Origin of the sequence: Rhizobium sp. NRK18 (genome assembly GCF_024385575.1) — a bacterium.
Taxonomy (GTDB): Bacteria; Pseudomonadota; Alphaproteobacteria; order Rhizobiales; family Rhizobiaceae; genus JANFMV01.
In genome coordinates this window covers 3,116,305-3,173,257 of sequence record NZ_JANFMV010000001.1, presented here as the reverse complement: position 1 = coordinate 3,173,257, position 56,953 = coordinate 3,116,305, and the positions used below count along the sequence as shown (strand labels likewise).

Annotated in this window: 54 protein-coding genes (1 of these 54 cut by a window edge); 43 read left to right on the top strand and 11 right to left on the bottom strand. The window is 63.0% G+C overall.

The window, feature by feature from the left end; all coding sequences use genetic code 11:
• Nucleotides 1-52 precede the first annotated feature (52 nt).
• Nucleotides 53-829, top strand: a complete 777-nt coding sequence (locus tag NN662_RS15010; protein ID WP_261931037.1) for a GGDEF domain-containing protein — start codon at nt 53-55, stop codon at nt 827-829.
• 6 nt (nt 830-835) lie between these two features.
• Here NN662_RS15010 and NN662_RS15005 read toward each other — a convergent pair whose 3' ends face one another.
• Entirely contained in the window at nt 836-1,264 is a 429-nt protein-coding gene (locus tag NN662_RS15005; RefSeq protein ID WP_261931988.1) for a nucleoside deaminase, read from the bottom strand.
• A gap of 160 nt (nt 1,265-1,424) precedes the next feature.
• Here NN662_RS15005 and NN662_RS15000 point away from each other — a divergent pair, with 160 nt between their 5' ends.
• Genes NN662_RS15000 through NN662_RS14990 form a run of 3 tightly spaced genes read left to right on the top strand, consistent with a single transcriptional unit; the run spans nt 1,425 to nt 4,429 of the window.
• On the top strand, nt 1,425-3,023 hold the full coding sequence (locus tag NN662_RS15000) for a pseudouridine synthase (RefSeq protein WP_261931036.1): 1,599 nt from the start codon (nt 1,425-1,427) through the stop codon (nt 3,021-3,023).
• Entirely contained in the window at nt 3,004-3,564 is a 561-nt protein-coding gene (gene rsmD / locus NN662_RS14995; protein ID WP_261931035.1) for a 16S rRNA (guanine(966)-N(2))-methyltransferase RsmD, read from the top strand. Before NN662_RS15000 ends, rsmD begins: the two co-directional genes overlap by 20 nt.
• Before the next feature lie 7 nt (nt 3,565-3,571).
• Nucleotides 3,572-4,429, top strand: a complete 858-nt coding sequence (locus NN662_RS14990) for a patatin-like phospholipase family protein (protein WP_261931034.1) — start codon at nt 3,572-3,574, stop codon at nt 4,427-4,429.
• Here NN662_RS14990 and NN662_RS14985 read toward each other — a convergent pair.
• Nucleotides 4,426-6,204, bottom strand: a complete 1,779-nt coding sequence (locus NN662_RS14985) for a monovalent cation:proton antiporter-2 (CPA2) family protein (RefSeq protein ID WP_261931033.1) — start codon at nt 6,202-6,204, stop codon at nt 4,426-4,428. The two genes, NN662_RS14990 and NN662_RS14985, sit on opposite strands and share 4 nt — an antisense overlap.
• Nucleotides 6,205-6,329: 125 nt before the next feature.
• On the opposite strand from NN662_RS14985, the gene NN662_RS14980 reads away from it, so the two are divergent.
• The 6 genes from NN662_RS14980 (at nt 6,330) to lpxK (ending at nt 12,258) form a co-directional block, all read left to right on the top strand.
• Nucleotides 6,330-7,676: a TldD/PmbA family protein gene (locus NN662_RS14980; protein WP_261931032.1), complete on the top strand. Its 1,347-nt coding sequence runs from the start codon at nt 6,330-6,332 to the stop codon at nt 7,674-7,676.
• Between the two features lie 8 nt (nt 7,677-7,684).
• Nucleotides 7,685-8,485 carry a 3'(2'),5'-bisphosphate nucleotidase CysQ gene (locus NN662_RS14975; protein ID WP_261931031.1) on the top strand — a complete coding sequence of 267 codons (801 nt, stop codon included), beginning with the start codon at nt 7,685-7,687 and terminating at the stop codon, nt 8,483-8,485.
• Nucleotides 8,486-8,549: 64 nt separating this feature from the next.
• Nucleotides 8,550-8,789 carry a DUF4170 domain-containing protein gene (locus tag NN662_RS14970; RefSeq protein ID WP_261931030.1) on the top strand — a complete coding sequence of 80 codons (240 nt, stop codon included), beginning with the start codon at nt 8,550-8,552 and terminating at the stop codon, nt 8,787-8,789.
• A gap of 224 nt (nt 8,790-9,013) precedes the next feature.
• Nucleotides 9,014-10,324: a lipid IV(A) 3-deoxy-D-manno-octulosonic acid transferase gene (gene waaA, locus NN662_RS14965; protein ID WP_261931029.1), complete on the top strand. Its 1,311-nt coding sequence runs from the start codon at nt 9,014-9,016 to the stop codon at nt 10,322-10,324.
• 27 nt (nt 10,325-10,351) lie between these two features.
• Nucleotides 10,352-11,065, top strand: a complete 714-nt coding sequence (locus NN662_RS14960; RefSeq protein WP_261931028.1) for an HAD family hydrolase — start codon at nt 10,352-10,354, stop codon at nt 11,063-11,065.
• Nucleotides 11,066-11,157: 92 nt separating this feature from the next.
• Nucleotides 11,158-12,258: a tetraacyldisaccharide 4'-kinase gene (gene lpxK / locus NN662_RS14955; RefSeq protein WP_261931027.1), complete on the top strand. Its 1,101-nt coding sequence runs from the start codon at nt 11,158-11,160 to the stop codon at nt 12,256-12,258.
• On the opposite strand, the gene NN662_RS14950 is transcribed toward lpxK, so the two are convergent.
• Entirely contained in the window at nt 12,239-12,883 is a 645-nt protein-coding gene (locus NN662_RS14950; protein ID WP_261931026.1) for a helix-turn-helix transcriptional regulator, read from the bottom strand. The two genes, lpxK and NN662_RS14950, sit on opposite strands and share 20 nt — an antisense overlap.
• Before the next feature lie 59 nt (nt 12,884-12,942).
• Between NN662_RS14950 and NN662_RS14945 the strand changes: the two genes are divergently transcribed.
• Complete coding sequence (locus NN662_RS14945; RefSeq protein ID WP_261931025.1) at nt 12,943-14,370, top strand: MFS transporter; 1,428 nt, start codon at nt 12,943-12,945, stop codon at nt 14,368-14,370.
• Between the two features lie 20 nt (nt 14,371-14,390).
• Here the strand turns inward: NN662_RS14945 and NN662_RS14940 are convergent, their stop codons facing one another.
• Both NN662_RS14940 and mutL read right to left on the bottom strand, forming a co-directional pair.
• On the bottom strand, nt 14,391-14,624 hold the full coding sequence (locus NN662_RS14940; RefSeq protein WP_261931024.1) for a DUF2093 domain-containing protein: 234 nt from the start codon (nt 14,622-14,624) through the stop codon (nt 14,391-14,393).
• A gap of 56 nt (nt 14,625-14,680) precedes the next feature.
• Complete coding sequence (mutL, locus tag NN662_RS14935) at nt 14,681-16,495, bottom strand: DNA mismatch repair endonuclease MutL (protein WP_261931023.1); 1,815 nt, start codon at nt 16,493-16,495, stop codon at nt 14,681-14,683.
• Between the two features lie 390 nt (nt 16,496-16,885).
• Between mutL and NN662_RS14930 the strand changes: the two genes are divergently transcribed.
• The 23 genes from NN662_RS14930 to NN662_RS14820 all read left to right on the top strand — a co-directional run bounded on the left by NN662_RS14930 (nt 16,886) and on the right by NN662_RS14820 (nt 45,893).
• On the top strand, nt 16,886-18,562 hold the full coding sequence (locus NN662_RS14930; protein WP_261931022.1) for a response regulator: 1,677 nt from the start codon (nt 16,886-16,888) through the stop codon (nt 18,560-18,562).
• Between the two features lie 148 nt (nt 18,563-18,710).
• On the top strand, nt 18,711-20,084 hold the full coding sequence (locus tag NN662_RS14925; protein ID WP_261931021.1) for a putative bifunctional diguanylate cyclase/phosphodiesterase: 1,374 nt from the start codon (nt 18,711-18,713) through the stop codon (nt 20,082-20,084).
• A gap of 311 nt (nt 20,085-20,395) precedes the next feature.
• A complete protein-coding gene (locus NN662_RS14920; protein WP_261931020.1) occupies nt 20,396-21,130 on the top strand; it encodes a helix-turn-helix transcriptional regulator in 735 nt (244 codons plus the stop codon).
• Nucleotides 21,131-21,200: 70 nt separating this feature from the next.
• Nucleotides 21,201-21,791, top strand: coding sequence for an ANTAR domain-containing response regulator (locus tag NN662_RS14915; RefSeq protein WP_261931019.1), 591 nt, complete (start codon nt 21,201-21,203; stop codon nt 21,789-21,791).
• A 2-nt stretch (nt 21,792-21,793) separates the two neighbouring features.
• Entirely contained in the window at nt 21,794-23,026 is a 1,233-nt protein-coding gene (locus tag NN662_RS14910; protein ID WP_261931018.1) for a CmpA/NrtA family ABC transporter substrate-binding protein, read from the top strand.
• A 348-nt stretch (nt 23,027-23,374) separates the two neighbouring features.
• Nucleotides 23,375-24,781, top strand: coding sequence for a CmpA/NrtA family ABC transporter substrate-binding protein (locus NN662_RS14905; RefSeq protein WP_261931017.1), 1,407 nt, complete (start codon nt 23,375-23,377; stop codon nt 24,779-24,781).
• A 75-nt stretch (nt 24,782-24,856) separates the two neighbouring features.
• Complete coding sequence (locus NN662_RS14900; RefSeq protein ID WP_261931016.1) at nt 24,857-25,942, top strand: ABC transporter permease; 1,086 nt, start codon at nt 24,857-24,859, stop codon at nt 25,940-25,942.
• Between the two features lie 11 nt (nt 25,943-25,953).
• Nucleotides 25,954-27,714 (top strand): ABC transporter ATP-binding protein, encoded by a 1,761-nt coding sequence (locus NN662_RS14895; RefSeq protein ID WP_261931015.1) that lies wholly within the window; start codon nt 25,954-25,956, stop codon nt 27,712-27,714.
• A gap of 5 nt (nt 27,715-27,719) precedes the next feature.
• Nucleotides 27,720-30,167, top strand: coding sequence for a nitrite reductase large subunit NirB (gene nirB / locus NN662_RS14890; protein ID WP_261931014.1), 2,448 nt, complete (start codon nt 27,720-27,722; stop codon nt 30,165-30,167).
• Nucleotides 30,168-30,178: 11 nt separating this feature from the next.
• A complete protein-coding gene (gene nirD, locus NN662_RS14885; RefSeq protein ID WP_261931013.1) occupies nt 30,179-30,508 on the top strand; it encodes a nitrite reductase small subunit NirD in 330 nt (109 codons plus the stop codon).
• Between the two features lie 221 nt (nt 30,509-30,729).
• Entirely contained in the window at nt 30,730-33,387 is a 2,658-nt protein-coding gene (locus NN662_RS14880) for a nitrate reductase (RefSeq protein ID WP_261931012.1), read from the top strand.
• Nucleotides 33,359-34,978: a siroheme synthase CysG gene (gene cysG, locus NN662_RS14875; protein WP_261931011.1), complete on the top strand. Its 1,620-nt coding sequence runs from the start codon at nt 33,359-33,361 to the stop codon at nt 34,976-34,978. The genes NN662_RS14880 and cysG overlap by 29 nt, the downstream gene beginning before the upstream one ends.
• Nucleotides 34,979-35,024: 46 nt before the next feature.
• The gene (locus NN662_RS14870; RefSeq protein WP_261931010.1) at nt 35,025-36,071 is read left to right on the top strand and encodes a glycosyltransferase family 2 protein; all 1,047 of its coding nucleotides are present in this window, start codon (nt 35,025-35,027) and stop codon (nt 36,069-36,071) included.
• Entirely contained in the window at nt 36,068-36,496 is a 429-nt protein-coding gene (locus NN662_RS14865) for a GtrA family protein (protein WP_261931009.1), read from the top strand. Before NN662_RS14870 ends, NN662_RS14865 begins: the two co-directional genes overlap by 4 nt.
• 36 nt (nt 36,497-36,532) lie before the next feature.
• Nucleotides 36,533-38,203, top strand: a complete 1,671-nt coding sequence (locus tag NN662_RS14860) for a hypothetical protein (RefSeq protein ID WP_261931008.1) — start codon at nt 36,533-36,535, stop codon at nt 38,201-38,203.
• Nucleotides 38,204-38,300: 97 nt separating this feature from the next.
• Nucleotides 38,301-39,485 carry an iron-sulfur cluster carrier protein ApbC gene (gene apbC, locus NN662_RS14855; protein WP_261931007.1) on the top strand — a complete coding sequence of 395 codons (1,185 nt, stop codon included), beginning with the start codon at nt 38,301-38,303 and terminating at the stop codon, nt 39,483-39,485.
• A 229-nt stretch (nt 39,486-39,714) separates the two neighbouring features.
• Complete coding sequence (locus tag NN662_RS14850) at nt 39,715-41,622, top strand: potassium transporter Kup (RefSeq protein ID WP_261931006.1); 1,908 nt, start codon at nt 39,715-39,717, stop codon at nt 41,620-41,622.
• Between the two features lie 149 nt (nt 41,623-41,771).
• A complete protein-coding gene (locus NN662_RS14845) occupies nt 41,772-42,944 on the top strand; it encodes a cell wall hydrolase (RefSeq protein WP_261931005.1) in 1,173 nt (390 codons plus the stop codon).
• Nucleotides 42,945-43,244: 300 nt separating this feature from the next.
• Entirely contained in the window at nt 43,245-43,586 is a 342-nt protein-coding gene (locus NN662_RS14840) for an AtpZ/AtpI family protein (protein ID WP_261931004.1), read from the top strand.
• Between the two features lie 91 nt (nt 43,587-43,677).
• Entirely contained in the window at nt 43,678-44,430 is a 753-nt protein-coding gene (locus tag NN662_RS14835) for a F0F1 ATP synthase subunit A (RefSeq protein WP_261931003.1), read from the top strand.
• A gap of 69 nt (nt 44,431-44,499) precedes the next feature.
• Nucleotides 44,500-44,727 carry a F0F1 ATP synthase subunit C gene (locus NN662_RS14830; protein WP_006466154.1) on the top strand — a complete coding sequence of 76 codons (228 nt, stop codon included), beginning with the start codon at nt 44,500-44,502 and terminating at the stop codon, nt 44,725-44,727.
• 82 nt (nt 44,728-44,809) lie between these two features.
• Nucleotides 44,810-45,403 (top strand): F0F1 ATP synthase subunit B, encoded by a 594-nt coding sequence (locus NN662_RS14825; protein WP_261931002.1) that lies wholly within the window; start codon nt 44,810-44,812, stop codon nt 45,401-45,403.
• Between the two features lie 4 nt (nt 45,404-45,407).
• Nucleotides 45,408-45,893, top strand: a complete 486-nt coding sequence (locus tag NN662_RS14820) for a F0F1 ATP synthase subunit B (protein ID WP_261931001.1) — start codon at nt 45,408-45,410, stop codon at nt 45,891-45,893.
• A 96-nt stretch (nt 45,894-45,989) separates the two neighbouring features.
• On the opposite strand, the gene NN662_RS14815 is transcribed toward NN662_RS14820, so the two are convergent.
• A complete protein-coding gene (locus NN662_RS14815) occupies nt 45,990-46,643 on the bottom strand; it encodes a ribonuclease HII (protein ID WP_261931000.1) in 654 nt (217 codons plus the stop codon).
• A gap of 179 nt (nt 46,644-46,822) precedes the next feature.
• Nucleotides 46,823-47,980, bottom strand: coding sequence for a PA0069 family radical SAM protein (locus NN662_RS14810; RefSeq protein WP_261930999.1), 1,158 nt, complete (start codon nt 47,978-47,980; stop codon nt 46,823-46,825).
• 135 nt (nt 47,981-48,115) lie between these two features.
• Between NN662_RS14810 and NN662_RS14805 the strand changes: the two genes are divergently transcribed.
• Nucleotides 48,116-48,640 (top strand): glycosyltransferase, encoded by a 525-nt coding sequence (locus tag NN662_RS14805; RefSeq protein ID WP_261930998.1) that lies wholly within the window; start codon nt 48,116-48,118, stop codon nt 48,638-48,640.
• 21 nt (nt 48,641-48,661) lie between these two features.
• Here NN662_RS14805 and moaB read toward each other — a convergent pair whose 3' ends face one another.
• The 4 genes from moaB to NN662_RS14785 form a co-directional block, all read right to left on the bottom strand.
• A complete protein-coding gene (gene moaB, locus NN662_RS14800) occupies nt 48,662-49,204 on the bottom strand; it encodes a molybdenum cofactor biosynthesis protein B (protein ID WP_261930997.1) in 543 nt (180 codons plus the stop codon).
• The gene (locus NN662_RS14795; RefSeq protein ID WP_261930996.1) at nt 49,201-50,115 is read right to left on the bottom strand and encodes a 4-(cytidine 5'-diphospho)-2-C-methyl-D-erythritol kinase; all 915 of its coding nucleotides are present in this window, start codon (nt 50,113-50,115) and stop codon (nt 49,201-49,203) included. The genes moaB and NN662_RS14795 overlap by 4 nt, the downstream gene beginning before the upstream one ends.
• 8 nt (nt 50,116-50,123) lie before the next feature.
• Nucleotides 50,124-51,956 carry a tetratricopeptide repeat protein gene (locus NN662_RS14790; RefSeq protein ID WP_261930995.1) on the bottom strand — a complete coding sequence of 611 codons (1,833 nt, stop codon included), beginning with the start codon at nt 51,954-51,956 and terminating at the stop codon, nt 50,124-50,126.
• A gap of 156 nt (nt 51,957-52,112) precedes the next feature.
• Entirely contained in the window at nt 52,113-53,129 is a 1,017-nt protein-coding gene (locus NN662_RS14785) for a polyprenyl synthetase family protein (RefSeq protein WP_261930994.1), read from the bottom strand.
• 107 nt (nt 53,130-53,236) lie between these two features.
• Between NN662_RS14785 and NN662_RS14780 the strand changes: the two genes are divergently transcribed.
• The 8 genes from NN662_RS14780 to NN662_RS14745 all read left to right on the top strand — a co-directional run.
• Complete coding sequence (locus tag NN662_RS14780) at nt 53,237-53,464, top strand: DUF2007 domain-containing protein (protein WP_261930993.1); 228 nt, start codon at nt 53,237-53,239, stop codon at nt 53,462-53,464.
• A 4-nt stretch (nt 53,465-53,468) separates the two neighbouring features.
• Complete coding sequence (locus tag NN662_RS14775) at nt 53,469-54,260, top strand: tRNA1(Val) (adenine(37)-N6)-methyltransferase (protein ID WP_261930992.1); 792 nt, start codon at nt 53,469-53,471, stop codon at nt 54,258-54,260.
• 81 nt (nt 54,261-54,341) lie between these two features.
• Nucleotides 54,342-55,208: a S49 family peptidase gene (locus tag NN662_RS14770; protein WP_261930991.1), complete on the top strand. Its 867-nt coding sequence runs from the start codon at nt 54,342-54,344 to the stop codon at nt 55,206-55,208.
• Between the two features lie 19 nt (nt 55,209-55,227).
• A complete protein-coding gene (locus NN662_RS14765) occupies nt 55,228-55,419 on the top strand; it encodes a hypothetical protein (RefSeq protein ID WP_261930990.1) in 192 nt (63 codons plus the stop codon).
• Between the two features lie 26 nt (nt 55,420-55,445).
• On the top strand, nt 55,446-55,994 hold the full coding sequence (locus tag NN662_RS14760; protein WP_261930989.1) for a DNA topology modulation protein FlaR: 549 nt from the start codon (nt 55,446-55,448) through the stop codon (nt 55,992-55,994).
• 107 nt (nt 55,995-56,101) lie between these two features.
• On the top strand, nt 56,102-56,290 hold the full coding sequence (locus tag NN662_RS14755) for a DUF3008 family protein (protein ID WP_261930988.1): 189 nt from the start codon (nt 56,102-56,104) through the stop codon (nt 56,288-56,290).
• Between the two features lie 106 nt (nt 56,291-56,396).
• Nucleotides 56,397-56,627 (top strand): AbrB/MazE/SpoVT family DNA-binding domain-containing protein, encoded by a 231-nt coding sequence (locus NN662_RS14750; protein WP_261930987.1) that lies wholly within the window; start codon nt 56,397-56,399, stop codon nt 56,625-56,627.
• A 113-nt stretch (nt 56,628-56,740) separates the two neighbouring features.
• Nucleotides 56,741-56,953 carry the 5' portion of a PIN domain-containing protein gene (locus NN662_RS14745; protein ID WP_261930986.1) on the top strand. The gene runs 108 nt beyond the window's last position, so only the first 213 of its 321 coding nucleotides appear in the window; it begins with the start codon at nt 56,741-56,743; the stop codon falls past the right edge of the window.

Sequence of the window (56,953 nt, the reverse complement as noted above, 5' to 3'; positions counted from 1 at the left end):
ATATGCCCGGTTTCATCGATTTGATAAACCAGCGATGAGGAGGGCGCCCGGGATGACGGCCATCTTTGCCAAGGCATCGATTGCCGCCGTCCTTTCGGTTCTCGCCTCGCTGTCCATCTGCTTCATCGCCGTGCCGTTGATGGGCGGCCACGTCGACGGCAACGGCCTGATCATGGCGATCGTCTGCCCGCTGCTGATCTCCTGGCCGGTCAGCGCCTTCCAGTTCGCGCAGCAGGCGCGGCTCAGACGCATTCGCGACGAGTTGCGGATCGCGCACGCCGATCTCAAGCGGGCCCACCGCGAACTCTACGAGAAATCCCGGATCGACGCGATGACCGGTGCCATGAACCGGGAAACCTTCTTTGCCACCGTCGAAGCCACATGCCGCGCAGGCGGACCGGAAAGCCTCGTCTATATCGACGTCGATCATTTCAAGAGCATCAACGACACTTACGGTCATCACGCCGGCGACGCGGCCCTGCGGCGGATCGCCGCCGCGATCCGCGATGTTCTGGGCGACGATGCGCTCTGGGGCCGGATCGGCGGCGAGGAGTTCGCCGTTTTCCTGCCGGGGATCGGCCACGCCGATGCCTGCCGCACCGCCGAGGATATCCGCGCGGCCGTGGAGACGATATCGCTTGCTCTTGACGAAGCGACCGTTTCTCTGACGGTCAGCATCGGCCTCGTCACCATGGAGGCGCATTTTGATCTGGACGTCGCCGCCCGCGAGGCCGACAAGCGGCTCTACCGCGCAAAGCGCGCCGGCCGCAATTGCGTGGTCGCTGAAGCGCCCGTCGAGCAGTCCGTCATCATGGACGTTCCGGTTTAGCGACGCTCAGCGCTTGCCGGCGAAGAAATCGCGCAGGATGTCGCTGGCCCGGCGCTCGTCGATCCCCGAATAGACCTCCGGCGCATGGTGGCAGGTCGGCTGGCTGTAGAAGCGTCCGCCATGGTGCACGCCGCCCCCCTTCGGATCCTCGGCGCCATAGTAGAGCCGGCGGATGCGGGCAAACGAAATGGCCGCGGCGCACATGGCGCAGGGCTCGAGCGTGACATAGAGGTCGGCGTCTGTCAGCCGCTCCTGTCCGAGCTTCGCGGAGGCTTCGCGGATGGCCAGGATTTCGGCATGTGCGGTCACATCGTTGAGTTCGCGGGTGCGGTTGCCGGCGCGCGCGATGATCTCGCCGTCGACGACGACGACTGCGCCGATCGGCACCTCGCCGCGCTCGCCTGCCGCCCGCGCCTCCTCAAGCGCCTCTTCCATATGGCGAATTGTACCGATCACCCGATATTTCCTCTTAACCGCGCGGCTCCAAACTGCTAGGAGAGCCGCAAAGAATAGGCACTGCCGCGCCCCTGTCGGTCGCGTGTGCGCGCAGTGCGTCGGACCGTTTGGCGCGGAACCGCAACAAGGCAAACAACATATGGCATTCAATGACAAGCCCAGGCGCCCCGGTTCCAAACCGGCGGGCGCAAAATCCTCCGGTCCGAAGCGGCCGTTCAAGAGCGGCCCGAAGGACGGCGGCAAGCCCTTTGCCGCGAAGTCCGACGAGAAGCGCGCGCCGCGCCGCGAGCCGCGCGATGCCAAGCCGGTGATCAAGCCGCAGGCAACCTCCGAGGTCAGCCTGAATGCCGAGCAGGAGCCGGAGCGCATCTCAAAGCTTCTCGCACGTGCCGGCATCGCCTCGCGCCGCGACGTGGAGCGCATGATCCTCGACGGCCGCATCAAGCTCAATGGCGAGGTGCTGACCACCCCGGCCGTCAACGTGACGTTTGCCGACAAGATCGAGGTCGATGACGAGCAGATCCGCGGCATCGAGCGCACCCGCCTGTGGCTCTATCACAAGACGGCTGGCCTCGTGACGACCAACTCCGATCCGGAAGGCCGTCCGACGGTGTTCGAAAGCCTGCCAAAGGACCTGCCGCGCGTCATGTCGATCGGCCGCCTCGATATCAACACCGAGGGCCTGCTGCTTCTGACCAATGACGGCGGTCTCGCCCGCACCCTCGAACTGCCGACCACCGGCTGGCTGCGCCGCTACCGCGTGCGCGCCTATGGCGAAATCGAGCAGGCCGATCTCGACAAGCTGAAGGACGGCATTGCCGTCGACGGGGTGCTCTACGGCTCGATCGATGCCACGCTAGACCGCGTCCAGGGCCACAATGTCTGGATCACCATGGGCCTGCGCGAAGGCAAGAACCGCGAAATCAAGAACGTGCTCGGCGCGCTCGGTCTCGACGTCAACCGGCTGATCCGTATTTCCTACGGTCCCTTCCAGCTCGGCGATCTTGGCGAAGGCAAGGTGATCGAGGTGCGTGGCCGCATGCTGCGCGACCAGCTCGGCCCGCGCCTCATCGAGGAGGCCAAGGCCAATTTCGACGCGCCGATCTACACCAAGACCGGCGACGTCGTCGAATCCGAGGAAAAGGCGGAGCGCGCTCCAAGGGCCGCGGCACCGGCCAGGAGTGCCCCGGCAGAGCGTGAGCGTCCCGCACGCGAGGAACGTTTCCGCGACGACGGCGACCGTCGCGAGCGCGCCCGTGACCGTCTCGACACCAAGAAGCCGGGTGGCTTCTCCAAGGCCGGCGGCTTCGGCAAGCGCGACGACAAGGACGACTTCAAGAAGAAGAAGGCGCCTGCCGCCGGCAAGCGCACGGCCAATGTCTGGATGGCGCCCGGCGCCAAGCCGCTCGGCCCCAAGGCCATCGAGAAGGCCGAGGAGAGAGCCCGCAAGCGCGCCCAGCGCGAAGCCCGCGGCGAGGCACCGTTCCGCGGCCCGGGCAGGCCGCGCTCCGGCAAGCCTGACGGCGCACGGTCTGACGGTGGACGCCCGGAAGGCGGCAGACCTGCATCTGCCCGCGGACCCAAGCGCGACGGCGCATCCGAAGGTCGCAGTGGCCCAAGGGATGGTGCCGGTCGTGGTGGCAAGCCGGGCGGTCGCCCCGGTGGCTCAAGTGGCCCCGGTGGCTCAGGTGGCCCTTCGGGAGGAAAGAGGGGCGGCAGTGCGGATCGTCGGCGGTGAGTTCCGTGGCCGCTCGCTGGCCACGCCGAAATCCGATGCGATCCGTCCGACCAGCGACCGGACGCGCGAAAGCCTGTTCAATATCCTGGCGCACGCCTATGCGGACGTGCTCGACGGCGGCCGTATCCTCGACGTCTTCGCCGGCACCGGTGCGGTCGGCATAGAAGCCCTGTCGCGCGGCTGCCGCAGTGCGCTGTTCATCGAGAACGGCGTCGAGGGCCGTGGCCTCATCTGGGACAATATCGAGGCGTTCGGCCTGCAGGGCCGCGCGCGCATCCTGCGCCGCGATGCCACCCAGATCGGCAAGCCGGGCACGATGGAACCCTTCGATTTCGTCTTCGCCGATCCGCCCTACGGCAAGGGTCTCGGCGAAAAGGCGCTTGCCGGCGCGGCCGAGGGCGGCTGGATCAAACCGGGCGCTCTTGTGATTCTGGAAGAGCGCGCCGATGTCGACCCGATCCTTCCGGCCCAGTTCATGAGCGCCGAGATGCGCACCTTCGGCGACACGCGGATGCATTTCTATCGCTATCAGCCGGCGTGAGGCCTGCATGACCGACGCTTCGACCACGAGCTCGACACCGACCGTTGCAGTCGCCTTCGGCGGCGGCGGCGCGCGGGGCCTCGCCCATATCCACGTCATCGAGGCGCTCGACGAGCTCGGCATTCGCCCGGTGGCGATCGCCGGCTCCTCGATCGGGGCGATCATGGGCGCGGCCATGGCTGCGGGCCTTTCGGGTGAACATATCCGCGACCATACGCTTTCCACAGTCGGCAAGCCCGGCGAGGTGATGAACCGCATCTGGAGCCTGCGCCCGACGACGATGCGCGACGTCATGAACGGCTTCCGCTTCGGCCAGTACAATCTGGAGCGGATCCTGCGCGCCTTCCTGCCGGGCGAAATTCCCGAAGACTTCTCCGCGCTCACCATTCCGACGACGATCTGCGTGACCGACTATTACGGGCAGAAGGAACTCGTGCTCTCCGAGGGCGATCTCTTCCAGGCGCTGGCGGCCTCTGCGGCCATTCCCGCCGTCTTCATGCCGGTGACCATCAACGGCCGGGTGATGATCGACGGCGGCATCACCAATCCAGTGCCCTTCGATTATCTGATGGACAAGGCTGATATCGTCATCGGTGTCGACGTGGTCGGCGGACCGGAGGGTGACGCAGACCAGATCCCGGCCCGCATCGACAGCCTTTTCGGTGCCAGCCAGCTGATGATGCAGGCGATCATCGCGCTGAAGATCAGCCAGCAGAAGCCGCACATCTTCCTGCGCCCTGCCGTCGGCCGTTTCCACGTTCTCGACTTCATGAAGGCAGGCGAGGTGCTGGAAAGCTCCCGCGCCCTGAAGGACGACGTCAAGTTTGCGATCGACCGAGAAATCGAGCGGCGGCTGGTCTCCTAGTCCTCGATCTCTTCCACCTGCCGCTTGGGTTTTGTCAGCGGCTCCGGCCGGACCGGGCGCGAATGCAGCATGTGAAGTCCGGCCGAAATTCCCTCCGCCGCCTGGATCTCCAGCCGTTCGGCGTCTCGCCGGCGGATGTCGTCGCCGATCGCCATCGCCTGTTCCTGGCCGAGACCGAGGCCTTCCAGCGTCTTTCGGCCGAATTTGAGACCGGATTCCAGCGTTTCGCGAAGTTCGTACTCGACGCCGCGCGCTTTCAGTGACAGCGAATGCACGCGGTCGTAGGAGCGGGCGAAAATCCTGACATTCGGAAATTCCGACTGGATCAGGTCGATGACGTGGTCGGTCGTCTCCTTCCTCTGCGTGCAGACGGCGACGATCTTGGCCTTTTCGATGCCGGCGGAAATCAGCACGTCCTTGCGCTGGCCGTCGCCGAAATAGATGCGGAAGCCGAAGCGCGCTGCCTGGCGGATGCGTTCGGCGGAGGTGTCGAGGACGGTCACCTCGCTGCCGCCGGCAAGCAGCACCTGAGCGGCGATCTGGCCGAAGCGCGAAAAGCCGATCATCAGCACGTCGGCGCCAGCACCTTCGAAATCCTCGTCGATCACCTCGTCCTGCGGCGGTGCGATGAACCGTCCCGCAAGCCGCACGGCAAGCGGAGTGAGCGCCATGGACAGGGTGACGACGGCGATCATCGTCGAGGCGACGTTCTCGGAAAAGAGCCCGGCGGTGGCAGCCGTGGTGAACAGCACGAAGCCGAATTCGCCGCCCTGCGGCAGCAGCGCCGCGATCTTCACGGCGTCTTCGTGCGAAGAGCCGGCAATCCGGCAGGTCGCATAGAGGATCGCGGCCTTCGCCGCCATCAGCAGCGGCACCGAAACGAGGATCAACAGCCAGTGATCGGCAATGACGTCGAGCTTCAGCGACAGGCCGACGGCGATGAAGAAGACAGCCAGCAGGATACCGCGGAACGGTTCGATGTCCGCTTCCAGCTCGTGACGGTAGGAGGATTCGGCAAGCATCAGGCCGGCGAGGAAGGCGCCCATGGCCATGGAAAGACCGGCGAATTGCATGAGCGCCGCCGAGCCGAGCACCACGAACAGGGCGGCCGCGATCATCGCCTCGCGCGCGCCGGTGCTGGCGATCGTCTGGAACAGCGGCGTCAGCAGGTAGCGCCCTGCGGTGATCAGCCCGCCGACGGCAAGGACGGCGATGCCGAGACTGACGAGCGCCGGCGTCTGCGCTTCGCCGCCGCCGCTGCCGAAGGCCGGGATCAGCGCCAGCAGCGGCACGATGGCGAGGTCCTGCAAGAGCAGGATGGAGAAAGACCTCTGGCCGTATCGGGTATTTGTGTCGCCGTCGTCGTCGAGGATCTGGAGGGCGAAGGCAGTGGACGAAAGCGCCAGGCCGAACCCGGCGATCACTGCGCCCTGCCATCCCGGAAACCCGCCCCAGATCAGCACCGCGGTGATGACGGAGCCGCTGACGATCACCTGCGCGGAGCCGAGACCGAAGATGTCGCGCCGCATCTGCCAGAGCCGCGATGGTTTGAGTTCCAGCCCGACGATGAAGAGCAGCAGCACCACGCCGAGCTCGGCGACGGAGAGGATCTGCTCGCCGTCGCTGATGCGCGCGAACACCGGTCCGAGAAGAACGCCGGCCGCGAGGTAGCCGAGAACGGTGCCGAGCCCTAGTTTCTTGAAGATCGGAGCGGCAAGCGTTGCTCCACCCAACAAAACGATGGTGTCCGTCAGCATGGCATGTGTGTCGCTCATTGCGGCTCCGGCGTTTGAAACGATATTTATCGTCGCACCCGGCCACAGGCAGTGGTGGATTGGCGTGGCGACACTTGATGCTTTGTGTACTGCACAATAAATGGAGCGCAAAGGAAAGGTCCAACATGTCCTCAGAAATCAATTCCGAAACACTCCTTGCCCGCGCCTCCGAACTCGTCGACCTGGCGCGCAGCGCCGGAGCCGATGCGGCCGACGCCGTCGTCGTGCGCAGCTATGGCCATTCGGTCAGCGTCCGCAATGGCAAGGTGGAAGGCACCAGCGCCGCCGAGAGCGACGATTTTTCTTTGCGTGTCTTCGTCGGACGGCAGGTTGCGAGCGTTTCGGCCAATCCGGGAGCCGACCTCAAGGCGCTGGCCGAACGGGCCGTCGCCATGGCGAAGGTTTCTCCGGAAGATCCATATGCCGGTCTTGCCGATCCCGCCCGTCTTGCCACCTCGATTGCCGATCTTGACCTTTACGATCCGACCGAGGTCAGCGCCGAAGCGCTGACGGAAGCAGCCCTTGCCGCGGAAGCTGCGGTCCTTTCCGTGGAAGGCGTCACCAATTCCCCCGGCGCATCGGCGTCCGCCGGCATGGGCGGCCTCGTGCTGGTCACCTCGGACGGTTTTTCCGGCAGCTACATGGGGTCGCGCTTCTCGCGCTCCGCCAGCGCCATCGCAGGCGAGGGCACGGCGATGGAGCGGGACTATGATTTCGACAGCCGGCTGTTCTTCGCCGAGCTCGAGGATGCCGGCGAGATCGGCCGCCGGGCTGGCGAACGGGCGGTCCGCCGCCTCAATCCGCGTCAGGTCGATACGGGCTCCAACCTCACCGTCGTCTTCGATCCGCGGATCGCCCGCGGCTTTGTCGGTCATATCGCCGGTGCGATCAATGGCGCGTCGGTCGCCCGCAAGACGAGCTTCCTGCGCGACCGGATGGGCCAGCAGGTCTTGAAGGCCGGGCTCAACATCACCGATGATCCGATGATCGTGCGCGGACCGGCCTCGCGTCCCTTTGACGGCGAGGGCGTCAGGGGCGAGAAGATGACGATGATCGAGGACGGCGTATTGAAGCACTGGTTTCTGTCGTCATCGGCCGCCCGCGAACTGGGGCTGGAAACGAACGGCCGCGGCGCCCGCGGCGGAACCAACGTCTCGCCGACCTCGACCAACCTTGCGCTGGAACCGGGCGACATCAGCCCCGAAGACCTGATCCGCTCCGTCGGCAACGGCTTCTACGTGACCGAACTGATCGGGCAGGGCGTCAACATGATCTCCGGCGAGTACAGCCGCGGCGCCACCGGTTTCTGGATCGAGAACGGCGAACTGACCTTCCCCGTGTCGGAAGTGACCATCGCCTCGAACCTCAAGGACATGTTCATGCGGCTGACGCCCGCAAACGATATCGACCGAAAGTTCGGCACCGCCGCGCCGACGATCGCGATCGAAGGCATGACGCTGGCCGGACGTTGAAGGTGTTGATGGAACAGGTGACGACGGAAAACTGGCAGCAGGATGTCGACCTGATCGTCGAGGCCGCCCGCGAGGCGGGCGACGTCGCGCGGACGTTCTGGGGACAATCCCCGGAGGTCTGGTGGAAGAACGGCGGCGTTTCGCCCGTCAGTGCGGCGGATTACGCGGCCAACGAGGTTCTGGAGGCGCGGCTTCGTCCTGCCCGTCCCGGCTATGGCTGGCTGTCGGAGGAATCCGAGGACGATCCGGTGCGGCTTTCGGCGAGGACGCTCTTCGTCGTCGACCCGATCGACGGCACGCGGGCCTTCCTCGCCGGACGGCGCACCTGGTGCGTCAGCGTGGCGGTGGTGCATGACGGCCGGCCCGTCGCCGGCGTCCTTTATGCGCCGGCCTTCGGGGAGACATTCGTGGCGGGGCCGTCCGGACCGGCGACATTGAACGGCACGCCGATCACGGTGGATGACAGCCGCCCGGGCGAGCCGGTGCGCTTTGCGACGGGCTCGGAAATGCTGGCGCGGCTTGCCGACGAGTTCGCGGCTGGTGTCGAACGCGTCAAGCACGTGCCGTCGCTTGCCTACAGGCTGGCGATGATTGCCGCCGGGCGGATCGACGGCACGCTGGTCATGAAGAGTTCGCACGACTGGGACCTTGCCGCAGCCGACCTGATCTTGGAGAGGGCCGGCGGCCGGCTGGTGACGCTTGCAGGCGAGCCGGTTCGCTACAATGGCGCGAGCGCCAGCCACGGCGAACTCTACGCCGCCTCCGACTGGCTGCTGCCCAAGCTCTTGTCGAGCATTCGTCACAGTTGACCTTTCGGGCGAAATCCCTCACAGGGATGCGACGGGAGGCATTTAATCAGGGAAAGGGCCGGACATGGCAGAAACGGAAAACAAAAAGCAGCTCCTGCATCTCGTCTTCGGCGGCGAGCTCGACAACCTTCAGGACGTTCAGTTCCGCAATCTCGACGACCTCGACATCGTCGGAATTTTCCCGGACTACGCCACAGCGCTGACCGCCTGGAAGGCCAAGGCTCAGGCGACCGTGGACAACGCCCACATGCGCTACTTCATCGTGCACATGCACCGCCTTCTCGATCCCGCGTTGCCAAAGTGATCAAAACCGGCAGGTTCCCGATTTTTTCAGGGACTTGATGGCAATTGCGTGTTGCATTGAGACGGGTTTTGCCAGACCGTGTCGCTCAGCAATTTTTCAAGCGACTTCATTTGACCGTAATCATTATTAAAGTGATTTGATCAATCCCGAGACCCGTTTCTAAGGTAGCATGCGTTGAAAAGGGCATTTGCATTCAGGCCGACGACTGTCCGGAGCCTCTCGCCATGACGGCACTCTTGGCCCGCATGTTCCTGTCCGCGTATCATCTGGCAGGCTCGGTCGCCTATCCGGTGATGGGTCCCTATCTTTCCTATCGCGCCCGCAAGGGCAAGGAAGACGCAGCCCGTCGCACGGAACGCTATGGCTTTGCCAGCGCGCCCCGGCCGCAAGGTCCGCTCGTCTGGTGCCATGCCGCGAGCGTCGGCGAGACGCTGGCCATCATTCCGCTGATCCGCGAACTGCGCCGCCGCGACATTCACGTGGTGCTGACGTCGGGAACGACGACGTCTGCGGCGCTGATCGCTAGCCGGCTGAAGGACGAGGTCATCCATCAATATGTGCCGCTCGACATGAAGCCGGCCGTGCGCCGCTTCCTCGACTACTGGCACCCCGACGCCGCACTGGTTGCCGAGTCCGAAATCTGGCCGGTGATCTGCACGGAACTCAAGCGCCGCCACATCCCGCAGATCCTCATCAACGCCCGCATATCCGACCGCTCCTTCGATCGCTGGAGACGCCGTCCGGCGATCGCCGAACTCTTGTTCGAGGGCATTTCCCTGGCAATCGCCCAGTCGGACCTCGATGCCGAGCGCTATCATGATCTTGGCGTCCAGAACGTCATCGTCTCCGGCAACCTCAAGGTCGACACCGATGCGCCGCCGGTCAACGAGCAACTGTTCGAGACCTACAGCGCGCAGATCGGCGGCCGGAAGACATGGGCCGCGATCTCCACATTCGACGGCGAGGAAGCCGCCGCCGCCGACGTGCATCTGGCCATTCGCCCGCGAAACAATCAGCTGTCGATCATCGTGCCACGCCATCCCGATCGCGCCGATGCGGTCGAGGCCATGCTCACGGCCAAGGGCCTGACGGTTGCCCGCCGCAGCCGCAATGACGTGATCACGCCGCAGACCGATGTCTTCCTCGGCGACACGATCGGTGAGATGGGTCTCTATCTGCGCCTCACGCAGGTGACCTTCGTCGGTCGCTCGCTCTATGCCGAGGGCGGCCAGAATCCGCTGGAACCGGCCATGCTCGGCAGCGCGGTGCTCTCGGGCGCCCATGTGCAGAATTTCCGCGACGCCTACCAGCAGCTCGTCAAGGCCGGCGGCGCCCGCCTCGTGCGCGACACTGAGATGCTGACGAAGGCGGTCAACTACCTTTTGAACAACGAGCCGGCGCGCCAGAAGATGATCGAGGCCGGCCACGAGACGGTGCAGCGCATGCGCGGCGCCTTGCCGGCGACGATCAAGGGGCTGACGCCCTACATCACGCCGCTTGCCGTGCAGGCCCGGCTGATGCCGCGCGCCAGCTGATCGTCTCGCATGCCCGGGGGAGGGGTGATGAAGGACATTGCCGGAATTCTGTTCGACAAGGACGGCACGCTGCTCGACTATGACCAGAGCTGGCTGCCGGTAAATCGCGAGCTTGCCCGCATCGCCTCGCGCGACGACGCCGATCTTGCGGACCACCTGCTGCGCGCCTGCGGCATGGACCCGGTGACCGGGGCGATCGTGCCGGACAGCCTGCTCGCCGCCGGCAACACCCATGAGATCACGGAAGGCCTGATCGCCGCCGGATCTCCGGTGCCGGCCGACGAACTCATCCGCAAGCTGGACGCCCTGTTTGCCGACGCCACCGCCTTTTCGGTGCCCGTCACGGATCTCGCCGCCTTCTTTGCGGAACTGCATGGTCGCGGCCTGAAGCTCGGCATCGCTTCGAGCGACAACGAGCGCTCCATCCGCAATCTGACCGAACGCTTCGGCTTCGCCCGCCACGTCGATTTCATCGCCGGCTACGACAGTGGCTTTGGCTGCAAGCCGGCGCCCGGAATGCTCCTCGGCTTCTGCGAGGCGATGGGCATCGCGCCCGCCAATGTGGCGATGATCGGCGACAACAATCACGACATGATGATGGGCATCAATGCCGGTGCCGGCCTGAAGATCGGCGTGCTGACGGGCACGGGATCACGCGAGTCCCTGTCTGCCGCCGCCGACTTCTGCCTTGCGAGCATCGTCGACATTCTCGATCTCCTGCCGGCAAAAGAACCGGCCTGAAGCGGGCTTTCGGCGATGCGGCCTTCCGGAAGCGCCGCTTCGATGTTAGCTAGGTCCTGAACAAAGGCTGAGGCAGAGACACGGGAGCGTCCATGATTTCGGAAGCGCCGCCCTTCTGGTGGCAAAAGGCGGACTGGCGCGCCTGGGGCCTCTATCCCTTTTCCTATCTCTACGGTGTCGTTGCCGGCGCGCGCATGCGCCGGACCAGGCGCAAGTCCGTTCCCGTACCCGTCCTCTGCGTCGGCAATTTCACGGTCGGCGGTGCCGGCAAGACGCCGACCGCGATCGCGCTCTGCCGGCAGGCAAAGACGATGGGGCTCAAGCCCGGTTTCCTCAGTCGCGGTTATGGCGGCACGATCGATGTCCCGACGCTTGTCGATCCCGAGCATCATCTGGCTGCCCATGTCGGTGACGAGCCCCTGTTGCTGACCCGCGAGGCGCCGACGGTCATTTCCCGCAACCGCATCGACGGTGCCCGTATCCTCGCCGACATGGGCATCGATCTCATCATCATGGATGACGGCTTCCAGAGCGCCCGACTGGCGATCGATTATGCCCTCGTCGTCGTCGACACAATGCGCGGCATCGGCAATGGCCACATGCTGCCGGGCGGGCCGGTGCGCGCGCCGCTCGGTCAGCAGTTGCGCATGGCGAGTGCCCTGCTGGTCGTCGGCAACGGCCACGGTGCCGATCATGTGATCCGCCGCGCCGCCCGTGCCGGCCGCCCGGCCTATCTTGCCCATTCGCGGCCGCTGCCGAAGCCAGAACTCGCCGGCAGGAAGGTGCTCGCCTATGCCGGCATCGCCGATCCGGCAAAGTTCTTCCGCACGCTGGAGGCGCTCGGCGCGGACATCTGCGTGCGCCGCGAATTCGGCGACCACCAGCATCTGCAGGACGACGAAATCGCCGACCTTCTGGATCACGCGGAGGCGAACGGCTACCTGCTCGCCACCACGTCGAAGGATCATGTCCGGCTGGCGGGACACCATGGCCGCGCGCATGAACTCGCCGAGAAGAGCCATGTCGTCGATATCGAACTGGTGTTCGACGATCAGCGTGCGCCCGGCAAGATCATCGACCAGACCTTCGTCAACTTCCGCAAGCGGCGGCTGGCGGAGACGGAGGCCGAACGGCGCGCCGAGATGAAGAAGGCGGAGGAGGCGAAGAAGCCTTCTAAGCTTTCGAAGCGCTGATCCGGTAGGTGCAGCGCCGCGCGCCGGTGACGATGTGCTCCTCGCGCTCCACGGTGACGCCGTCGCCGAGTGCTGCGCGAAAGATCTCCAGCTCCGAACGACAGAAGCCCTGGCAGGATTTCGCGGCGGCGCAGATCGGGCAATGGTTCTCGAAGAACAGGTATTCGTCCGCAGAAACCGGCCGCCAGTCCGCCATATAGCCTTCGGCGGAGCGCAGGGCCGAAAGCGTCGCGATTTTCTCTCCCAAGGTCTCCTGCCGCCTGAGCGCGTCCCGGTAGTGGTTGAGGCTCTCGGTCTCGCGATGGGCGATCAGCCGGTCGAGCCCTTCCGTGCCGAACAGCGAGCGGACCGAGCCGATGAGATCGACCGTCAACTCGGCATGCCGGTCGGGGAAGCGGCCATGACCGTCTTCGGTCAGCTGCCAGTATTTGCGCGGCCGGCCGCGGCCCTGGCGACGCGCCTCGTCGACCACGAGGCCGCGGGCCTTCAGCCGGGCGAAATGCTGCTGCGCACCCGGCGCCGTCATGCCGAGCGCATGGCCGGCTTCCTCTGACGTCTGCGGTCCCGACGTCTTCAACAGGTCGAGGATGCGTACTTCGGTATTCGTTTCGCTGGCCGTTGACATTGTCCAAAGCGCCGGATTATTTAAAGTGATTACTTATTAAAATAACGGATCGGCCGACCATGGGCAAGAGTGAAAAAGACGGTGTCGCCTGGAGCGAAATCCTGACCCCGCGCTACACGGCGCCGCTCGTGCTCATCTGCTTAGGCGTCTGGCTGCACGCCGCCGACGAACTGCTGGTCGCCACCATGTCGCCGTCGATTGTCGGCGAAATCGGCGGCGCGGGGCTGATCTCCTGGCTGTTTTCGCTCTATCAGCTGGGCTCGATCATCGCCGGCGCCTCTGCCGCCTTGCTGTCGCTGCGCTACGGCATCCGCCGGTCCATGGCCATTGCCGCGCTGGTGTTTGCGACCGGCTGCGGCATTGCGGCCATTGCGCCGGCCATGTGGGTGGTGCTCGTGGGGCGCCTGCTGCAGGGGCTCGGCGGCGGCGGACTGCTGTCGCTTGCCTATATCGCCATTGCCCTGTTCTTTCCGCCGCGCCTGTCGGTCAGGGCGATCGCCGTGATGTCGGCGATCTGGGGCATCTCGTCCTTCCTCGGGCCGTTGATCGGTGGCCTGTTTGCCGAATATCTCAGCTGGCGCGGCGGCTTTCTCCTGTTCGGCGCCAAGGCGCTGCTTCTCGCCGCCGCCATTCCGCTCGTCGCCCGTTCGGCACCGGCGCCGAAGCTGGAGCCGCAAGAGGCCCATATTCCCTATCGTCGTCTCGCCCTTCTGGCCGTCGGCATCGTCTCGGTCTCGTTCGCGGGAACCGGCATTTCGGCGCCGCTGATGGTCACCAGCCTTCTGGTCGGCGTCGGTGCCGTGGCCTTGTTCCTGAAGCTGGATGCCGGCTCCGGAGAGCGACGGCTGCTGCCGGACGGCATAACGCGGCTGTCATCGCAGACGGTCGCCTGCCTCGGTCTCCTCTTCTTCTTCGCCTTCGCAACCATACCGCTCGCCATCTATGCGCCGCTGGCGATGAAGCTGATCCATGACATTTCGGCGGTCGAGGCGGGCTATGCGATCGCCTGCACGTCGATCGCCTGGACGTTTTCCGCCATTGCGGTCTCGGGCCGGCCGGAATCGGAGGACGGCAAGTTCATCCTGATCGGTCTGTCGATGGTGACTGTCGCGACGACCGGCTACGTCTTCTTCGTCCCGCATGGCTCGGTGTTTGCCATTGCCGCTTGTGCGGCGCTCGATGGCGGCGGCTTCGGCATGGCCTATGGCTTCGTCCGCCGCCGTGCCAATGCGGTTGCCGGACCCGGCGATACGGAGCGCATGGCCGGCGCCCTGCCGACGATGACACGTCTCGGCTATGCGATCGGTGCTGCATTTTCCGGTATCATCGCACATCTCGGCGGGCTTGCGGACGGAATGGATGCGGCCGAGGCGGCGCGCGTCAGCACCTTCGTCTTCTTGTCGGCGGTGCCGTTTGCGATCGTCGGCTGGCTGCTCGCCTTCCGCTTCGTGCGATCTGAGGCAGGCACGGCCACAGCCGGAGCATAGATGTCGAGTGGAAGAGGGGGTCAGCCCCTGGGCTGAACGGGCAGGGTGCCGGCGCGCTTTTCGGCCTCGAGAGACGCCTCGGCATCGACATAGGCTTCCTGCCTGGCGACGCTCCAGTAACGCAGCTCGTCGATCGGAATGATCTTGCCGGTCACGGCACAGACGACATGCGAACCCGGCATCAGAATCTGGAAATCGGCGCCGAGATACTTGATCTTCGCTTCACGATTGCCGCCGCCTTCAAACCGGTTCATCAATGGTCTTCTCCTGAACAGTCTGGATGTTCTCATAAACCTGCGGCCATCTCAATTCAACTGCGGCCGAAAAGGCGCTCGATGTCCGCCAGCTTCAGCTCGATATAGGTCGGGCGGCCGTGATTGCACTGGCCCGAACCGGGGGTCGCCTCCATCTGGCGCAGGAGCGCGTTCATTTCTTCCGCCCGCAGCCGGCGACCGGATCTGACGGAACCGTGACAGGCCATTGTGGCGGCAAGATAGTCGAGCCGCGCCGCCAGACCGTTGGCAGTATCCCACTCGGCGATCTCGTCTGCAAGCTGCCGGACCAGACCGGCCGCATCCATCTCGCCGAGCATCGCCGGCGTTTCCCGAACGGCAACGGCCCCCGGGCCGAAACGCTCGATCGCCAGGCCGAGCTGTTCGAACTCGCCGGCATGGGCGATCAGCCGGTCGCAGTCCTCTTCCGGCAGGTCGACGATCTCCGGAATGAGCAGCGCCTGCGAGGGAAGCCGGCGGTCCTGCAGCGCCTTGCGCATGGCTTCGAACACCAGCCTTTCATGGGCGGCATGCTGGTCGACGATCACCAGCCCGTCCGCCGTCTGCGCGACGATATAGTTTTCGTGCACCTGCGCCCGCGCCGCGCCGAGCGGAAACTGTTGTACCGGCGCTTCGGCAGATGGCGATGGTTCGGCAGCCGCAACCGGCGTCTCCGCCCGCGCCGAGGGCTGGGCGAACGCGTCGAAGGCCGACTGCCGGCTCTCGCCAAAACCGAAGGCGGCGGCAGGCATGGAGAAGGGCCTGCTCGGCGAGGTCTGCGGGCTCCACGGCTGCGCCGGTGTCTGCGGCTGGAAACCGGGGCGGAAGGAGCGCATCATCGCGTTCGCGCCCGTCGTCGAGGCACGGTCGCCCTCGCGGCTCAACGCCTCGCGCACCGCGCCGAGGATCAGGCCGCGGATCAGGCCGGGATCGCGGAAGCGCACGTCGGATTTGGCCGGGTGCACATTGACGTCGACCAGGGCCGGGTCGATGCCGATGGAGAGTACCGCCACCGGATAGCGCCCGTGCGGGATCGTTTCCGCATAGGCGCCGCGTATAGCCGACAGGATCAGCTTGTCCTGCACCGGCCGGCCGTTGACGAAGGCGTATTGATGGGCCGAATTGCCGCGATTGAAGGTCGGCACGCCGGCAAAGCCAGTGAGCGTCACATCCTCGCGGGCGGCATCGAGCTCGATCGCATTGTCCTTGAATTCGGCGCCGAGGATCTGCGCGATGCGGGCGAGACGGTCGTCGCCTGTCGACGCCAGTTCCAGGGTCGACCGGTCCGAACCCGACAGGACGAAGCGGATATGCGGAAAGGCAATGGCCATCCGCTTCACCGTCTCGGTGATTGCCGCCGCTTCCGCCCGTTCCGTCTTCAGGAATTTCAGCCGTGCCGGTGTCGCGAAGAAAAGATCGCGGACCTCGACCACCGTACCGGGATTGGCGGGTGCCGGCCGCACCGGCGATACCTTGCCGGCGGCAACCGTGATCGCGGCCCCTTCGCCAGCACCCTGGCTGCGGCTGGTGATCGACAGTTTTGCGACCGAGCCGATCGACGGCAGCGCCTCGCCGCGAAAGCCGAGCGTGCGGATATCGTCCAGCGTGTCGCTGATCTTCGAGGTGCAATGCCGGCGGATCGCCAGTTCCAGGTCGGCCGGGCTCATGCCGCCGCCATTATCGGTCACCCGCAGCAATCCCTTGCCGCCACCCGCCGTCGCGATCTCGATACGCGTCGCGCCCGCGTCGATCGCATTCTCGATCAACTCCTTCGCAGCGCTGGCCGGTCGTTCGATGACCTCGCCGGCGGCGATCTGGTTGATCAGGGTTTCTGTCAGCTGTTTGATTGCCATCCGCGCATTTATCCGGATTCGCCGCAAGGCGCAAAGTGGGCGCAAACTGGACGGAAAACGGCATCCTGATTGCACGCTCTTATTTGCCGACCGAAAACGTTTACAAAAAGACGCCAGACCGCCCGTCGGCAATTAAGGCAGCCTTAAGACTATCATGGGAAGAATTCGCTTGGGTTGAAATGACCGAAGGCATCCGGCAGTGCCGGAACGCTCCATGGAGACAGGCTGGTCGTCTCCAATAATGGGCAAACACATGCCTTTTCAACTCTTGCGCCAGCATGTCCCCCAATTCTTCCCTTTCTGCGGACAAGCTTTCCCGTGCCGCGAAATTGATTGCAATGCGTCAGGAGTGGTCCGGATGCCGACCGGATTCGAGACAGGATATGCGCCATGACGAGTGACGGACCGGCGGTCCAGACCTTGAGCGCGGACGTGATGAAAGCGGTTTTCGATGGAACCGCGATGGCCGTCATCCTGTGCGACAAGAACGACCACATCGCCTTTGTCGGGCCACAGATCGCCAATTTCTTTCCTCTCTCCGCCGAGATCATGAAGGGTGGCGTGAGGCTGCGCGATTTCCTCGGTGCGATCTATGACAGCCGTCCGAATGCGGACTGGCGCATGGCGAACGGCGACCCGGCGCTCAGCCGTGCCGAATGGGTGGCCGAACGCCTGGCGCTGCATTGGCGCGAGCGCTGCGAAACGGAGGAAAGCCTGGGCAACGGCCGCTGGATCCGCTGGACGAAGCGGCGTCTCGCCAACGGCTATGGCGTTGCGGTCATCGTCGATATCTCCGAGGATCACAATCGCGAGGAACAGTGGCGCGCCGATCTCGAGCGGGTGCAGCTTACCGAGGAAATTCTCGACAGCTTTCCCTTCCCGCTTTGCGTCAAGGACAAGGATCTCAATTACGTCGCCGTCAACCGGGCCTTCTGCCGCCTGCAGGGGCGATCGCCGGACGAACTCATCGGCCGGCATGTGTCCGATTTCCTGCCGCCCCCGCAAGCGGCGATCATTGATGCGGCCGACCGCTACGTCATGGACAGCGGCACGGGCCATAACCAGCATCAGAGACTTCTGAGCGCGGAAGGGCACGAGCTTCCGGTCCTTGCCCGCAAGAACAGGGTTGGCAAGCCCGGGCGCTATCTGCTGGTAACGGTGCTCGAGGATCTGTCAGACTTCATGACGGCAGACGGGGTCGCGAGAAAAGGTGCCTTCAAGCTGGACGTGGATTGGCCCGAAATCGACAATTCCGGCTCGAGCCAGGCGCTCCCGACCGCATGGCCGATCAAGGAGGCTGGTGGCGGCCGTCTCAAGGGCAGGAGGATCCTGCTCGTCGGCTGCGGCGGCATGCAGGCGATCGCCATTCAGCAGCTCGTCGCCGTGGAAGCGGAGGCCTGCTGCATCGAGACGTTGGACGAACTTGAGCTCTTTCTCGATATGGCCGCCAACAGCGGCGTCCATATCGACATCGTCGTCGTCAACAGCGATCTCGGTATCGAGTATCTCGAGATGGCGGAACGCTTCGGCGTCCGGGCGGTCGGCTGCGATTTGCTGCAGTTCGACGCAAACCTGCCGAACCTCGTCAGACGCGAGCTCCGCGACGATGGCGATGCGGCAGGCGAAGCGCTCGACGACGAAGACTGGGAAATCTCGACCGATGCCGGCGCCGATGGCGCAGACGTCCTGGTCGTCGAGGACAACGAGGTCAATCGCATCGTCTTCCGGCATCTTCTGGAAGGGATCGGTTGCCCCTATCTCATCGCCGGGGACGGCGTTGAGGCCGTCAGCCTGTGGAACGATCACCGGCCGTCACTGGTCCTGATGGATATTTCGCTGCCCGATATCGACGGATTCGAGGCCTGCCGGCAGATCCGCGTCCTGGAAGACGGCAAGTCCGGCCGCACCGCGATCATCGGGGTTCTTGCCCATGTCTCCGAGACCGACGAAAAGCGCTGCCTGGAAGCAGGCATGGACGCAACCATCTGCAAGCCCTTGAGTCCCAAAATTCTGGCGGATCTCCTTGCACAATATGGTCCGGCCAACGGCCTTTCCATCACGGCCTGATCCTCTTTTCGGCTGAGCATCTATATGAAATCGGGGGTTATAACCTGTAGGGCCGCGATGAGTGGCAATATGGGTTTGTTAATATATCCATATCATTTTTGAATAGATGGATCGTCCGGATGCACATCCGACCGCCTCGGACATAAAAATGATGGGAAAAGCCGTGCTGTCGGATATCAATGCCGCAGGAGAGCAGAAGCTGCAGCAGACCGTCTACACGGATGCGCTCACCGGTCTTGGCAACCGCAATCGCTTCCACGACAAGGTCTGTCAGCTTGCCGCCGAGCGCGCATCCGATCCTGCCCCCTTTACCATCGGCATTACCAATCTCGACGGCTTCAAGCCGATCAATGACCTTTTCGGCGCCGCCGCAGGCGATGAAATCCTCTGTCAGGTCGCCCACCGCCTGAAGGCCTGCGCACCTGACGGCGCGACCGTCACCAGGTACGAGGGCGACAGCTTCGCTTTCATCCTCCCGCTCGTCTTCGAGCAGTCCGGCGCACAGAAGGTCGGACGCATGATCCGCGACGTCCTTTCCGCGCCCTACGATCTTGGGGGGCGCAACGTCCGTCTGTCGGCCTCCTTTGGCTTCTCCGTTCATCCGTTCGCCGGTGAGGGCTATGCCGAACTGGTCAAGAATGCCGAGACCGCGCTCTACCGATCCAAGCGACGCGGCCGCGGGCAGGTGACCGTCTATTCCGAAGAGATTGCCGAGGAAATGCGGCGCGCCACGCAACTGGAGCAGGCGCTTCGAAACGCCATCATCGCGGATTCCGTCGATACCTATTTCCAGCCGATCGTCGATCTGGCGAGCGAGACCGTGGTCGGTTTCGAGGCGCTGGCGCGCTGGAACGATCCGGAACTGGGTTTCGTCTCCCCGGCTGTCTTCATTCCGCTCGCCGAGGAGCGCGGCTTCATCGACGCCCTTTCGGAATCCCTGCTGCGCAAGGCGGCGGAAGCGGCGCTCGGATGGCCCCGCGATCTCTTCCTGTCCTTCAACCTCTCCTCCGCGCAGTTGACCGATACCAGCACGACGCGCACGATCCTCTCTATCCTTGGTCGTATCGGCTTTGATCCGCATCGGCTGGAACTGGAGATCACCGAAACGGCGATGATGACCTCCGCCGAAACGGCCCACAAGATCATCACCAGCCTGCGTGCGGCCGGCGTCGGCATTTCGCTCGACGACTTCGGCGCGGGGCAGTCGAGCCTCGGGCGGCTTCGGGAATTCTCCTTCGACAAGGTCAAGATCGACCGCGCCTTCGTGTCCTGCATCGCGACCGACAAGGCATCGGAGCATATCGTTCGGGCGATCGTCGCCATGTGCGCCGGCCTGGAGCTGAACGTGGTGGCCGAGGGAATCGAAAACGCCACCGAGGCGGAAATCCTCAAATCCCTCGGCTGCGGCATGGGGCAAGGTTATTTTTACGGACGGCCGATGACGGCTGCCGACACCTTGCGGTATCTACAGGATGCGGGCATCAGCCAGTCGGTCTATCCCACCCTCAGAATAAGGACCTGACACAGGCTTATATCTCGTTATGCTGTGAGACCGAATCGGTTGGATCGTTTGTGGGGACGGACGATATCGAGCGGTAGGGGTTCTTATACTTTAGTAAGTTTCTATATAGTGATTACGTCTGCACAGGCAGCAATGTATGACCGGCAGGGATAAACAGCCCGTGTGTTGGTCGATGGGTGTCTGTTCCGAACAAGATATTGCAAAGTTTTTTTAGCTGCGCCTGAAATTGCGGCTGCCATGCAACCGGCGATTGGGTTATCGGTGAGGAATCATTCCGCTTGACGGCGCAGCGGACTGTTTGAGAGGGATTAATGCCAGACGTTGCTCATCCTGAAACGGGGATCGAGAAATTTGCCGCGGAAATCCCGGCATTGAAGACCCAGTTCGATATTTTTCGCCTGATGCGCCGGATCACGGAAGGTTTCGGTGCGCGCGGCTTTCTCGTTCTCAATTTGCCCGACGCGGCATCATCGAACCTGTCGGCAAACTCGGTGATTACCAGCTGGCCCGCCGAATTGCTGGCCTCCTACGACGCCGAAGGCATGTTGAAGGATAGTCCCGTCATCCGCCGGCTGCGCAGCTCGACGGTGCCTTTCCGTTATGACGTCGAGGAAATCAATGCCGATCGAGCTGACGGCAAGGAGCTTGTCGCCCGCAATCTCTTCATCCGTCACGGGCTCACCCGAGGCGCGTATTTTCCGGTTCACGAATTCTCCGGCACCCGCGGCGCGATCTCCTTTTCCGGCGATCGCGCGCCTTTCACGGATGCCGAGATGCGGGATCTTGCCTACCTGTCCACGCTGATCTACGATCATATGGCGGCGATCCGCACGACCGACGAACGCGTCTCCAAGACCTTGACCGATCGCGAGATCGATTGCCTGACCTGGACCGCCGCGGGCAAGACGAGCGCCGAGATCGCGGAAATCCTCGGCCTTTCCGAACACACCATCAATCATTATCTCAACCGTGCGACGAAGAAGCTGGACACGGTCAACCGCACGCAGGCGGTGGTCAAGGCCATGCGCACAGGGATTATCCGCTGACGGTCACGGCGCGATCCGCATCGGACTTTTTTGCGTTGCGAAAAGACGCGAACTGTTGGATGGTCCCGGCATGCAGACCAAAGCCTTGGCCATCCTCGTCATCGATGAGAATACCCTGCGTGCGTCGATCATCGAGGCAGGCCTGAGGGCTGCCGGGCATGAAAACGTCACCGTCCTGCACGAGGTCATCGGCGTGGCGCGCGAAATTGAGCGCGTGCAGCCGGATGTGATCGTCATCGATCTCGAAAATCCGAATCGCGACATGCTCGAAAGCATGTTCCAGCTGTCTCGCTCGGTCCGTCGGCCGATCGCGATGTTCGTCGACCGCTCCGACGACGGCATGATCGAGGCCGCGGTGGATGCCGGCGTCTCCGCCTATGTGGTCGATGGCCTGCGGCAGGAACGGGTCAAGCCGATCCTCGACATGGCGATCAGCCGGTTCAATGCCTTCTCGCGCATGGCGCGCGAACTCGAAGAGGCCCGCACGGAGCTTGAAAGCCGGAAGATCGTCGACCGCGCCAAGGCGATATTGATGAAGTCGCGCGGCATGTCCGAGGACGAGGCCTACAAGCTCCTGAGAAAGACGGCGATGAACCAGAACCGCAAGATTTCCGACATCGCGCAGAGCCTGATCGTCGCGGCCGGACTGCTGGAGGGTTAGGCATGAGGGATTTTCCGGAAATCACCATCGGCTTCATTCCGCTCCTCGACAGTGCCGTCGTCATCGCCGCAGTGGAAAAGGGCTTTGTCAGCGACGAGAACATCGTCGCGCACCTCGTCAGGGAGAGTTCCTGGGCCAATATCCGCGACCGGATCGCGGTTGGGCATTTTCAGGCGGCGCACATGCTGGCGCCGATGCCGATCAGTTCCAACCTCGGCCTGTCGCCTCTGTCCGTTCCGTTGATCGCGCCGATGGCGCTCGGACTTGGCGGCAATGCGGTGACGGTCTCCAATGCCTTGTTTGCGGCAATGGAGGGGGAAGGGTGCTCGGGCGATCTCGACCCGGCCACCGCCGGCGCGGCGCTGAAATCGGTCATCGCCAAGCGCCGGGCGACGGGCGCCGATGGTCCCCGTTTCGCGGTCGTCCATCCGTTCTCGGGGCACAATTACGAACTGCGCTACTGGCTTGCGGCCTGCGGCATCGATCCCGATCGCGACGTCGAGATCGCGATCGTGCCGCCACCGCTCATGGCCGATGCCATGCGTTCAGGCCGCGTCGACGGCTATTGCGTCGGCGAGCCGTGGAACACGATTGCCGTCGATCAGGGCATTGGCCGGATCGTCACCGTCAAGGCGCGCATCTGGCGCAACAGCCCTGAAAAGGTTCTTGGCGTCTCAAGGAAATGGGCCGATGACAACCGGCCCGTCCTCGAGGGATTGCTGCGGGCGCTCTATCGGGCCGGAGAATGGTGCGGAAAGCCGGAAAACGCGGCTGAACTGGCATCCATCCTGTCGGCTCCGCGATGGCTGGGTGTTGAGGAGCGCCTCTTGCTGCCGGCATTGACCGACAGTCTGGTGGTCGGTCCAAGGACCATGATCGAAGTCGACGACTTCTTCGTGCTGCACCAGAAGGCGGCCGCGTTCCCCTGGCAGAGCCATGCCCTGTGGTTCTATAGCCAGATGGTGCGCTGGGGCCATTGCAACCATTCCGCCCACAATGTCGCCATTGCCCGCGACAGCTACCGGCCCGACATTTATCGCCAGGCATTGCGGCCGCTGTTTGCGCCGCTGCCCGGTGCCAATCTCAAGGTCGAGGGCGCGCTTTCAGCCGCCACGCCGGTCGGCGCATCGAACGCCGGGCTGGTACTGGGTCCGGACGGGTTTTTCGACGGACGAATCTTCGATCCGGACATGCTCGACGCCTACATCGCCAGCCAGCGCCATGTTGAAAATTAAATCAGGGTCGCGTCCAAATATTGTGCAGTGCCTATAATTGCGGCTCCTGTTTGGATGCCGGGACGTGCCTATATTTGCAGCATATTTACTATCTATTTGTTTTGTAATGATAAAAATTTGATATTGCCAACTGGCATGATTCCTGCTTGTATAAGTTCAGGTCCAGAGGGGGCCACAAAAAACAGATAACATTTGCGTCCAACGTCGGGCGCTCGAAGGCAAGGCTGCCAAACCGTTTTGACGCTCCACCGGAGCCGTCAAGACCGGTTCGGCAGCCTTTTTCGTTTGTTCTCTTCAATCTTACTCGGCCGTTGGCACTCCCACCAAAGGCGCATCGGAGGCAGGGAAATGAAAGTTACGAAAAGAACCGTCCTGAAATTCGGCTCGGTCGTTGCGGCGGCAAGCCTTTTGCCGGGCGTCATGCCGTCGGCGCGTGCCCGGGCCGAGAGTCTGGACGTTGAGAAGGACGAGCTGAAGCTCGGCTTCATCAAGCTGACCGACATGGCGCCGCTGGCAATCGCCTACGAGAAGGGTTTCTTCGAAGACGAAGGCCTGTTCGTCACGCTCGAAGCGCAGGCCAACTGGAAGGTGCTGCTCGACCGCGTCATCACCGGCGAACTCGACGGCGCCCACATGCTGGCCGGCCAGCCGCTTGCCGCCACCATCGGCTTCGGCACCAAGGCCCACATCGTCACGCCGTTCTCAATGGACCTGAACGGCAATGCGATCACCGTTTCCAACGCGATCTGGGAGATGATGAAGGAACACGTACCGACCGGCGACGACGGCAAGCCGGTTCACCCGATCAAGGCGGATGCCCTGAAGCCGGTCGTCGACAAGTACAAGACGGAAGGCAAGCCCTTCAACATGGGCATGGTCTTCCCGGTCTCCACCCACAATTACGAGCTGCGCTACTGGCTGGCCTCAGGCGGCATCAATCCGGGCTTCTATTCGACGTCCGACATTTCCGGCCAGATCAAGGCCGATGCGTTGCTCTCCGTAACCCCGCCGCCGCAGATGCCGGCGACGCTCGAGGCCGGCACCATTCTCGGCTACTGCGTCGGCGAGCCGTGGAACCAGGCGGCCGTCTTCAAGGGCATCGGCGTCCCGGTCATCACCGACTACGAGATTTGGAAGAACAATCCGGAAAAGGTCTTCGGCATGACCGCCGAATTCGTCGAGAAGAACCCGAACACGGTGCTGGCGCTCACCAAGGCGCTGATCCGCGCAGCCATGTGGCTCGATGAAAACAACAACGCCAACCGCGAAGAAGCCGTGCAGATCCTGTCGCAGCCGCAATATGTCGGCGCCGACGCCAAGGTCATCGCCAATTCCATGACCGGCACCTTCGAATACGAGAAGGGCGACAAGCGCGACGTTCCGGATTTCAACGTGTTCTTCCGCGACAACGCCACCTATCCCTTCTACTCCGACGCCATCTGGTATCTGACCCAGATGCGCCGCTGGGGCCAGATCCCGGAATACAAGGACGACAGCTGGTATGCCGATACCGCCAAGTCGGTCTACAAGCCGGACATCTACATGCAGGCCGCCCAGCTGCTGATCGATGAGGGCAAGGCGAAGAAGGAAGACTTCCCCTTCGGCTCCGACGGCTATCGTCCGCCCGTTCCGGCCTCCGATTTCATCGACGGCATCGCCTACGACGCCAAGCAGCCGAACGCCTACATCGACGCCATGAAGATCGGCCTGAAGGACCACCAGGTCGTCGACGGCACCGAGATCGTCAACGGCTGACCCCGCTCTCCGGCCGGAGCGGTTGCTTCGGCCGGACCAGATTTTCTTCTGCCTGCAAATTCGAGGTTTTGAACCATGGCCGATGCCACCATTGCATTCGACGAAAGCGATGCCCGAAAGACGGTGCGCCGCGAAAAGCTGTTCCAGCGCATCAACAGGCTTGGCCGCTGGCTCGACGCCCTGGGTCTCGCCTTCGTGACGCCGCTCCTGAAGATCGCCGCCGGCGACAATGTTGCCGAGCAGCTTCAGGAGCTCAAACGCGTCCTCATCATTCCGCTTGTCGGTATCGTCCTCTTCCTGGGCGCCTGGTCCGTGCTGGCGCCTCAGGTCAAGACCTCGCTCGGCGCCATTCCGGGGCCGCTCGCCGTCTGGGAGCAGGCTGGCGTCATGTGGGCCGACTACAAGGCCGAACAGCTAAAGGCCGATGACTTCTACGCCCGCCAGGACGAGCGCAATGCAAAGTACAAGGAAGAAGGCAAGCTCGACCGGATCAAGTACCGCACCTATACCGGGCAGCCGACCTACATCTCGCAGATCGCCACCTCGCTTCTGACCGTCGGCCTCGGCTTCCTGATCGCGACACTGATCGCCGTGCCGCTCGGCATCGCATCGGGCTTGTCGCGCACCTTCAACGGCGCGATCAATCCGCTGATCCAGATTTTCAAGCCGGTCTCGCCGCTCGCCTGGCTGCCGATCGTCACCATGATCGTCGCCGCGACCTACGAGAACCCGTATGATTTTATGCCGAAGTCGCTGGTCATCTCCGCCGTCACCGTGACGCTCTGTTCGCTCTGGCCGACGCTGATCAACACGGCGCTCGGCGTGGCTTCCATCGACAAGGACCTTGTCAATGTCGGCAAGGTGCTGCAGCTCTCCACCTGGACCACGGTGCGCAAGCTCGTCCTGCCGTCCGCCCTGCCGCTGATTTTCACCGGTCTGAGGCTCTCCCTCGGTGTGGGCTGGATGGTCCTGATCGCCGCTGAAATGCTGGCGCAGAACCCGGGCCTCGGCAAGTTCGTCTGGGACGAATTCCAGAACGGCTCCTCGGATTCGCTCGCACGCATCATGCTCGCCGTCTTTACCATCGGCATCATCGGTTTCGTGCTCGACCGCATCATGTATGCGCTCCAGCAGGCCTTCACCTTCTCGTCGAACCGGTAGGGGAGGGTATGATGACCATTCTCGAAATCTCCGGCGCGTCGAAGAGCTTCGGCTCGGGCAAGACCCGCAACGACGTGCTGGACGACGTCAACCTCAAGGTGGCCGAAGGGGAATTCATCGCCATCGTCGGCTTCTCCGGATCCGGCAAGTCGACGCTGATCTCGCTTCTCGCCGGCCTGTCGCGGCCGGACAGCGGCGCGGTGCTCTTCAAGGGCCGCGAAGTGACCGGCCCCGATCCGGAACGCGGCGTCGTCTTCCAGTCCTACGCGCTGATGCCGTGGCTGACCGTCTGGGGCAATGTTTCGCTGGCAGTCGACAGTGTCCACAAGAGCCTCGGCAAATCCGAGCGCAGGGCGCTGGCTGAAAAGTACATCGAGATGGTCGGTCTCGCTCATGCCGTCGACCGCCGCCCGGCCGAACTGTCCGGTGGCATGCGCCAGCGCGTATCGGTGGCCCGGGCGCTTGCCATGCAGCCGGAAATCCTGCTGCTCGACGAGCCGCTCTCGGCGCTCGATGCCCTGACCCGCGCCAAGCTGCAGGACGAGTTTGCCGAAATCTGCGAGCGCGAGAAGAAGACGATCGTCCTCATCACCAATGATGTCGACGAGGCAATCCTGCTCGCCGACCGCATCATCGCGCTCACACCCGGTCCGAAGGCCACACTCGGAAAGAGCTTCGACGTCAAGCTCGCCCGTCCGCGTGATCGCGCCGAGATGAACCACAACGAGGACTTCATCCGCATCCGCGCCGAAGTCACCGAATATCTGATGGACCTTGGCGCCAAACGCGGCGGCGATATCGAGAACGACATCGTTCTGCCGAACGTCGTGCCGATCACCCAGAAGCCTGCGGCGGAAAAGCTGCCGGCCGCCTATGAGAAGGCCGCCCAGACCGTCACCGAGAAGCGCTTCGTCGAGTTCTATGACGTCAAGAAGGTCTATCCGACGCCGAAGGGGCCGCTGACGGTCGTCGACGGTTTCGAGCTGAAGATGGACAAGGGCGAGTTCATCTCGATCATCGGCCATTCCGGCTGCGGCAAGTCCACGGTCCTGTCGATGGTTGCCGGGCTCAACAAGATTTCCGCCGGCGGCATCGTCCTCGACGGCAAGGAAATCAGCGGCGCCGGACCGGACCGCGCCGTCGTCTTCCAGGCGCCCTCGCTGATGCCGTGGCTGACGGCGCGCGAGAACGTCGCCCTCGGCGTCGACAAGGTCTATCCGGACGCGACGCCTGCCGAGCGCAAGGACATCGTCGAATATTACCTGCATCGTGTCGGCCTCGGCGACGCCATGCACCGGCACGCCGCCGATCTGTCGAACGGCATGAAGCAGCGCGTCGGCATCGCCCGCGCCTTTGCGCTGTCGCCGAAGCTCCTGCTGCTCGACGAGCCCTTCGGCATGCTCGACAGCCTGACGCGCTGGGAGCTGCAGGAGGTGCTGATGGACGTCTGGAAGCGCACCAAGGTTACCGCCATCTGCGTCACCCATGACGTCGACGAGGCGATCCTGCTCGCCGACCGCGTGGTGATGATGTCGAACGGCCCGAATGCCAGGATCGGCAACATCATGGAGGTCGACCTGCCGCGTCCGCGCACCCGCAAGGCGCTGCTCGCCCACCCCGACTATTACGCCTATCGCGAAGAACTCCTCGATTTTTTGGAAGCCTATGAGGGCGGCGCCGATCCCAGCGCCGAGCAACTGCAATCAATTCAGGAAAAACGCGCCGCCCGCATCGCCCGTCAGAAGGCGGCGGCCATGGAAGCTGCGGAGTAAGACCCATGACAAAGAAGCTTGTCATCATTGGTAACGGCATGGCGCCCGGCCGCATGCTGGACGAATTGTTTGAAAAGGCGCCCGGCCTCTACGACGTCACGATCTTCAACGCCGAGCCGCGCGTCAATTACGACCGCATCATGCTCTCGCCGGTCCTTTCCGGCGAAAAGGCCTATGAGGACATCATCATCCATTCGGATGAATGGTATGCCGAGCACGGCGTGACGCTGCACAAGGGCGCAAAGGTGGCCCGCATCGATCGCGATGCGAAAACGGTAACGGCTGAGAACGGTGTCACTGCTTCCTACGACAAGCTGGTCATCGCCACCGGATCGTCGCCCTTCATCATCCCGGTACCGGGTCACGACCTGCCGGGCGTGCTTGCCTACCGCGACCTCGACGACGTATCGAAGATGCTCGACATCGCGGCACGCAAGGGCAGGGCGGTCGTCATCGGCGGCGGCCTGCTCGGCCTCGAAGCCGCCTATGGCCTGAAGCGTCAGGGCATGGAAGTGACCGTCATCCACCTGATGCCGACGATCATGGAACGCCAGCTCGATCCGGCGGCCGCCTATCTTCTCGAAAAGGCGCTCACCGAACGCGGTATCGAGATCGTCACCAAGGCCAACACCAAGCGCATCCTCGGCGAGGACAAGGTCACCAGCATCGAGCTGGAAGACGGCCGCATCATCGACGCCGAAATGGTCGTCATGGCGGTCGGCATCCGCCCGGCCGCAGGCCTTGCCAAGGACGCCGGCATTGCCTGCAACCGCGGCATCGTCGTCGACGACGGCATGATGACCTCCGACCCGGATGTCTACGCGCTCGGCGAATGCGCCGAACACCGGGGCATCTGCTACGGCCTCGTCGCCCCGCTTTACGAAAGCGCCCGCGTGCTTGCCGACCGGCTGACCGGCGGCAGCGCCGAATACCAGGGCTCCGTCGTCAACACCAAGCTCAAGGTCACCGGCATCAATCTCTTCTCGGCGGGCGATTTCGCCGATGGCGACGATCGCCAGGAGATCGTGCTGCGCGACGCCAATGCCGGCGTCTACAAGCGGCTGATCCTCAAGGACAATCGGATCATCGGCGCCGTCCTCTACGGCGAAACCGCCGACGGGTCCTGGTTCTTCGACCTGATGAAACGCCAGGTCGACATTACTGAAATGCGCGACACGCTGATCTTCGGCCAGGCTTACCAGGGCGGTGCCCAGCTGGACCCTACGGCGGCCGTTGCAGCCTTGCCGGATGATGCGGAAATCTGCGGCTGCAACGGCGTATGCAAATCCAAGATCACCGGCACGATCTCGGCCAAGGGGCTCACGACGCTGGACGAGGTGCGCGCCCACACCAAGGCTTCGGCCTCCTGCGGGTCCTGCACCCATCTCGTCGAACAGCTGATGGCCGTTACACTCGGCGACGCCTACAATCCGCAGGCCGTCAAGCCGATGTGCGGCTGCACCGACTTCAGCCATGACGACGTCCGTCGCCTGATCGTCGCCAAGAAGCTCAAAAGCATCCCGGCCGTCATGCAGGAGCTCGAATGGAAGACCTCCTGCGGCTGCGCCAAGTGCCGGCCGGCCTTGAACTACTACCTCGTCTGCGACTGGCCGGACGAATATGCCGACGACTATCAGTCGCGCTTTATCAATGAGCGCGTCCACGCCAACATCCAGAAGGACGGCACCTATTCCGTCGTTCCGCGCATGTGGGGCGGGGTGACGTCTTCGGCTGAACTGCGCGCCATTGCCGACGTCGTCGACAAGTTCAATATCCCGACGGTCAAGGTTACCGGCGGCCAGCGCATCGACATGCTCGGCATTCACAAGGAAGACCTGCCCGCCGTCTGGGCCGATCTCGGCAAGGCCGGCTTCGTCTCCGGACAGGCCTATGCCAAGGGCCTGCGTACGGTGAAGACCTGCGTCGGATCGGACTGGTGCCGCTTCGGCACGCAGGATTCGACCGGTCTCGGCATCCGGCTGGAGAAATTCATGTGGGGCTCCTGGACGCCGGCCAAGGTCAAGCTCGCAGTCTCCGGCTGTCCGCGCAACTGCGCCGAGGCGACCTGCAAGGACGTCGGCATCATCTGCGTCGACAGCGGCTACGAAATCCACTTCGCGGGAGCCGCGGGCCTCGACATCAAGGGCACGGAGGTCCTCGGCCTCGTCAAGACCGAGGACGAGGCGCTCGAATACATCGTCGCGCTGACCCAGATGTACCGGGAGCAGGGCCACTATCTCGAGCGCATCTACAAGTGGGCCAAACGTATCGGCTACGACGAGGTCCGCCGCCAGATCATGGACGATGAGACCAGGCGCAAGGCCTATTTCGACCGCTTCGTCTTCTCCCAGAAATTTGCCCAGGTCGATCCCTGGTCGGAACGCGTGTCCGGCAAGGACAAGCATGAGTTCAAGCCGATGGCGACCGTCGGCTTTTCCGCAGCCGCCGAATAAGGGGAAACGTCATGAACTGGATTTCAATAGGCAGGCTGGAAGACATTCCGCGTCGCGGCGCCCGCTGCGTGAGGACCCCGCAGGGCAAGATCGCCGTCTTCCGCACCATGGACGACCACGTTTTTGCCATCGAGGATCATTGCCCGCATAAGGGCGGCCCGCTGTCTCAAGGCATCGTCCATGGTCACGATGTGACCTGCCCGCTGCACAACTGGGTGATTTCGCTCGAAACCGGCAAGGCGCTCGGTGCGGACGAGGGGGCGGTGAAGACCGTGCCGGTCAGGAACGACGAGGGCGATCTCTTCATCGCGCTCGAAAGCCTGATGATGGCGGCGGAGTGAGGAGATGACTGCCGGCGCCGCATGCTTGACTTACCGCTCCCCAACCCCTCCCCACAAGGGGGAGGGGTTGTGCGCCGCTGCGGTTTTACACGATGGAAAGGTCTCCCCCAACCGAGGACTTTTCAGATTTTTGAAGGCGGTGCATCAGGTTAGCCCCTCCCCATTGTGGGGAGGGGTTGGGGAGGGGATTTCTCGTATACAAGTCGCAGAGGGCTCGTCCGATGGCCTGTGACGTCAAGACAACCTGTCCCTACTGCGGCGTCGGCTGTGGCGTCATCGCGACCGTTCACGACGACGGAGCGGTTACGGTCAAGGGCGATCCGGATCATCCCTCCAATTATGGCAGGCTCTGTTCCAAGGGCTCGGCGCTTGCCGAAACCCTCGATCTCGATGACCGCATTCTCCATCCGGAAATTGCCGGCAAGCGCACATCCTGGGACGAGGCGTTCGACCTCGTCGCGAAGACCTTCTCGGAAACGATCGCAGAGCACGGCCCGGATTCGGTTGCCTTCTATGTCTCGGGCCAGCTTCTGACGGAAGACTACTATGTTGCCAATAAGCTGATGAAGGGCTTCATCGGCTCCGCCAACATCGACACCAACTCCAGGCTCTGCATGGCCTCGTCGGTTGCCGGTCATCGTCGGGCCTTCGGCTCGGACACGGTTCCGGGGACCTATGAGGACCTCGAACTGACCGATCTCGTCGTCCTGACCGGCTCCAATCTCGCCTGGTGCCACCCCGTCATCTACCAGCGCATCGCCGCGGCGAAGGCGAAGCGTCCCGACATGAAGGTGGTGCTGATCGATCCGCGCCGCACGATGACGGCCGATATCGTCGACCTGCATCTCGCCATTCGCCCGGATGGCGACATGGCGCTGTTCAATGGGCTGCTCGCCCATCTTGCCGGCAGCCCGGTGCTGGACGCTGATTACATCGCCGCCCACACGCATGGCTTCGCCGAGGCGCTGTCGGCGGCGCGGGCACTGAGCGTCGAGGACGTGGTAAACGCCACCGGCATCGACGAGGAGGCGCTAAAGGCCTTCTACACCCTCTTCGAAACGACGGAAAAGGTCGTCACCTGTTACAGCCAGGGCGTAAACCAGTCCTCCGCAGGCACTGACAAGGTCAACGCCATCATCAACTGCCATCTGGCGACGGGACGTATCGGCCGGTCCGGCATGGGCCCGTTTTCGCTGACCGGCCAACCGAACGCCATGGGCGGCCGCGAGGTCGGCGGCCTTGCCAACATGCTTGCGGCCCACATGCTGATCGAAAATCCCGGACACCGGGATCTGGTCCAGACATTCTGGAACGCACCGGCAATGCCGCAGACGGCTGGCCTGAAGGCCGTCGACATGTTCGAAGCCGTCGCCGATGGCCGTATCAAGGCGCTGTGGATCATGGCGACCAATCCGGTCGTCTCGTTGCCGGACGCCGATCGGGTTCGCGAGGCGATCCGCAACTGCCCCTTCGTCGTCGTCTCCGACATATTGAAAGCCACGGACACGGCGGAACTTGCCGATGTGCTGTTGCCCTCGGAAGGCTGGGGCGAGAAGAACGGCACGGTCACGAACTCCGAGCGCCGAATCTCACGCCAGCGTCGCTTCCTGAAAGCGCCGGGAGAGGCGATTGCCGACTGGCGCCAGTTTGCCGAAGTCGGAAAGCGCATGGGCTTTGCCGACGCTTTCTCATGGGCGACAGCGGCGGAGATCTTCGCCGAACACGCCGCCCTGTCGTCGCAGGACAACCACGGCAGCCGGGATTTTGATATCGGCGCCTATGCGGAGATAGACAGAGAGACGTTCGATGACATGCCGCCTTTCCAGTGGCCGCAGCCGAAGGGCATGGACCGACAGGAGACCCGTTTCTTTGCCGACGGCCGCTTCTATCATCCAGACCACAAGGCCAGGTTCGTCGCCGTGACGGCGGAGACGCCGGAACGCGCCGACGGCGACTTTCCCTACCTGCTGAACACCGGCCGCATCCGCGATCATTGGCACACCATGACCCGGACGGGAAAAAGCGCCCGCCTTTCGGCCCATATCGCCGAGCCCTTCGCCGAAATCCATCCAGAAGACGCGTTGAAGATTGGCGTCCGCGAGGCGGGCCTTGTGCGAATTGAAAGCCGGCATGGCAGCGGCGTGGTTCGGGCCCTTGTGACCCGACGCCAGCGCCGCGGCAGCATCTTCGTGCCGATGCACTGGACCGACCAGTATTCTGCCAACGCCCGCATCGACGCCCTTGTCGCGCCGTTGACCGATCCCGTGTCGGGTCAGCCGGCATTGAAAAACGTGGCAGTCCGCGCCTCCGCTTTTCCGGCATCGCTCTTCGGTTTCGCCGTCAGCGCGGAAAAGCCCGTACGGCCCGACTGCGCCTATTGGGCGCTGGCGCGTGCCGAAGGCGGCTTTCGCATGGAGTTCGCCTTCACCGATCCGGTCGAGAACGTCGATGCCTGGGGCCGCAGGGTTCTCGGCGTGCCGGACACGGCCGAATGCATCGGCTATGAAGACCGCCACAGTGGCCATGTCCGCATGGCCTATTTTGCCGGTGACCGTCTCGTCGCGGCGCTGTTCGTGGCGCGCCAGCCGGTGGCGGTGTCGCGCAACTGGATGGTCGCACAGCTGACGGAAGCCCATGCGGAGCCTGCTGCCCGCAACGCTCTGGTCGCCGGCCGGCCCGGCGCCGATCGTCCCGACCCGGGCGCCAACGTCTGCTCCTGCTTTTCCGTCGGCGTCAACCAGATCGTCGCGGCGGTGCATGCGGGCAACGCCACGGTCGAGGCGATCGGCAAATGCCTCAACGCCGGAACCAATTGCGGCTCCTGCCGCGCCGAAATCAGGGGGATCATCGATGGATGCCATGTCGCTGCCGCTGAATGAAATGCCGACGCGCCCGGCGCCGGCCCGCATGGCGCCGCTCGCTAAGCTGCCCGTCTTCTGGTCTCTGGAAGGAAAGCCTGTGCTCGTCGCCGGCGGGTCGGACGCTGCGGCCTGGAAAGCCGAGCTGCTGGCCTCTTGTGGTGCCGAAGTCCACGTCTGGGCGACCGATGGCGAGCTCGGCGAGACGATGCGCGGTCTTATGGATGTCGCGCATTTGCCCCCCTCGCCGCAAGCGGGGCGAGGGGGCGACAACGATGCCGCATCTCCCTTCTCCCCGTCAGGACGGGGAGAAGGTGCCGGCAGGCGGATGAGGGGCGCCGAAACGAAGACGCGCGGCCGCTACATTCAACATGCGCAGGCTTGGACCTCGGCTTCATTCGCTGGCATGGCGATTGCGATAGCCGACTGCGAAACCGAGGAAGAAGCAGCCGAGTTCTTCGATGCCGCCCGTGCGGCCGGCGTTCCCGTCAATGTCATCGACAAGCCGGCCTTCTGCCAGTTCCAGTTCGGCGCGATCGTCAACCGCTCGCCGGTCGTCGTGTCCATTTCGACGGATGGCGCAGCCCCCATCCTTGGCCAGGCGATCCGCCGGCGGATCGAGACGCTGCTGCCGCCGGCGCTCAAGGATTGGTCGGCGCTCGCCCAGGCGCTGCGCGAAAAGGTCAACCTGCGTCTGAAGCGCAGTGCGCCGCGCCGCGCCTTCTGGGAGCGCTTCACCGACCGGGCGCTGACAACGAATGACAAGCCTCGGGAGGACGAGGATGCGCGGCTGATGGCGGACATCGCGCGGCTGGAAACGGCCGCCGGCGCCATCGGCCGCGTCACGCTCGTCGGCGCAGGTCCGGGAGATGCAGAATTGCTGACGCTGAAGGCGGTGCGCGCTCTGCAGGCCGCTGATGTCATCCTGTTCGACGATCTGGTCTCGCCGGAGGTGCTCGAACTCGCCCGCCGCGAGGCAAAACGCATGCTGGTCGGCAAACGCGGCGGCCGCGAAAGCTGCCGTCAGGAAGACATCAACGACATGATGGTGACCTTTGCCCGGGCGGGCAAGCGCGTCGTGCGCCTGAAGGCTGGCGATCCGGTCATCTTCGGCCGGGCAGGGGAGGAGATAACCCGCCTGCAGAATGAGGGAATCTCCGTCGACATCGTTCCCGGCATCACGTCGGCGAGCGCCATGGCGTCAAGGCTCGGCGTGTCGCTCACCCACCGCGACTGCGCGCAATCGGTCCGCTTCGTGACCGGTCATTCGAAGAAGGGCGAACTGCCCGAGACCATCGACTGGAAGGCGCTTGGCGATCCGACCACCACGACCATCTTCTACATGGGCGGCCGCACAGCCGCCAAGATCGAGGCCCGCCTCATCGGGGCCGGCCTGCCAGCCTCAACCCCCGTCGTCATCATGTCGTCCGTCTCCCGCGGCAACGAACGCCGCTGGACGGGCAAGCTGCATGGATTGGGTGCCGCAATGCAGGACATCGGCGTCGATGAACCGGTATTGATCGGGGTCGGCGCGGTGTTTGCGGAGGCCGTTGGATTGGACGTGGGCGGATTTTCCGAGGAGATGCCGGCCCAAGCTGGGGTTTGCCGTTAAATCTTGTTTCAGACAATAGCGTCATTTTGGTTCGCAACCTCCGAACATGAGCCGCGAGCCCATTATGTCTGCTGAACGTCCAGTCACCCTCTCGATCGTCGCGCCGTGCTACAACGAGGCCGACGGCATCGTGGAGTTCTGCCGCCGTGCGATCGCTGCCGCGCAGGCGGTTGCAGGCAATTCGTTCGAGCTCTTGCTTGTCGATGACGGTTCGCGCGACGCGACGTGGGACAAGCTGTCTGACCTTGCCGAAAAGCAGAAGGAAATCGTCGCGATCAAGCTGATGCGCAATCACGGTCACCAACTTGCCGCGACCGCCGGGCTGGCAAACTCCCGGGGAGAGTTTGTGCTGCTGATCGATGCCGACCTGCAGGATCCCCCGGAACTTGTCTCCGACATGATGGCCATGATGGCCGAAGGGCAGGATGTTGTTTACGGCCAGCGGCGGGAGCGAAAGGGCGAGAGCTGGTTCAAGCTTGCCACGGCGAAGGCCTTTTACCGCATTCTTCCATGGCTCGCGAAAACGGATATCCCGAAGGACACAGGTGATTTCCGTCTCATGCGCCGCAGGGTTGTCGACATTCTCCTTTCCATGCCGGAGCAGGACCGCTTCCTTCGTGGCATGGTCAGCTGGATCGGCGGTCGGCAGGCGCCGATCCTCTATGAGCGGGATCCCCGCTATGCCGGCACCACTGGATACCCTCTGACCAAAATGCTGCGGCTTGCCATTGACGCGATTACGGGGTTTTCAACCCGACCGCTGAGAATTGCGACCTGGTGTGGCGTCTTCTCGGCGGCAGCGGCTGTCGGTCTCTTGCTCTACACGATTGCCCGATGGATGGCAGGAGACACTGTTGTCGGCTGGTCGAGCCTCATGGTCGTCATAACCGGTTTCAGCGCGGTGCAGTTGTTGACGCTTGGAATTCTGGGGGAGTATCTCGGGCGCCTCGTACAGCAGAGCAAGTCGCGGCCTCTCTATCTGGTCGATGAAATCGTTTCCGACGGGCTTTCGAGGACCGTGTCTCACACCCGCATAGACCGGCTGAGCGATCGATACGCCGTGGTGCCCGGCGATCGGGAGCTGTTGTCATGATCCGTTTCGTGACGGAACGGGCGTCGACGGTGCTGGGGCGCGATATTGTGACATTCCTGAAATACGGCATGACAGGCGTCGCCAACACGCTGGTCGACGTCGCGACGTTTTCCGTGCTCCTTTGGCTGGGCGCAGATGGCAATCTGGCAAATGTGGCCGGCTTCGGCATGGGCGCCGTCAACAGTTACATGATGAACAAGCATTACACCTTCGCCGTCGCAAAAGGCGCCGGAGCAGGCGCGGAAGTGAAGCGGATTGCGGCCTTTTCCTGCGTTGTGCTTCTCTGCCTGCTCGTATCGGCAGTGGCCTTCCATTTGGCCTACAGCACATTCGGGGCGGTGATGGCGAAGGTGATCTCGACCCTCGCGGTGCTGGTTTTCGGCTTCACGCTGAACCGTGCTTTCGTCTTTCGCAATGTGCCCTGAAATGGTGTTGTGATCGTCATGCGGAACCTTTCAGGAATGAGCGATGGCTCGACAGGCGCTACGGGCCGCCACAGCCTTGCCGCGCTGACGCCATGGCTCATCCTCCTCCATGTGCTTGCCGTTGGCGTGTTGGTGGCGGTGGTTACCGTGCCGCCCGTTCTGGACTATCCAAATCACTATGTCCGCTTTTGGCTTCTGGCCGGTGGGATCGACGATGCGCCGCTTTCATCGATGTACAGCGTGGACTGGTCTCGAACGGTCACCAACATCGGTATCGATCTCGTGGCCAGCCTTGCCGGCCCCATCCTCGGCGCCGATGTCATCGCAAAACTGGCCCTGTTCTTGAGCTTCAGCCTGCCAACGTTCGGCGCGATTGTGCTCAATCGCCATTTGGCAGGCCGCTGGCATCCGTGGCAGCTGGCGATACTCTTCTTTGCATGGTCGGCAACATCGATAGGCGGCTTCATGAATTTTCAGATCGGGCTGGGGCTCGCGCTGATTTTTGCCTGGATCGATTGTCGGATAAGCTTGCGCAGGCATGTCATTCTGGTGCCATGGCGCGCTGTGGCATTCGGCCTGCTGCTGATCGTTCATGCGTTTCCTGCCTGCTTCTTCCTTCTGACAATCGGGGCACTTGAGTTCGGTTCCGACTTCACCCCCTTCCACTCTTGGAAAAAAGCCGGTGCCACGGCCATGCGAATATTCTGGGCAGCCTTAGCGTGTGCGATTCCTTTGCTATTGATCTTCGCCCTCGGTCCGGCTGTTCCCGGCGGCAACGCCGGTCTGCAACTGATGTGGAACGACACGTTGCAGACCCAGCTTTTGAATATTGCATCAGCCTTCTGGAGCTATGACTTTCGTGTTGACTACTCCTTTCTGGTCTTGCTCTGGATTGCATCCATCATCATACGCCGATCTGCTCGTGGGCACGCGCATGCCGGGTTGCTCCTGGGATTCGTCGCTCTCTGCATCTTTTCCATCATTGCACCGCGCAACATGCTGGCCACCGGCTGGATCAGTTGGCGCTTTCCGATCATGGCAGCGCTGGTCGGGATGGCTGCCTTCCTGCCGGGCGAGGCGCGGGAAAATAATCGATATCGTTTTGCATGGGCGCTGATCGTCCTTGCCGTCTTCGGCAGGCTGGCATGGGTCGGCAGCAACTGGATGCGCTACCAGGACGACGTCAATGACGTCATCGCGGTGATGCAGGACATTCCGGCCGGATCGGCCGTTTTGCAGGCGGGGCATGTTGACCCTGCAGGAGTTCCGTTCTGGAAGTCCTATCGACACATGGCTTGGTCTTACGATACGTACAGGCATCTGGCCACGCTTGCGGTGCCTATCGCCCACTCCTTTGTGCCAACAGTCTTTACCGCCTATGGCAAGCAGCCTCTGCAGGTTCAAAAGGCCTGGCAGGACATCGATGTGCCGGAAGATAACCTCATCTCGACGTCGTGGCTGATCTGCAGGACGACTTCAGATTTCCAGGGGACGTATTGGCAATATATCGCCAATTGGCGTCAGCGGTTTGACTACGTCATCGTTCTCAATGCGGATCTTCCGGACAAGGAAGCCGGCTTCGATGTGCCGGATGGTCTCCGGCATGTGCGCCATACACCTTTCGCAGATCTGTTTGAGGTGGACAAAAGCTGGAGTGAGCGCGATATCCAGCCCAGAAAGTCTTACTGTTCGGACAAATTGATGTGAGAAAGGGGGCTTAAGCGGTGCCCGTTCTTCTCGCAATTTGCCGAACCCTCCTCCAGCGCCTAAATAGGTCAGCATTGCCAACAGGAATACGTCTGAAATGCCGGAAATCACCAAACAGCAGGTCATGGAGAAACTGAAGTCGGTCCGCGGGCCGGATCTGGACGGTGACATCGTCAGTCTCGGCATGGTGTCGGATGCCTTCATCGCCGATGGCAAGGTGTATTTCTCCATCACCGTTCCGGCCGAACGGGCGCGCGAGCTGGAACCGCTGCGTCAGGCCGCCGAACGGGTCGTCAAGGACATTCCGGGCGTCACCGGGGTTCTGGCGACGTTGACGGCCGACAAGAAGGCCGGGACGCCCAATCCGGCGCCGGAGCGTCCGTCGCCGCAGGCGTCCCATGCCAGCCATGGCCATAGCCATGCAGGCCACGCCCATGGCGGCCCGGCTCAGGGAAGTCCCGCTCAGCCGCGCGGCAAGGCCGGCGTTCCGGGCATCGGTGCCATCATTGCCGTTGCCTCCGGCAAGGGCGGCGTCGGCAAGTCGACGACGGCCGTCAACCTGGCGCTTGGGCTGCAGGCGAACGGGCTCAAGGTCGGGCTTCTGGATGCCGATATCTACGGTCCATCCGTGCCGCGCCTGTTGAAGATCGCCGGACGGCCCACGCAGATCGACGGCCGCGTCATCCGGCCGATGGAAAATTACGGGCTCAAGGCGATGTCGATGGGCTTCCTCGTCGAGGAAGACACGGCGATGATCTGGCGCGGCCCGATGGTACAGTCGGCGCTGATGCAGATGCTGCGGGAAGTCGCTTGGGGCGATCTCGACGTGCTCGTCGTCGACATGCCGCCGGGCACCGGAGACGCGCAGTTGACCATGGCGCAACAGGTGCCGCTCGCCGGTGCGGTGATCGTCTCGACGCCTCAGGATCTCGCGCTGATCGACGCCCGCAAGGCCGTCAACATGTTCAACAAGGTCGAAATTCCGGTTCTCGGCGTCGTCGAGAACATGAGCTATTTCGTCTGCCCCGATTGCGGCACCAGCCAAGACATCTTCGGCCATGGCGGCGCGCGGGCGGAAGCCGAAAAGATCGGCGTGCCGTTCCTGGGCGAAGTGCCGCTGACCATGGAAATCCGCGAAAAGTCTGATGCCGGAACCCCGGTCGTCATCTCGTCGCCAGACGGGCCGCACGCCAAGGTCTACCGCGAGATCGCGGCAAAGGTCTGGCAGTCGGTTGGAGAAAGACGCCAGCCCGCCGCCCCGTCCATCGTCTTTGACGACTAGAGGCTGAACAAGGGCAGCAATGGGAAGTGAAACGCAGATTATCCCATTGTTTTCGTGACGAATTGACTTGAATTTTCGCAGTGGAAATTATGGCTTCTCTGCGAAATTCAAGAGCAATTCCATCGGTTGATGGCGTCAGAATAACGCAGGGGGCTGGCGTGTCATCGGCAATTTCACTATGTTGCGGCTCCCTAGACATGAGGCAGGACCTCCCACCTGTTGCACTCTGATGACTGATTTCACCGAGTACTCGGCGCACGGCCCGAAAGAAGAGGGCGTGCGCAAGCTTCTTCCTTTGACACTTGGATCGATTGGCGTCGTTTACGGCGATATCGGCACCAGCCCGCTCTATGCCTTCCGCGAGGCCCTGCGACCGATCGCGTTCGACGGCATCACCCGTGCGGAAATCATCGGGCTGGTTTCCCTGATGATCTGGTCGCTGACGATCATCGTGACGATCAAATACGTTCTCGTGCTGCTGAGAGCAGACAATGACGGTGAAGGCGGGACGCTGTCGCTGCTGGCGCTGCTGATGAAAACCGGCAACGGCCACACGACCCTGCTGATGTTCATGGGGCTGGCCGGCGCCGCACTTTTCCTCGGCGATGCCATGATCACCCCGGCGCTCTCCGTCATGTCGGCGGTCGAGGGCCTCAAGCTGACGGCGCCGGGCCTGTCCGAATTCATCGTGCCGATCTCGCTCGGCATCCTGATCGGCCTTTTTGCCATCCAGTCTCGCGGCACCGGTACGGTTGCAAGCTTCTTCGGCCCGATCACCCTGATCTGGTTCATCGTGCTCGCCGCCGGCGGCGTGGCGCACATCTTCGACGACCCGGCGATCTTCCAGGCCTTCAATCCGGTGCATGCCGTCTATTTCCTGATGCGGGAAGGGACGCTCGGCCTCATCGTTCTCGGCGCGGTCTTCCTGACGGTGACTGGGGCGGAAGCGCTCTACGCCGACCTCGGCCATTTCGGCCGGCGGCCGATCCAGCTCGCCTGGTTCGCCGTCGTCTTTCCGGCCCTGACGCTGAACTATCTCGGCCAGGGCGCCTTCATCCTGAAGACGCCGGAAGCCGCCAGTGATCCGTTCTTCCTGATGTTCCCGCAATGGGCGCTGCTGCCCGTCGTGCTTCTCGCCACCGCGGCCACCATCATTGCCAGCCAGGCGGTCATCACCGGTGCCTTCTCGCTGACGCGTCAGGCAATCCACCTCGGCTTCCTGCCGCGCCTCGATATTCTCTTCACCTCCGAGACGAATACCGGGCAGATCTACCTGCCGGCCATCAACGCGGTGCTGCTGTTCGGGGTCACCGTTCTCGTCCTCGGCTTCGAGAGCTCGGACCGGCTGGCGACCGCCTACGGCCTTTCGGTCACCGGTGCCATGGTGGTCACGACCATCCTGTTCTTCGAATTCGCCCGCGTGCGCTGGAACTGGCCCACACCTGTCGCCTTCCTCGTGCTCCTGCCGCTCTTCTGCCTGGAACTCATCTTCCTCGGCGCCAATCTCCTGAAGATCCATGAAGGCGGCTATGTGCCGGTGCTGCTCGCCAGCTTCTTCACGCTCATCATGTGGACCTGGTGGCGCGGGTCGCGGCTGATCTCGTCGAAGATCGCCCAGCAGGACCTCAGGCTGATGCCGTTCCTGCACTCCCTCGAGCGCAAGAGCGACCATGCGCCGGTTTCCGTCCCGGGCACGGCGATCTTCCTGACGTCCGATCCCGACACGCCGCCGCCGGCGCTCATGCACAATCTGAAGCACAATCACGTGCTGCACGAGCGCAACATCATCCTGACCATCCGCACGATCAACAAGCCGCGGCTGAGGGAAGAGGACCGTTACGTACTCGACAAGATCTCGGAACGCTTCTGGCGGGTGGAGCTGCATTTCGGCTTCATGGAAACGCAGAACGTCTCCAAGGCGCTCGGTTATCTCCGCAAGGCCGGACTGAAGTTCGACATCATGTCGACCTCCTTCTATCTCGGCCGGCGCAAGCTCGTGCCGGATGCCAAGCACGGCATGCCGCTCTGGCAGGACAAGCTCTTCATCGCGATTGCCAACACGGCGGCCGACCCTTCGGATTACTTCCGCCTGCCGGCCAACCGCGTCGTCGAGCTCGGTACGCAGGTCATCATCTAGCACACCCACCTAGGGCTGAATTTACGGAAAATGGCGCAAAACGTGCCGTTTTCGCATGGCTATCTCCACTCCAGTCCGGCTGTTAACCCCTCATCAAGGTTAATGAGAGATATTTTTGCCGAGTATCGAGTTGTTGTTGGAGTAGCGTGTTGCGTAGGAAGAGCTCTCATGGGCGCCGCAAGGGGGCCTGGGTTTCGCCGGTCGTCTTCGGCATCGCCGCCTGGCTTTCCTTTCCGTCCGTCGCCGCCTATGCGGATCTGGCCGGTCTGCTGAGCGGAGTGGACGGTGGCCCGCAAAGCTGGAACATGGTGCTGACCAAGGCGCCGTCCGGTTCTGTGCACGACGCCGAGCTGGCGTTCAACGATCCGATCATCACCGGTGCCATCGGCCATGACGCCGGCATCATTCTCCCCAATGGCGAAAAGGTCGCCATCCGCAACTCAGCGAAGCCGAAATCGGACACGCCCGACGAAGACCGCGTCATGCGTGCCGACAAGAAGAGCCGCATCGTTGCCGTCGCGCCGATGCTGCCGCCGGAAGAGTTTACCGCCGGCTCGATTACCGGTCGGGTGAAGCTGTTCTTCTCGCCCGTTGCCGCCGGCAGCAAGCGCACATCCTTCCTGAAGCCGAAGAAGGGCGAACACCAGACGCAGGTCGCGTCCGTCTTCCGCAAGGACAAGAAGACGAAGTCCCAACCATCCGCACCACCGGCCGCACTTGTGGCCTTGATGGACAATGACAGGGGCGATGTGCTCGCCTCGGCCTACGCGCCGTCGAAGCCGGACTACACGCAGGCCTCGCCGTTCGACTCGATCCTGCGCAAGGAGCCGAAGGACCCCGGCCGCTTCGTGCCGCCGATGGAAGCCGGTGACCATGCCTGGGTTGCGACCGCATTGCCGGAAGGCGTCTTTTCCGCCCGCGAACAGCAATGCCTGGCATCCGGCATCTATTTCGAGGCGCGCGGAGAATCGGTCAAGGGACAGGCCGCCGTCGCCCAGGTCATCCTCAACCGCGTGCGCAATCCCGCCTATCCCGATACGGTTTGCGGTGTCGTCTACCAGAACAAGGATTGGCGCAACCGCTGCCAGTTCTCGTTCGCCTGCGACAACATCCGTGACCGGATCAACTCCACCTACCACTGGAAGATCGCCCGCGAAGTGGCGATGGCCACCAGCTCCGGCAAGATCTGGCTGCCGGAAGTGGGGTCCGCGACCCACTACCATGCCGTCTATGTCCGCCCGCGCTGGGCCAAGACGATGGAAAAGGTCGGGCGCATCGGCCTGCACGTCTTCTACCGCACCTATGGCGGCGGCTGGAGCTGAGCTCCGACCGCCGGCCTTCTTCCTTGTATAAAGACAGCCTCTCCAGACGGCCTGTGCGGACATTCCGCCGGCCGTCTGGCGCGTTTTTGTGCCAATCTTTCGGTATATCGCTGCCGTCACGAATTAAATATATGATTTTCATAGATATTTTTGTCGTGCATTGAGCGCGGTCTACGCCTTGACTATGCGGAAACCTAAAACTATGTTGCGCGCGACTTCAAAACGGGCCAGAAGGTATCGACCCACGCCATTTGAATGTCCAGAAGGGGCGGGGGCCCCGGCCGGATTGGGATGGGTAGGATGACCGAAGACCGCGACGACAGTCTGGAAGAACGCCGCAAGCGGCTGGGAGCTGAAATCGCTTCCGTTCGCAAGGAGGCGGAAATCGAAGAGGCGGGGGAAATCAGGGCCGAAGAAAGCCGTAAAGGCTATGCGATGGCCGTGAAGCTCTCCAGCGAATTCATTTCTGCCATCATTGTCGGCGGGTTGCTGGGCTATCTTCTCGACTGGCTGGCCGGTACGTCGCCGTGGGGGCTTATCGTCTTGCTCCTGCTTGGCTTCTGTGCCGGTGTGTTGAACGTGTTGCGTGCGAGCGGCAAGGTGACGACACCGCATCCGATCGACCGCGACGTGCATAAATAAGAAGCGTGCTTCGGCCCCGGGCTGAAAGCATCCGCGAAATGAAACAGGCTTCCGCTTCCAGGCAGGCGGGCAACGTGAGAGAGAGCTCAAGGTGTCCAACGATCCGACCCACCAGTTCCTGATCCAGAAGATTGTTCCGATCGAAATCGGTGGAATTGATTTCTCGTTCACCAATGCCTCGCTGTTCATGGTGGCAACTGTCGCCGCAGCGTCCGGTTTCCTCTACCTGTCGACGACGCGCCGCGGTCTGATCCCGACGCGCATGCAGTCCGCAGCGGAGATGTCCTACGAATTCATCGCCTCGATGCTGAGGGAAGGGGCGGGCAGCCACGGGATGAAGTTCTTCCCGCTTGTGTTCTCGCTCTTCATGTTCGTGCTGACGGCCAATCTTCTCGGCCTCGTACCCTACTTCTTTACAGTGACCGCGCAGATCGTCGTCACCTTTGCCCTGGCGCTCTTCGTCATCGGCACGGTGCTGGTCTACGGTTTCTACAAGCATGGTTTCGGGTTCCTCCAGCTCTTCGTGCCGTCGGGCGTGCCCGGCGCGCTCCTGCCGCTGGTGGTGACGATCGAAATCATCTCGTTCCTGTCGCGTCCGGTCTCGCTGTCGGTTCGTCTGTTTGCGAACATGCTCGCCGGCCACATCACGCTCAAGGTTTTCGCGGGCTTCGTTGCCTCGCTTGGCGCTCTCGGTGCACTCGGTGTTGGCGGGGCAATTCTGCCGCTCGCCATGACGGTTGCCCTGACCGCCCTCGAACTTCTCGTCGCCTTCCTGCAGGCTTACGTATTCGCCGTTTTGACCTGCATGTATCTCAACGATGCGATCCATCCGGGCGGGCACTGAGAATAAAGTCATCGGTGCCTGACCAGGCACCATAAAATGCCGCAACAACCATTTCGAAGGAGTTCACACATGGAAGCGGAAGCAGCAAAGTACATCGGCGCAGGTCTGGCTTGCTTTGGTATGGCCGGCACGGCTCTCGGCCTCGGCAACATCTTCGGCAACTACCTGTCCGGCGCTCTGCGTAACCCCTCTGCAGCTGACAGCCAGTTCGGCCGCCTCGTATTCGGCTTCGCCGTTACGGAAGCTCTGGGCATCTTCTCGCTGCTCATCGCTCTCCTCCTGCTGTTCGCTGTCTAATACAGCGTAAAGCTCCGGATCACGGGCGGGCTTCAAGCCTCTCCCGTGATCCTTTGCATTTGCAGGACACCTGGAGGTGAGCATGTTTGTGACCCCGGCTTATGCCGAGACGGCACCGGCCGCAGGCGAGGTGCATACCGAGACCGGCGTAGCCCATGAGGCCGGTCACGAAACCGGTGTGTTCCCGCCTTTCGACCACACGACGTTTCCGTCGCAGCTCTTGTGGCTGGCGATTACGTTCGGCCTTTTCTACCTGCTGATGCAGAAGGTCATCGTTCCGCAGATCGGCGGCATCCTGGAAAACCGGCACGACCGGATTGCCCAGGATCTCGACGAAGCGGCACGCCTGAAGGGCGATGCCGATGCGGCGATCGCGACCTATGAAAAGGAATTGGCGGACGCCAAGTCCAAGGCAGGCGCCATTGCATCGAAGGCACGTGACGAGGCTCAGGCCAAGGCCGACGCCGAGCGCAGCGCGCTCGAGGCAAGCCTTGCCGAAAAGCTTGCCGCCGCAGAAGCAAGCATTGCCGAGATCAAGGCCAAGGCTTTCAACGACGTCGGCACGATTGCAGCGGAAACGGCTGCGACCATTGTCGACGAACTGATCGGCGTCAGCGGCAACCAGGCAGATGCCACGGCTGCGGTCGCTGGCCTGTCGATGGGCAAGGGAGCGTAATACGATGCATTTTGATGCAACATTTTTCGCTTTCGTCGCATTCCTGATCTTCATCATCGGTATCGTCTACCTGAAGGTTCCGGGCATGATGGCGAAGTCGCTCGACGACCGCGCCAGCCAGATCCGTGACGAACTGGCGGAAGCCAAGCGTCTGCGCGAGGAAGCCCAGCACCTGCTGGCCGAATACCAGCGCAAGCGCAAGGAAGCCGAAGCCGAAGCCGCAAGCATCGTTGCCGTCGCCGAGCGCGAAGCCAAGATGCTGGCCGAGGAAGCCAAGCGGAAGACGGAAGAATACGTCGCCCGCCGCAACGCGCTGTCCGAGCAGAAGATCAAGCAGGCCGAGACCGACGCCGTGAACGCGGTGCGTTCGGCAGCTGTCGATCTGGCCATTGCCGCCGCCGAGAAGGTTCTCGCCGACAAGGTGGATGGCAGCGTGAAGGACAAGCTGTTCAACGCTTCGGTCGAGCAGGTTCGGTCGCGTCTCAACTGAGGCGATGCCTGGAACCGAATGAGATTGAAAAGGCCGGGTTCGTCCCGGCCTTTTTCGCTTTCGATGGATACCGAGGGGGGCTAAGGGACGCTCGGGTCAGTCCTTGCGCAACGGCCGAAAGCTCATGCGGTGCAGTCGGCAGCCGCCATGGAGGTCGATGGCAGCGCGGTGGGCGGCCGTTCCGTAGCCCGCATGCCCGGCAAAGCCATAGGACGGGAAGATCCTGTCCGCCTCTTCCATCATCCTGTCACGCGTCACCTTGGCGACGATGGAGGCGGCGGCGATCGAAACGCTGCGGGCATCTCCCTTGATGATGGCGTCGCCGCCGCATGGCAGTCCCTTCGGCACGTCGCGGCCATCGACCAGCACCATGGCCGGCTTCAGCGTCAGTCCGAGTACGGCGCGGCGCATGGCGTCGAGGCTGGCCTTCAGGATGTCGGTGCGATCGATGCGCGCCGGACCGGAAGAGGCGATGCCAACAGCGAGTGACGACGTCAGGATCGCCTCGAACAGCTCTTCGCGCCTCTTCGCCGTCAGCTTCTTGGAATCGTTCAGTCCGTACGGGATGTTGTCGGGATCGAGGATGACGGCTGCCGCCACCACGGGGCCGGCCAGTGGCCCGCGGCCGGCCTCGTCGGCACCGGCGACCGGCCAGAAACCGGCCTTCTTCTTTCGCATCTCGAGATCGAAATCGGGGCCGGTGGCCAACGGAAAAAGGTCAGGAGAATCGGGCGGCGTGCGGCGTTTCATACGCGGACGTTTGCACGCCGCCTCGATTTCCTGCAAGCCCCCGGATCGGGCTGGGCGTCATATCGCAGCCCGAGGGAGCGTCCCCGCACAAGGGCGGGTGGAACGGGAACGCATCCTGGCGGCATCCGGGGGCTATCCGGGAGGAGAGGCAGGCGGAACCTCCCGGAAAGCTGTAATGTCTAGAGCAGCGACAGCTGCACGCCGCCGCCGTTTGGCGGAACGAACAGGTCATCGCGCAGCGGCATCTGCCGGCGGGCAAGGCCGAGCCGCTTGGTCGCCAGTTCGAAGCGCCGGCTGATCTGCCAGGCATAGGGACCGGCGCCCTTCATCCGCTTCCCGAATTCGGCATCGTAATCCTTGCCGCCGCGCATCGAGCGCACCAGCGACATGACATGACGGTAGCGGTCCGGGTAATGCTGCAGCAGCCAGTCGCGGAAGAGGGGGCTTACCTCCAGCGGCAGGCGCAGCAGCACGTAGCCGGCCTCGCTGGCACCGGCCGCCTTGCCGGAATCGAGCAGGCGCTCGATCTCGTGGTCGTTGAGCGCTGGAATGATCGGCGCCGTCAGGATGCCCGTCGGAATGCCGGCATCCGACAATGCCTTGATCGTCTCCAGCCGCCTGGCCGGCGTTGCCGCGCGCGGCTCCATCGCCCGTGCCAGCTTCCTGTCCAGTGTCGTCACCGAGATCGTCACCTTGGCGAGCCCCTTCTCGGCGAGCTTCGACAGGAGATCGATGTCGCGCATCACCATCGCCGACTTGGTGACGATGCCGACCGGATGGCTGGCGGCCAGCAGCACTTCGAGGATCTGGCGCATGATCCGCCATTCCTTCTCGACCGGCTGATAGGGATCGGTATTGGTGCCGATGGCGATCGCCCGCGGCTTGTAGCCCGGCTTCGAAATCTCGCGCTCCAGAAGCTTGGCGGCATCCGGCTTGGCAAACAGCTTCGATTCGAACTCCACACCCGGAGACAGTCCCATGAAGGCATGCGTCGGCCGGGCGAAACAGTAGATGCAGCCATGTTCGCAACCCCGGTACGGATTGACGGACCGGTCGAAGGGTATGTCGGGGGACTCGTTGCGGGTGATGATGGAACGTGGCTTCTCCACCTGCACGTCGGTCTTGAACGCCGGCAGGTCTTCAAGCGTGCTCCAGCCATCGTCGAAGCTGACGGTCTCGTGCTTCTCGAAGCGGCCGCCGGGGTTCAGTCCGGCGCCACGTCCCTTGCGGCGATCGATGTCGATCCGCAGGCCGGACGTCTTGATCAGCGAATTGGCAATATCAGCCGTATGGGCAGGCGCAAAAGCGTCCTGCCCCGAATGGTACAAGCTTGCCATTGGGACTTCTCCGTTAAGGGAATCTGCTTGTTCCCTCGTCTCTGTTCCAATTGGTAACCGCCGAATGAGAACAAAGCAAGTACATATCGTTATTTTTTTGTGGCATTCGGTTGTGCAGCGCGATATTCATAAACCATGTTGACAGTCATCATGGAATGCCAGGATCAGGAACCGGAATTGGCGCAGACCCTGTCGGTGCTGGTTGCCGGAGCTGTCGAAGGATTGGTGAGCGACGTCGTGGTGCTCGATCGCGGCTCGCAGGACGGGTCGTCCCGGGTCGCGGAAGCCGCAGGCTGCCGTTATCATGAGAACTGGGATCTGGGCGACGTCGTCAGCAAGGCGCGCGGCGAGTGGATATTGCTGCTCGAACCGGGCGCGCGGCCGCAGACGGGCTGGGTCGAGGAGCTCCTGGAATATCTGTCGCTGAACAAGCTGCCGGCCCGTTTCTCCCCATCGCGCAATTACCGCCTGCCGTTCCTCAAGCGATTTCGCCGCGGTCGCAAGCCGCTGGAATACGGCTTCCTCATCCCGAAGCGTCAGGCGTTGGATCTCGTCCGCTCCGGCAAGCATCTGGCCGATGTCGCCGCCAGCGGGAAGGCAAAGACGTTGAGCAGCGAAGTCATCCCCTCATGGGTGGCGCGGGCCGCGCGGGCGGCCTGAGGCGGGCCTGGCGCCGATGCGTCAGCCGCGGCGCAGATGCTCGTCGAGGCGCGGCATGATTTCCACGAAATTGCAGGGCATGTGGCGATAGTCGAGCTGCGCCTTCAGAATGCCGTCCCAGGCATCCTTGCAGGCGCCCGGCGAGCCCGGCAGCACGAAGATGAAGGTGGCGTTCGCCACGCCGCCGGTTGCCCGCGACTGGATCGTCGACGTGCCGATCTTGTCGTAGGAAATGCGGTGGAAGACCTCCGAAAATCCGTCCATGCGCTTTTCGAACAGAGGCTCCAGCGCCTCCGGCGTCACGTCGCGGCCGGTAAAGCCGGTACCGCCGGTGGTGATCACCACGTCAATGTCGGCCGAAAGCGTCCAGGCCTCCACCTGCGCGCGAATGCGGTCCTTGTCGTCGGGCACGATCGCCCGGTCGATGAGCCGGTGGCCGGCATCGGCAATCCGCGCCACGAGCGTGTCGCCGGAGCGGTCATCGGCGAGCGTGCGCGTGTCCGACACCGTCAGGACGGCGATGCCGACGGAAATGAAGGGGCGTTCGGTTTGCGTCGTGCTCATGGCCGGCCTTCCGTTGTCTGCGTCGCCGCAACATACCATCCCGGCTGCGCTTCTCGAAGGGCGTCGGCGGCAGTCCGCGCCGCTTGCCGGTCGGCATAGAGCCCGAAGCAGGTCGCGCCCGAGCCGGACATGCGGGCAAGCCTTGCGCCGCTGTCTCTCAGCGATGCGATCACGGTCGCGATCTCCGGTAAAACCTCTTCGGCCGGTGGCTGCAGGTCGTTGCGGCAGGTTGAAAGATAGTCGATCCAGCCTGTTGCGTCTGCCTCCCCTTGTTGGGGAAGGGCAGGCAGCGGCGGATGGTTCTTTTCCGTGAGAAGCCGGAAAATCGCCGGCGTCGACACTTCCTTCAGCGGATTGACAAGAACGAGATGAAACGTGGGAAAGTCCCGGAGCGTCTCGATCTCCTCGCCGATCCCGCGCGCCACCAGCGGCTGGCCGGCAAGGCACATGGGCACGTCCGCACCAAGCGACAGCGCCAGTTTCGAGAGGCGAGCATCGTCGATGCTGTCCACCTTCCACAGACGGATGAGCCCGCGGATCGCGGCCGCTGCGTCCGCCGAGCCGCCGCCGATGCCGGAGGCGACGGGCAGGTTCTTTTCCAGATGGATGGCAACGGGCGGCGTCGACACGCCGACCTCCGAAAGCAGTGCCCTCAGCCGGTCGCGCGCCTGCGTCACCAGGTTGGCATTGCCGTCCCCGGGCGCGGGCAGGGACGCGGCGAAAGGTCCGGAAAGCGTCAGGCTGTCGACGCCCGCGGGGACGAAGCTCAGCCGGTCGCCGGTCTCGGCAAACGCCACGATGCTTTCCAAAAGATGGTAGCCGTCGGGACGCTGGCCGGTCACATGCAGGGCAAGGTTCAGCTTCGCCCGCGCATGTTCGACGAGCCGTTCTTCCCCTGCTGCATCCTGCATGGCGTCGATCAGGACTTGTTCTTGCCCGGCACGTCTTCCTCGGCGGGCGGCGGGGTCGGCGCGTCATGGGTGCTGGTCGACTGCGCATCCTCGCTCTGGATCGGCGGCAGACCGTTGGCGATCTTGTTCTGGATCTTGATGATCTCGCCTTCTTCCGGCTTGAAGGCCAGCGTCTGGTTCCACTGGTAGATCGCTTCCAGCTTGCGCCCGACACGCCAGTAGGCATCGCCCAGATGGTCGTTGATCGTCGGGTCGGAGGCGTTCAGCTGGATGGCGCGTTCCAGTTCGTTGACCGCGTCGTCATAGCGGCCCATGCGATAGTAGGCCCAGCCGAGGGAGTCGACGATGTAGCCGTCGTCCGGCCTCAGGTCGACGGCCTTCTGGATCATCTCCAGCCCCTTGTCGAGGTTGATGTTCATGTCGACCCAGGAATAGCCGAGATAGTTCAGCACCTGCGGCTGTTCCGGGCTCAGATCCAGTGCCTTGAGGAAGTTCGGTTCCGCCTTCGGCCATTCCTTCAGCCGCTCATAGGCGATCCCGCGCTGGAAGAAGACCTGCCAGTCGTTCTGACGCGGCACCGATCCGATGACGTCGACGGCCTTGTCGTAATTTTCGGCCATCGCCTTGTAGTCCTTGGCGTCGGACAGGATCGCGCCGTAGGTCAGGTAGCTGCGGATGTCGCTCGGATCGGCGGCGATCAGCTTCTCCATGTGCTCCCTGGCCTGGTCCAGCTCGCCGGTGCTCGACAGCGTCAGCGCCAGCTGCAGTTCCGACAGGCGGCGCATCGGCGAGCCTTCCGGCACGTCCTTGTAATAGGCGATCGCCTGTGCCGTCTTCTTCTGGTCCTCGGCAATGCCGCCGAGCAGGATCAGCGTGTCGGCGCTCTTCGGATCGAGCGCGCGGGCGGCCTGCAGGTAGAGGGAGACGATGTCCTCCGAGCCGCCGCGGTTCAGGGCGCCGCCGATGCTGAACAGGACGCCGGCAGCACCCTCGGTCGCATTGGTGATCTGCTGGGCCGGCTTGCCGCCCTTGCTGACCTCGTCGCGCAGCGCCTTCAGCGGTGCATAGTTGTTGAAGAAGTCGTCGCCGACGGAGATGGCGTCGAGCGCCTTGCGGGTGTTTCCCTGTCCGGCTTCCAGCGCCGCCAGTGCCAGCACGGAGCGGAAATAGGTGTCGGGCGCCGTCGCTCCGCCCGGGCGGTCGAGAATGGCGTCGTTCCAGTATTTGCGCGCACCGGGAATGTCACCGGCAATCAGCGACATGGCCCCCGCATTGTAGTTCTTGAAGATGCCGTACCATTTCGGCCCCTTCATCTTGTTGATCAGCGCGATGCCTTCCTTCGGCTTGCCGGCCCCGGCTTCCGCCCAGGCGATCAGCAGCTCGTTCATCATCTTGTCGAGATCGTTCGGACCTTCATATTTCAGGATCTGCTTGGCGGCGTTGTATTCCTTGCCCTTGATCGCGTTCAGGCCGCGGATGACGGTCGTCACCCGTTCGATCGAATCGTCCTTCTTGAGCTTTTCCGCCAGCTTGGCGCCGTCCTTGAAATCGCCGTTCAGCAGATAGGAGATCATCAGCCGCTGTTCGATGTCGGCATTCTCCGCATCGAAATCGAGGGCTCGCTTGTAGAGGATCACCGCATTGGCATAGTCCTGATCGACATCGGCCGTGCGCGCGGCGAGGAAAGCGCCTGAAAACGTGTTGATCGAATCGGCTTTCACCAGCTGGCCGGCATCCTCCGTCGGCGCCTGGGTCTCTGCTTGTGCGGTCGCTGCGCCGAGAAGCAGGACCGCGGCGAAGGCCGCTTGGGACAGGAGGCGCAACGTCAGTCTATGCTGCATGTAGAAGGACCTTTCATCAGGTGCATCAGGCGGGACGATTCACCCACTCATTCACAATAGAATGGCTTTTTTGCGCTCTGGTCGCAAGCGCGCCCGGCCGTTCGCCCACGCGCCGGCCCGGCATGGTTAAAATTCGACTAAAATGACGGAGAACGGTCAGCTGACACGGCTGATGGTGAAGTCGATGACATCCATCAGGGCGGATTTCCAGGCCGAATCCGGCAGCGGCGCCAGAGCGTCGCGGGCGATCGCGCCGTAGTGCAGCGCCCGGGCGATGGTGTCGCTGAGGCCGTTATACTTGTTGATCAGCGCCAGCGCCTGTCCGAGGTTCTCGTCGCCGTTCTTGCCGTTCTCGATGGCGTCCTTCCAGAATGCCCGTTCCTGCGACGTGCCGCGGCGATAGGCGAGGATCACCGGCAGCGTGATCTTGCCCTCGCGGAAGTCGTCGCCGACATTCTTGCCGAGATCGGCAGCCTTGCCGCCGTAATCGAGCGCGTCGTCGACCAGCTGGAAGGCGAGGCCGAGGTTCATGCCGTAGGATTTCAGCGCGTTGCGTTCCGACTTGCTGGTGCGCGCGACGATCGGCCCGACCTCGGCGGCGGCAGCAAACAGCGCCGCCGTCTTCGCCTTGATCACCTCCAGATAGTCGTCTTCCGTCGTCTCCATGTGCTTGGCGACGGAAAGCTGCAGCACTTCGCCCTCGGCAATGACGCAGGCGGCGGTCGACAGCACGTCGAGCGCGTCGAGCGAGCCGACCTCGACCATCATGCGGAAGGCCTGGCCGAGAAGGAAATCGCCGACGAGAACGCTCGCCTGGTTGCCCCAGATCATCCGCGCCGTCGACTTGCCGCGGCGCAGGTCGCTTTCATCGACCACGTCGTCATGCAGAAGGGTCGCCGTATGCATGAACTCGACGCTGGTGGCGAGCTTGATATGGTCCTCGCCTTCGTAACCGAACATCGAGGCCGATGCGAGCGTCAGCATCGGACGCAGGCGCTTGCCGCCCGATGAAATCAGGTGGCGGGCAACTTCGGGAATCATCTGCACGTCGGAGCCAGCCTTGGACAGGATAAGCTGGTTGACGCGCTCCATATCCACCTTGGTCAGGTCGACCAGCGGCTTGATGGAAGCCTGTTTGTTTTTGTTTTCTTCAAGCGGTATGACGACGCCCAACGCACCGGACTCCTATTCCAATTTCGAAAAAGACAATAGAAAGGGGGCATGGTGGCGGCAAGAGGCGAATTGTCAGACTCCCGGAAAATAGGCGAGAAATCGACCATATGTATGAACTTATCCGAACCAATGATGCCGTCCTGCTATCCTTTGCCGAGAGTCTGATGAAGGATGCCGGCATTCGGTGCTTCGTCGCCGATCAGGGCATGAGCATCCTCGAAGGCTCGCTTGGCATGCTGCCGCGCCGTCTTCTGGTTGACGACGAGAAGGCCGAGGAGGCCCGCCGCATCTGCGTCGATGCCGGGCTTGGCGCGGAACTGCGCAGCGGGGATTGACGGAATGTCGGACGTGCCGGACCGCGTTGAACGAACCGTCGATGCGTTTCATCGCGGTGGTTTCCATCTGGTCCAGCCGAAGGGAAGGGGCCATCGCTCCGGCATGGACGCCATGCTGCTGGCTTCGCTGGTGGACCATCGCGGCGCCTGCCGCGTCGCCGATCTCGGCGCAGGCGCGGGAGCGGCCGGCATGGCCGTCGCCTCGAGGCTTGCCGACGCGCGCGTCACTCTGTTCGAGCGGTCCGCGGAAATGGCGGACTTTGCCCGGCAAAGTCTCGCCTTGCCGGACAATGCCCATCTTTCGTCCCGCGTCGAGGTCATCGAGGCGGACGTGACCCTGACCGGAAAAGCGCGGCTTGCCGCCGGCCTAGCCGACGACGTCTTCCACCACGTCATCATGAATCCGCCCTTCAACGATGCCGGCGACCGCAGGACGCCGGATGCGCTGAAAGCGGAGGCGCATGCGATGACCGACGACCTGTTCGAGCGCTGGATCCGCACCGCCGGCGCAATCATGATCCCCGGTGGTCAGCTGTCGCTGATCGCCAGGCCGCAATCGGTCGGCGAAATCATCGCCGCCTGCGGCAGGCGTTTCGGCGGCATCGAGATCACGCCCATCCACCCGCGCGACGGCGAGAATGCGGTGCGCATCCTGGTGACCGCTATCAAGGGATCACGGGCGCGGCTGAACATCCGCATGCCGCTCGTCATGCATGACGAAGGCACGCACAAGTTCTCCGCCTTCGTCGACGACCTGAACAATGGCCGGGCGGCATACCCAAGAAAAGGCAGCTGATTTGCGCCCGCAGCCATTGCGTTTGCCGGACGGATACATAAATCAGCGGTAACGGATTTTCGAATTTCAGAGGTTTTCTCTATGGCCCGCTTCATCAAGCGCCTTCTTCCCAAACGCTTCCGTAGCGACGAAACGGTCATCCCGGTCGTGCGCCTGCACGGCACCATCATGGCCGGTGGCAGCCAGCTGCGCCCTGCGCTCAATCTTGCGAGCGCCGCCGGCGTGCTGGAAAAGGCGTTTTCGAAGAAGGATGCGCCGGCCGTCGCGATCTCGGTCAACTCGCCGGGCGGTTCGCCGGTACAGTCGCGGCTGATCTTTCAGCGCATCCGGTCGCTTGCGGCGGAGAAGAACAAAAAGGTGCTGATCTTCGTCGAGGACGTCGCGGCGTCCGGCGGCTACATGATCGCGCTTGCCGGCGACGAGATCTTCGCCGACCCGACCTCGATCGTCGGCTCCATCGGCGTCGTTTCCGGCGGTTTCGGTTTCCCGGAACTGCTGAAGAAGATCGGCGTCGAACGCCGCGTCTACACCGCTGGAGAGAACAAGGTGATCCTCGATCCGTTCCAGCCGGAGAAGGAAAGCGACATCGAATATCTGAAGACGCTCCAGCTCGAAATCCACAAGGTCTTCATCGACATGGTGAAGGAGCGCCGCGCCGGCAAGCTCGCCGATGACGCGACGATCTTTTCCGGCCTGTTCTGGACCGGCACGCGCGGCCTCGATCTCGGCCTGATCGATGGGCTCGGCGACATGCGCACCGAAATCCGCCGCCGTTTCGGCGACAAGGCCAAGCTCGAACTGATCACTGCGCCGCGCGACATCTTCGGCCGCCGTCAGCCCGGCGCCTCCATTCTCGACGGTGCTGCGGAGCGCGTCGGCGCTTCCGCCATCGCGGCACTTGCCGAAACGGCAGAAGAAAAGGCATTGTGGGGCCGGTACGGATTATAAGTTGAAAGTCTGAACGGAAATGCCGGTTCTCTTATTCTGGATTCTCTTCGGCGTTGCCGGATGGTTGTTCTACAAGAAGTTCGTCGCGGACGCCGAAAAGCTCTCCAAGAAGAACAAGCGTGTCCGCAAGGAACAGAAGAACGGTGCCGACGGCACGCTGGTGAAAGACCCGGTGACCGGCGAGTACCGCGTCAAGCGCGACGACGAGTAGGCGGTGGGCTGGCCTGAGGAGCATCGATGAGGCGGTTGATCGTCACGGGTGCTAACGGGTCGGGAAAAAGCCATCTCGCATATCGGCTCGGTCGGCTTCGCCCGGATATCCCTGTTGTCTCGTTCGATGCCATCAAGCTGGAACGCGATTGGCGCGTGCGTCCTCGCAATGTCGTGTTTGCCGAGCTCGCGCGGATGGTCGCAACCGATGCGTGGATTCTCGAAGGCGGTCCAAGTCTTCTCCTCCATGCATTAACGCGCGCTGACGCGGTCATCTGGCTCGATCCGCCGGTAATGTTGCGCGCCTGGCGTCTGATTGTCCGGCCATGGCGCAATTTCGGAAAGACGAGGCCCGAGCTGCCGGAAGGCAATCGCGATTGGCCCTGGAGCCAGTACCGCTTCGCGTTCAAGAGCCTGATCGCCGGCCAGCGTTTTCGGCGAACGATAAGAATGCACTTTTCGGATAATGGCGACGTGACCGTTCTGCATTGCCGAACCGAACGGGACATTGAAACTGCGGTTGCGCTTTGGGCGTCCGGCGCTGCGGCATCACAGGCGCCGACGGCACGCTGGTGAAAAACCCCGTGACCGGCGAATACCGGGTCAAGCGCGACGACGAGTAGGCGGCGGAACCGAAGCGGCCTCTTTACGGTTATCTCCGAAGATAACGGAAGGAGACGGTTATGCCCGCACAATCCAAGGCACAGCAGAAGGCGGCAGGCGCGGCGCTTGCGGCCAAGCGCGGCGAGACGAAAAAGTCCGAGCTGAAGGGCGCTTCGCGCGAGATGTACGAAAGCATGACGGAAAAGGAACTGGAAGAGCTGGCCTCGACCAAGCGCAGTTCCCTGCCGGACAAGAAGAGCGAAGACTGACGGCGCTATCTGACGCCGCCGGCCGACCACGATGCAACTGCGTTGAGATTGCACCTAACGCTGGCATTTGATATATTTTTCAAATGTATATCAATGGAGGCGATCCATGCAGGTTTCCAAATGGGGCAACAGTCTCGCGATCAGGATTCCTGCTTCCGTTGCCGAGGCGCTAAAGCTGAAGGAGGGCGACGACATTGAAGTGCGCATCGCCGGAGAGCGCGCCTTTGAGATTGCCCTCGACCCGTCGCGGGAACGTGCTCTGAATCTAATCCGGTCCTTCAGGAAACCGCTTCCTGCCGGCTGGACCTTCAGCCGCGAGGACGCAAACGAACGCTGAATGGCCGCTCCCTTTCTCGACAGCAACATCCTCGTCTATTCGATCACCGACGACAGCCGTGCGGAGGTGGCGCAAGGGCTGCTCGCCGCGCGTTCGTGACGAGCGTGCAGGGGTTGAACGAGTTCGCCAATGTCGCATTCCGCAAGCAGGGGCTGGGATGGCATGATATCCGCGCGCTGACACAGGCATTCGAGACACTCGCGGATACCGTTTTGCCGATCGGGTCGGCGACGCATTTCGAGGCGCTGGACCTCGCGGAAGAGTATCAACTGTCGTTTTATGACGCGCTGATGCTGGCCACAGCATTGGAAGCTGGATGTGAGGTC

Bases quoted from the DNA above. Each gene is read 5' to 3' on its own strand.
- NN662_RS15010 (WP_261931037.1), top strand. From the start codon at position 53: ATGACGGCCATCTTTGCCAAGGCATCGATTGCCGCCGTCCTTTCGGTT.
- NN662_RS15005 (WP_261931988.1), bottom strand. From the start codon at position 1,264: ATGGAAGAGGCGCTTGAGGAGGCGCGGGCGGCAGGCGAGCGCGGCGAG.
- NN662_RS15000 (WP_261931036.1), top strand. From the start codon at position 1,425: ATGGCATTCAATGACAAGCCCAGGCGCCCCGGTTCCAAACCGGCGGGC.
- NN662_RS14990 (WP_261931034.1), top strand. From the start codon at position 3,572: ATGACCGACGCTTCGACCACGAGCTCGACACCGACCGTTGCAGTCGCC.
- NN662_RS14985 (WP_261931033.1), bottom strand. From the start codon at position 6,204: ATGAGCGACACACATGCCATGCTGACGGACACCATCGTTTTGTTGGGT.
- NN662_RS14980 (WP_261931032.1), top strand. From the start codon at position 6,330: ATGTCCTCAGAAATCAATTCCGAAACACTCCTTGCCCGCGCCTCCGAA.
- NN662_RS14975 (WP_261931031.1), top strand. From the start codon at position 7,685: ATGGAACAGGTGACGACGGAAAACTGGCAGCAGGATGTCGACCTGATC.
- NN662_RS14970 (WP_261931030.1), top strand. From the start codon at position 8,550: ATGGCAGAAACGGAAAACAAAAAGCAGCTCCTGCATCTCGTCTTCGGC.
- waaA (WP_261931029.1), top strand. From the start codon at position 9,014: ATGACGGCACTCTTGGCCCGCATGTTCCTGTCCGCGTATCATCTGGCA.
- NN662_RS14960 (WP_261931028.1), top strand. From the start codon at position 10,352: ATGAAGGACATTGCCGGAATTCTGTTCGACAAGGACGGCACGCTGCTC.
- lpxK (WP_261931027.1), top strand. From the start codon at position 11,158: ATGATTTCGGAAGCGCCGCCCTTCTGGTGGCAAAAGGCGGACTGGCGC.
- NN662_RS14950 (WP_261931026.1), bottom strand. From the start codon at position 12,883: ATGTCAACGGCCAGCGAAACGAATACCGAAGTACGCATCCTCGACCTG.
- NN662_RS14945 (WP_261931025.1), top strand. From the start codon at position 12,943: ATGGGCAAGAGTGAAAAAGACGGTGTCGCCTGGAGCGAAATCCTGACC.
- NN662_RS14940 (WP_261931024.1), bottom strand. From the start codon at position 14,624: ATGAACCGGTTTGAAGGCGGCGGCAATCGTGAAGCGAAGATCAAGTAT.
- mutL (WP_261931023.1), bottom strand. From the start codon at position 16,495: ATGGCAATCAAACAGCTGACAGAAACCCTGATCAACCAGATCGCCGCC.
- NN662_RS14930 (WP_261931022.1), top strand. From the start codon at position 16,886: ATGACGAGTGACGGACCGGCGGTCCAGACCTTGAGCGCGGACGTGATG.
- NN662_RS14925 (WP_261931021.1), top strand. From the start codon at position 18,711: ATGATGGGAAAAGCCGTGCTGTCGGATATCAATGCCGCAGGAGAGCAG.
- NN662_RS14920 (WP_261931020.1), top strand. From the start codon at position 20,396: ATGCCAGACGTTGCTCATCCTGAAACGGGGATCGAGAAATTTGCCGCG.
- NN662_RS14915 (WP_261931019.1), top strand. From the start codon at position 21,201: ATGCAGACCAAAGCCTTGGCCATCCTCGTCATCGATGAGAATACCCTG.
- NN662_RS14910 (WP_261931018.1), top strand. From the start codon at position 21,794: ATGAGGGATTTTCCGGAAATCACCATCGGCTTCATTCCGCTCCTCGAC.
- NN662_RS14905 (WP_261931017.1), top strand. From the start codon at position 23,375: ATGAAAGTTACGAAAAGAACCGTCCTGAAATTCGGCTCGGTCGTTGCG.
- NN662_RS14900 (WP_261931016.1), top strand. From the start codon at position 24,857: ATGGCCGATGCCACCATTGCATTCGACGAAAGCGATGCCCGAAAGACG.
- NN662_RS14895 (WP_261931015.1), top strand. From the start codon at position 25,954: ATGACCATTCTCGAAATCTCCGGCGCGTCGAAGAGCTTCGGCTCGGGC.
- nirB (WP_261931014.1), top strand. From the start codon at position 27,720: ATGACAAAGAAGCTTGTCATCATTGGTAACGGCATGGCGCCCGGCCGC.
- nirD (WP_261931013.1), top strand. From the start codon at position 30,179: ATGAACTGGATTTCAATAGGCAGGCTGGAAGACATTCCGCGTCGCGGC.
- NN662_RS14880 (WP_261931012.1), top strand. From the start codon at position 30,730: ATGGCCTGTGACGTCAAGACAACCTGTCCCTACTGCGGCGTCGGCTGT.
- cysG (WP_261931011.1), top strand. From the start codon at position 33,359: ATGGATGCCATGTCGCTGCCGCTGAATGAAATGCCGACGCGCCCGGCG.
- NN662_RS14870 (WP_261931010.1), top strand. From the start codon at position 35,025: ATGAGCCGCGAGCCCATTATGTCTGCTGAACGTCCAGTCACCCTCTCG.
- NN662_RS14865 (WP_261931009.1), top strand. From the start codon at position 36,068: ATGATCCGTTTCGTGACGGAACGGGCGTCGACGGTGCTGGGGCGCGAT.
- NN662_RS14860 (WP_261931008.1), top strand. From the start codon at position 36,533: ATGAGCGATGGCTCGACAGGCGCTACGGGCCGCCACAGCCTTGCCGCG.
- apbC (WP_261931007.1), top strand. From the start codon at position 38,301: ATGCCGGAAATCACCAAACAGCAGGTCATGGAGAAACTGAAGTCGGTC.
- NN662_RS14850 (WP_261931006.1), top strand. From the start codon at position 39,715: ATGACTGATTTCACCGAGTACTCGGCGCACGGCCCGAAAGAAGAGGGC.
- NN662_RS14840 (WP_261931004.1), top strand. From the start codon at position 43,245: ATGACCGAAGACCGCGACGACAGTCTGGAAGAACGCCGCAAGCGGCTG.
- NN662_RS14830 (WP_006466154.1), top strand. From the start codon at position 44,500: ATGGAAGCGGAAGCAGCAAAGTACATCGGCGCAGGTCTGGCTTGCTTT.
- NN662_RS14825 (WP_261931002.1), top strand. From the start codon at position 44,810: ATGTTTGTGACCCCGGCTTATGCCGAGACGGCACCGGCCGCAGGCGAG.
- NN662_RS14820 (WP_261931001.1), top strand. From the start codon at position 45,408: ATGCATTTTGATGCAACATTTTTCGCTTTCGTCGCATTCCTGATCTTC.
- NN662_RS14815 (WP_261931000.1), bottom strand. From the start codon at position 46,643: ATGAAACGCCGCACGCCGCCCGATTCTCCTGACCTTTTTCCGTTGGCC.
- NN662_RS14810 (WP_261930999.1), bottom strand. From the start codon at position 47,980: ATGGCAAGCTTGTACCATTCGGGGCAGGACGCTTTTGCGCCTGCCCAT.
- NN662_RS14805 (WP_261930998.1), top strand. From the start codon at position 48,116: ATGTTGACAGTCATCATGGAATGCCAGGATCAGGAACCGGAATTGGCG.
- moaB (WP_261930997.1), bottom strand. From the start codon at position 49,204: ATGAGCACGACGCAAACCGAACGCCCCTTCATTTCCGTCGGCATCGCC.
- NN662_RS14795 (WP_261930996.1), bottom strand. From the start codon at position 50,115: ATGCAGGATGCAGCAGGGGAAGAACGGCTCGTCGAACATGCGCGGGCG.
- NN662_RS14790 (WP_261930995.1), bottom strand. From the start codon at position 51,956: ATGCAGCATAGACTGACGTTGCGCCTCCTGTCCCAAGCGGCCTTCGCC.
- NN662_RS14780 (WP_261930993.1), top strand. From the start codon at position 53,237: ATGTATGAACTTATCCGAACCAATGATGCCGTCCTGCTATCCTTTGCC.
- NN662_RS14775 (WP_261930992.1), top strand. From the start codon at position 53,469: ATGTCGGACGTGCCGGACCGCGTTGAACGAACCGTCGATGCGTTTCAT.
- NN662_RS14770 (WP_261930991.1), top strand. From the start codon at position 54,342: ATGGCCCGCTTCATCAAGCGCCTTCTTCCCAAACGCTTCCGTAGCGAC.
- NN662_RS14765 (WP_261930990.1), top strand. From the start codon at position 55,228: ATGCCGGTTCTCTTATTCTGGATTCTCTTCGGCGTTGCCGGATGGTTG.
- NN662_RS14760 (WP_261930989.1), top strand. From the start codon at position 55,446: ATGAGGCGGTTGATCGTCACGGGTGCTAACGGGTCGGGAAAAAGCCAT.
- NN662_RS14755 (WP_261930988.1), top strand. From the start codon at position 56,102: ATGCCCGCACAATCCAAGGCACAGCAGAAGGCGGCAGGCGCGGCGCTT.
- NN662_RS14750 (WP_261930987.1), top strand. From the start codon at position 56,397: ATGCAGGTTTCCAAATGGGGCAACAGTCTCGCGATCAGGATTCCTGCT.